This window comes from Limisalsivibrio acetivorans, from assembly GCF_000421105.1.
Taxonomy (GTDB): domain Bacteria; phylum Chrysiogenota; class Deferribacteres; order Deferribacterales; family Geovibrionaceae; genus Limisalsivibrio; species Limisalsivibrio acetivorans.
This window is the reverse complement of record NZ_ATWF01000001.1, coordinates 403701-461371: the sequence shown is the minus strand read 5'-3', so window position 1 is coordinate 461371 and position 57671 is coordinate 403701. Positions and strand designations below refer to the sequence as shown.

The window sequence follows — 57671 nt, the reverse complement described above, 5'->3', positions numbered from 1 at the left end:
GGTCCCAAGACGGATTGCACAAACTGAATGGTATTTTGTTGAACGTCTTCTGCTTGAAGACTGGAGCCCTGAGCAGGTGAGCAATTGGCTAAATCAAAATTATGGAATAAACGTAAGTCATGAGCGTATCTACCAGCACATTCTTGAAGATAAAAGTCATGGTGGAACACTTTATACTCACCTGCGTTGCCGAAGAAAACGCAGGAAGCGATATGGTGTTTATGAACGCAGAGGAGAGATACATGGCAAGTTAAGCATTGAGCAGCGTCCAAGTATTGTAGAAGAGAAAGCGAGATTCGGAGACTGGGAAGTGGATACAGTTATAGGAAAAGGGAACAAGCAGGCGATTGTTTCTCTTATTGAGCGGAAGTCTTATCTGACACTTATACGCAAGGTAGAAAGAAAGACTGCTGTACTGGTGACAAAAGCGGTTATAGAAATGTTGAAACCGATATCACACCTAGTCCATACAATCACTTCCGATAACGGGAAAGAGTTTGCAGGACATGCCGAAATATCTGAGATACTAGGGGCTGAATTCTACTTTGCTCATCCATATGCTTCGTGGGAACGCGGAATAAACGAAAATACAAACGGACTCATTAGGCAGTATGTACCAAAGAGTAGGATGCTTGAAAGTGTTGATGATATAGAGATTCAGAATATTATGCAGAAACTAAACAACAGACCAAGAAAAGCAACTGGATATAAAACTCCTAACCAGATACTATTCTCTATAGACCCCGTTGCACTTGCTAGTTGAATTCAGGCCCTTAAAAACCCATCTTAATCTGTTTGAATAATTTTCCGTCCATGGAGATTATTCTGCCATTCGAAGAAAGAAGCTTCCTTCTCACTTACGCAAGCGAGCTTTCATCCATGAAAGCTTTCGCTAATCATACATTTGAGGTTGATACGAAACAGGCTTCCAAGGACGGAAGCCCTGAAGGCTTAGCCGGAAGTAAGCGGAACGAAGGCTTTGCCGCACCCCTCAAAAAACCTATCTACATCGTAAATAGAAAAGGTGACTTTACATACCTCACAAAACAACTCCCCTGCTCCATCTCCACAAGGTTACCGTCCAGGACTGCACGTCTACCGTTCAGGATCTTCATAAGAGTGGCGTGCCGATACTCATCGGTGTTCTTTCCGCCGATTCCCGTAAGGAGCTTCCCTATACCAGAGGTGTTCTCTCCATATGTCTTTACCAGCACGGAAAAGTCCCTATGAGAAGGACGCAGGTTTATAAGAAGCCTCTCAGCAAGCTTGCGCTCACCACCTACCCAAGCCTCCATGGTCTGCTCTTTCACGCCGGAGGATATGACTGCCTCATCCACAAAATATCTGTCTCCTATATAGCCGAGATGTATTGTGCGGAAATCGTTAAGGGCGAGCCTTTCGACGGCATCAAGCGGGTCTTCGGGCATCTTGTTTTCACGGCAGAACCTGCTTTCCTTGCCAAAGGGGAGACACGCTATAACGGCTTCGGTGTTTTCCAGCTTATTGAGAACCTCATTAAGTAAGGTGTCACTACCGGCAACAACAACCAGATCGCTGGATAATGAGAGGATGTTATCGGTGGTTTTGTCCGAGTCTACAAAGCCGATATCGAGGTTCTTCAGACGTTTACCAAGGATATCCACCGCCTGCTCAAAGAGAGGCATCTTTTTTCCAATGTCGCTTGAAGATGCAACCACAACGGTTTTCATAAACTTATCTTCTCCTCAGTTTCGCCCTTTAAAAGGGTTAGGCAGAAGCATGGGAACTCTTTCGGCATATTCTTCGTAACGTTTTCCGTAGACCTTTCTCAGCTTCCTCTCTTCATTGTATGCTCCTGTTATAAAATAAGCTGAAAAAACAACGTTTACAAGGAGATCACGAAACTCCAGAGGCCTTGACCATAATAATACAAGCCCGCAGAAATAGTAAGGATGACGGACATACCTGAGCGCACCCCTTGTTGTAAAGGGCTCTGTTCTTGGCTTATACTCACCTTTAATCCCCTTAACTGCCTGCTCTATGCCGAGGAAGTTCATATTGTCATAGCTTTTGGCAGCGTAGATACCAAAAACAAGGGCTCCGCACCAAACGAGGAGAAGGACAGCCTTTATCTGGATCGGCGGATTAAAGAGATCAAAACCCTCCATCGACATATAGAACCAAAGGGGGAACACAAGAAGTACAATCGACTGAAAAACATAGAATGCCCTGTACCACCAGCGATTGTACACCCTTTTCATTATATCTGGATCGGCTAAAACGGAATGTATGACAGAATAAGCAATTAGGCTTATTATCAATAATATAGCATTCATTATATATCAAGCTGTTTAACGAATGTGCGTAAATCGTTGATTACATAAGGGTTAACACTAAACCTACGGTATCCCATCCTGAGAAGTTTGGTGAGGATCTTTTCATCAGCAGCTATCTCACCGCAGATTTCGAGCTGTTTGCCCGAGCTGCGAACCTTCTCAAGAACGGTTTGCAGAAGGCCGAGGAAAGCTTCGTTGTTGGGGTGATACAAAGAACTCACCTTCGGGTTTGTTCTGTCGGCGGCGAAGAAGTACTGGAAAAGGTCGTTGGAACCTACTGAGAAGAAATCGCAGTATTCGCTGATAGCCTCTATGTAATAGATTATTGATGGTATCTCTACCATAACGCCCATGGGGGGAACATCTATACCAAGCTCTTTTGCAATATCCTCTGCGGTGTTGCGGACAAGGCGAAACTCTACAACGCTGGAAACAAAAGGAACCATTATCTTGATGTTGGGATACTCGTTGTACAGCTCCAGAAGCACCTTTATCTGGGTCCTTAGCTGTTCTCTGTCGTCGAGCAGGAGCCTTACACCCCGATGGCCTAGGGCTGGGTTATCCTCGTGGATCTCCATCTCGCTTTTCTTGTCGGAGCCGATATCAAGCAGACGGAAGATAACCTCCTGCCCGCCGTACGTTCTGAGGATTTCCTTGTATATCTCTTTCTGCTTTTCAGCTGTGAAATTGGAAGGGCTCTGAAGATAGAATATCTCCGTACGGACAAGCCCTATCCCGTCCGCTTTGAGGGCTTCCGCTTTCTCTGCATCGAGTACAGAGGATATATTAGCATAGAACTCGACCCTTTCTCCATTTTTGAGAAAAACCTCTGGTTCGGTGAAGTCCTCTATCTTTTTGAACTCGGCGGATTTCACCATAAGGTCTTCGTATTCCTTGAGCGTATCCTCCATAGGGTTGATGATAATTTCACCCGAGTCCCCGTCCACGATGATGCTTTCTGCAACCTCCATAAGGTCGGAGATCTTGCTTATTCCACTAACGGCAGGGATATGGCGGCTTTTTGCCAGAATCGCTGTATGGGATGTGAAGCCGTCCTTGCTGGTGACAAAGCCTGTGACCTTCCCGAGATCAAGGGATGCTGTCTCGCCGGGGGTGAGCATATCCGCCATGAGAATGCTGTTCTCCTGGAGGCTAACCTCCCTGCGCATAACGCCCAGATGTGCCAGAAGGCGCTTTGATATATCGTCGATATCCCCTGCCCTCTCTCTGAGATAAAGGTCGGGGAAGGACATGAACTTCTTTATAAGCTTATCCGCTACATGGCGGACGCTGAAGGCCGCACTCTTTCTATGCTCCACAACATGCTTCTCTATATCATTGCGGAACATGCTGTCCTCGAGCATCATGAGGTGTGTGTGGAATATGCCCGGGTCTATGGGCTGGCTGGAGCTTTCGATATCATCTATCAAGTTTTCCAGATCCCTCTTGGTGTCCTCAAAGGCACGGTGTAGGTCCTCAACCTCTTTGTCTATATCGATATTCTGAGTATTGGCCTCTAGAAAACGGTTGATTACCATAACCGGTGTTCCAACAACGATTCCTCCGGAAAGAGGTATACCCTTTAGCCTTACTTCGCCAATGTAGTGTTCCTCCATCTCATCGATGGAGCGGAAGAGGTAATGACGCATTATAACCGTGGAGAGCTGTGCGGCAACGGCTGTTATGAGAGTTTTCATTATATCGGTGTTGCGTTTGTTCTTCTGAAACTGGAAAACCAGCACGCCGAGTTTGTGCGCCCTCCCCTTTAGAGGGATGCCTATAAAGGTTTTAAACGGTTCCTCATTTATGCCCGGAAAGTAGTTGTATCTGGGATGCTCTGAGGCGTTGCGTATGAAAGTGTATCTATCCTCGGTGAATGTGAGTCCGGTGAGCCCTTTATCCGTATCCATGATAACGTTGCCAACGGCGGTTTCACTCAAGCCTTCAGTGGCGGTGAGGACAAGGGAGTTTTTCTTGAACCTGTTAAGGAGATAGATGGAGCATACATCGGAGTCCAGACCACGGCGCAGGTGTGCCACAGTACGCTTGAGGGTATCCTCAACATCATCCGAATCGAGTATTATGTTACTTATGCCAAGCAGCAGCTCTATCTTTCTCATAGTGACATAGTTTTACTATCTGAACCCTTGTGCGGTCAAGGGAAATGATTGTTATACGAAGTCTTCCTCTGTACAGTCGAGGAACTCGGTTAAGCCGGGTACAGCCTCGGTCATATCGTAACTGAATCGGTTCACATAAAGATCTATGTGTTTCTTTATAACCTCGTCGCTCATCTCCTGGGCATGTTCCTTAATAAACGGCTCGATTTCGCCATACCTCTTCTCGGAGAAACTAATCGATTCCTGTATAAGGGATTTAAGTGTACCTGCGTACTCAGCAAGTTCCCGTTTTATGACGATTGCCCCGAGGGGGATGGGCATATCATACCTCTTTTCCCAAATCGCACCAAGATCCGCCAGGTTTAAAAGCCCTGCACTCTGATATACAAAGCGTCCCTCGTGGATGATAACACCAGCATCTACGCTTCCGGTAAGAACCGCTGTCATTATCAGATCGAAGCGAAGCTCAACAAATTCAAAATCCTCACCATAGAAGTGTTTAAAGAAGCGGAATGCGCTGGTATTTCTCCCGGGGATGGCGATCCTTTTCCCCTTGAGCTGGTTGATACTCCCAAACCTCTTAGATACAACCAGAGGTCCGCAGCCGAAGCCGAGTGCACCGCCAGCCTTGAGAACTGCATAGTTATCAAGTATCTCCGGCACAACACCATAGGATACCTTTATGATATCAAGCCCATGCTTGAGAGCCATACGGTTCATTACCTCAACATCGTCCATAATAGTGTGGAATTTAAAATCCGTATCAAGATGCCCTTCCAGAAGTGGACCGAAGATGTAAGTATCGTTCGGACAGGGGCTTATTCCGATGGTGAAGCGCATATCAGTTCCCCATGGGTACCGGCACAGAGCCCATGAGGTATTTCAGGTCGTCATCACGAAACTCGACACCTCCGCCGATGAAGAAAGTTCGTGTCTCCTCATTGAGCATATCGTCATACCCCCCCTTCACAAAGAAGTTCTCGTGGAAGCGGTAGCGGGCTGTCGCCGTAACATGTGTTTCGTAGTCGTCATTCTTGCCGGGAAAATCATAGGCATCAAGGTTAAGAACGAGGTTTCTGTTCTTAAGCGGGTAGTAGTCTGCACCGACACCGAAGTCCGATTCCATAAGCCCCACACGGAAGTAGAAGTCATCGGTGAACCTGTGGGCATACTGGGCGGTGAACTTGAGGGAATCGGGCTTGGTTTCCTCTTCGATGGCATAGTATTCTATGTCGCCACCTGTGCTGGCGCCTGTGTGGTCCTCTTTATAGTATGTTCTGGTTGTTTCTGTTCTTCCGTCGGGCATGGAGTCCACACCGAGCAGGTAGTAACGCTTCTCGTTAGGCACTATGCGCACTCGCATATGCCCCTTTGAGGCCTCTTCATCAATAAGCCTCTCCGCCTCGAAGGATAGATATACCTGAAGCTGTTCCAGCTTGTTAAGACTGCTTTGGAGGCTTGTGAGTGTATTGTTTACGTTATCTGCTGTCTTGTTGTCGTATATCAGCTGCCCCACAGTCCCCTCGCCGCTCTTCACCTTTCCGGTGATGTCGTTCATGTTGTCCACAGTGGTTTCGAGCTTTGCGGTGACTGTTTTGAGGTTCCTCACGGTTTCGCCTATGTCCTCTTTGTTGCTTCCGACAATGTCCTTTACATCGCTGGATGCAGAGGCTATGTCGCTTGTTATCATGGGTGTCTGCCTGCGGATATCCTCCGTGGCCACACGTATATTCTCAATAATCCTGTTTACGTTCTGCTGGTTTGCCTGTGTCATGGTGTTCAGAGCGGCTGTGAGTTCCTCAACATTCTGAACGATGCGGTTAACACGCATCTCGTTGTCTTGAACAAGGGTGTTTACTGTATCCGTAGTGTTTCGTACATTGGAGAGTGTTCTGGTTATATTTGTTTTCGCCGCTTCAGAGGCAAGCACCTCTTTGAGTGCTGATGTAATCTCTTTGATATCGTCCGCTATATCACCCATCTTGTTTCCTAGCTCATCGAAATCTGTTATAGATTCGGAACGCTTCAGTGTTGTCTGGGCTGTTATGGCACCTCGCGGCTCCTCGCCGGGGATAACTGCAAGCTCGGCGTACTTCTCACCAAGGAAGCCCTTGGAGCGCACAACAACCATAACATTCTCGGGAATAGTATATTTATCATCGATAAGCAGTTTTGCCACAGGTGTTCCCGCCTCAAGGGTAATATCCTTGACCTTACCCACATCAACGCCGTGGAACATAACTGCGGAATCTGTCGTAAGCCCTGCAGCGTTATTAAGATGGGCCGTTATTATGTAGCCCTTATCGTTGTTTAAAAACGGTATATCACCCGCTCTAAGGGAGATGAACGTTATAACTGCGAAACAGAGTATAACAAACGCTCCAACCTTTGCTTCAAGACCACCCTTCATTGCATCACTCCGTTATCAGATTACGTCTATGGGCCCTTCTCTGGATGCGGAGAAGAACTGCCTTACGTATGGATTGTCCGTTCTTTCGAAATCCTCGGGGGTTCCGAAATGTATAACCCGCCCCTCGTAAAGCATAGCGATATGATCCGCTATCTTGAGGGTGCTTTCTATATCGTGGGAAACAACCACAGAGGTTTTCCCCAGTTTCTTCTGCGTATCGAAGATGAGGCTGTCCACCACATCGGTCATGATTGGATCAAGCCCTGTGGTCGGTTCATCGTAGAGGATGATATCGGGCTCCAGTGCTATCGCTCTGGCCAGCCCCACCCTCTTTCGCATACCGCCGGAAAGTTCGGAGGGGAGTTTATCCTCAACATCCTTAAGCCCCACCAGGTGAAGCTTGTCGATGACGATCTCCTCGATCTCCTTCTTAGACTTCTTCGAATGTTCATTCAAGGGAAACGCCACATTCTGCATCACTGTCATAGAGTCGAAGAGTGCTGCATTCTGGAAGAGGATGCCGAATTTCTTCCGAATACTCATGAGCTTATCGCCTTTCAAACCCACAATACTTTTGCCGTCCACCTTTATCTCACCCTTCGACGGGGGGAGTAGACCGCTCATCTGCTTAAGGAGGACACTTTTACCGGTACCTGAGGGGCCGATTATGCAGGTTATCCCACCCTTGATTATATCAAGGTCTATCCCCTGATGTATTACATGTTTTCCAAAACTTTTATGCACATCTATGAGCTCGATAGCCTTTTCCATCATCAGCCTCTGAACATGAACGCTGTAAGTATATAGTCGAAGACAAGTATAAGGACACATGAGAGAACCACAGAGCTGGTGGTGGCCCGCCCCACTCCCTCTGCGCCGCCTGTGGTGGTATAGCCTTTATAGCACCCAACAAGCGTTACAACGCCTCCGAAAACGAAGGATTTGACCATTCCGTTAAGAAAGTCGCTAAGCTCCACAAGCCGGTACATATTATCCAGATAAAGGGTTTCGTTAACACCCAGAAGCCTCACAGAAACGAAGTAGCCCCCTATAATACCGCACAGAACAGCCACTGCATTAAGGAGGGGCATAACGAAAAGACCCGCCAGGATGCGGGGTACAAAGAGATACTGAACCGGATCCACCGCCATGGAACGCAGGGCGTCCACCTGTTCGGTGACAACCATGGTACCTATCTCCGCTGTTATGGCCGAGCCGGCCCTTGCAGCGACCATAATCGCAGAAAGCACAGGCCCCAGCTCCCTTGCCATGCCCAGTGCAACAACCACACCGACAAGGTATTCTGCACCGAATTTATTGAAGCCGATATAGCTCTGGAATGCAAAAACCATCCCCGTAAAGCTTCCCGTAAGTATGACCACAGGGAGGGAGTTTACACCGATGAACTCTATCTGCTTGAGGAATAAACGCATCCTGAACGGAGGACGGAAGGTCCAGCGCAGTGTCTCCAGGAAATACAGAGCGATCTCTCCATTAAAGCGCATGAAGGAGAGGATCGGTTTTCCTATAAAAGCGAGGAGAGAGTTCATTTCAAAGGGGCTCCTGTTCAATCGGAATATATGCGGGGGATCCTGTCAGAGATCCCGCAAAGAATTTCATATGATATAGTATCAGCCTTTTCAGCCCAATAGTTTGCCGAGATATTCTCACCAAGCACTTCAACCTGCGGATACGCTCCGTTCAGATCGACACCTCTGAGATCGATCATCGTCATATCCATACACACCGTACCCACGACGGGGCAGTAGACACCGTTAACCAGCATCTCCATATTGTTGGAGAAGCACCTGCGGTAGCCGTCCGCATACCCCACAGGAACAACACCTATGGTCATATCACGCTCGGCGGTGAAGGTTCTGTTGTAGCTGGTGGTTTCACCCTTTCTGAGGGTTTTTATGTGTACTACCTTAGAGTATATCTTCATCACCTTGTGAAGGTCAATCCGGTTTTCCCCATACAGATAGCCGTACAGAAATAGTCCGGGGCGCACAAGGGAGTGTGTATTCTCATATCCGGCAAGGCCTGCGGAGTTCATAACACTGGTGTGCACACGTATACGGTTTTTCTCCACAAAGCTGTCAAAGAGCTGTATCTGGTGTCTGGTGTACTCCCTGTCAGTGTCGGAGCTGGAGAGGTGTGTCATAACATGGCAGACACGTAAACGGGGCCATGCCGTTGTGAAATCGTACATGGTGAGGTCCGGCTCAAAACCGAGCCTGTTCATCCCTGTATCGATCTTCAGGGAGACATCCGCCTTGAGGTTGTTCTCCTCGAGCCATGAATGGTAGGAATCGGCTATTTCTTTGTCAAACATGGTGAGTATAAGGTTGAACTCCGTAACCTCATCGTAGAAGTTGGAATCCACATACCCCAGCACGAATATCATCGGCTTCTCGCCCAGATGCTCACGGAGGATCATCCCCTCAAGGATGGTGGCAACGCCGAAGCGGTTCACCCCGCACTCCTTGAAGGCATACTCCGCCATGCGCAGTGCACCATGGCCGTAACCGTCCGCCTTTACAACGGCGATAATATCCGTACCGGCGATTTCCCTGGCCTTCTCAATATTATGGGCGAAGGCTCTTAGATCTATCTGTGCGTAAGTGGGTCTTAGCGCCTCAATCTTTTTCTGAGTCACTGTCAATACCTGCGGAATGGAGTAGGTATGCCCTGATAAAGGGGTCAAGGTTGCCGTCCATAACCGAATCTACATTCCCCGTTTCGTGTTTGGTACGAAGGTCCTTAACCATCTTATAGGGGTGCATAACGTAGGAACGGATCTGGTTCCCCCACCCTATCTCCGTCTTGGAGCTTTCCAGCTTCTCCTTCTCCTCATTACGCTTTTCAAGCTCATGTTCATAGAGTTTAGCCTTAAGGAGCTTCATGGCATGGGCTTTGTTTTTATGCTGGCTCCGCTCGTTCTGGCATGTAACAACGATGCCGGTAGGTGCGTGGGTTATGCGAACGGCGGAATCGGTTGTGTTAACGTGCTGGCCGCCGGCACCGCTTGCCCTGTATGTGTCTATCTCAAGGTCGGATTCGTTAATCTCGATCTCAATATCATCATCAATTTCAGGGAGTACAAAAACAGCTGCGAAGGAGGTGTGCCTTCTGTTCTGTGAATCAAAAGGTGAAACACGCACAAGCCTGTGGACACCGATCTCACCTTTGAGATAACCAAAAGCGTAGGGACCGATGACGTTTATCGTTGCGGACTTGATCCCCGCCTCTTCACCCTCGACATAGTCCATAATCTCGTACTTAAAGCCCGTGATCTCAGCATAGCGGGTGAACATACGGTAGAGCATCTGTGCCCAGTCGTTGGACTCCGTTCCGCCAGCGCCTGCGTTTATGGTGAGGATTGCACTGTTGGAATCATGCTGGTCATTAAGGATAAGCTTGAGCTCAAAACTCTGAACCTCTTTCTCAAGCTCTTCAACATTGCTGAGGAGCTCATTCTTCATTGACTCGTCCTCCTCAACCATCTCGAAGAGAACCTCGGTATCCCCTATCTTCTCCATAAGGGCATCCCAGTCCGACATAAACCGCTTAAGCGCCGCCTGTTCCTTCATGTATACCTTAGACTCTTTCTTCGACCAGAACTCCGGATCCTCCATGGAGAGCTTGTCGATCTCTTCGATACGCCCTCTTTTCTCGTCCTCATTAACAACGTTGCGGAACCCTTCCACACGTTCCTGAATGCTGCTGAAAGTTGATTGTGCTTCTTCTATCGTCATTTCTACTCCTGATTACCGCTCACAGACATCCTGCCGAACAGGATATCCCCTGTGAATACACGTCCGTGGAACCTGGCATTATCGTAAATTTCTTCGACCGATTCAAGGAGCTCACCAAGATTACCCGCCATTGCAGACTCCCTGAACGCCTTCGTTCTTTCGCCGTTCTCATAGACCACACCAGATATCCCAAGAGAAAAATCACCGCTGACAGGATCCGCAGTGTGCATACCCATCACATCGGTGATAAGGATATATTCCTTCGGACGCTCCATAGCAGTGGGGATAACGATGAGGTTTGATGGTGATATCCCCATACGCCCTTTGCCTCCGGAAGCGTGGCCGGTGTTATCCATATCCAGCGCCCTCGCTGTGTAGCTGTTGTGCAGGTAGCTGGAAAGGATACCTTCGGATATAAGCGGCGTTATACAGGAGGGTGTTCCCTCGTCATCGAAGGGTCTGTATCCCGCTCCCTCCTCTCTGAGGGGGTCATCTATAATTGTGAGCTTATCCGATGCCGTTTTTGTGCCGAGCTTGTCGCACATCAGGCTGGTTTTTTTATATATGTTTTCTCCATCGAGCATCTCTGCTATGAGCTCTATGAACTGAGCCGCAACGGAGGACTCAAAAACAACGGTGTATTCTCCGGAATCCAGAGGTCTGCCACCCATAAGGGAAACGGCAAGCTCCGCAGCACGTTTGCCGGTCACTGTGTGCCAGTCTCCACTTGCATCGGTAGAATATGCGCTGTCGAAACCGTCCTGGTTCTCACCATCGTCACCTGCCAAAAGATAGACCGATGTTGAGAATAGCTTTCTTGTATATGACTTATAGCGATTACCTGAAGCTATTATTTCGGTCTTTGAAACACCCTCGCTAAAGCCAGCCTCCTTAACGGCTGATACCTCTGTGCTGTATTCAAGAGCGCTCTTTTCGATCTCGAAGGCCTTTTTCATAAGGGTTTCAGGCTTTAACACCGGAGCAGGGTCCTCACTCTCCGCCGTGTTTTCGTCAAATGAGGGTACAGCGGTGTTCTCATCCTCTTCCACAGAGGAAAACAGGGCTTCTGCACTGTTAAGAAAATCCTCAAGACCTCCGCTATCACTCCCGGAGTAAGAGTAGTAAAGCGCTTTGTTATCTTTGAAAACACGTATGCCTGCACTTTTTGAATCGAAAAAGGAAGCCTCTTCAAGCTCCCCTTCCCTGACATCCGCCGAGCCACCTTTAGAGGTTCTGACAACGGCTTCTATATAATCGAAGTTATTCTCGTATTTGCTTATTATATCTATAAGATCTGTCATTAAATCTCCATGGACATAGCTATCTCGTCACAATCGGGGAACTTGGTGCACTTGAGACAATCCGACCAGATCTTTCTGGGGAGTGTGTCCTTCTCCACAACCTCAAAGCCGAACTTCTCAAAAAACCCCGGCTGGTAGGTGAGCAGAAAGACGGTCTTAACTCCTAACTCACTGGCTACACTCAGGCATTCCTCAACCATCAGACGACCGATCCCTTTCTTGATACATCCCCGTTTAACAGCAACGGAACGTATCTCTGCCAAATCCTCCCACGATGGATGGATAGCACAGCATCCGAGGATCTCATCCTTTTCATCGTACACTACAAACTCAAGGATCCTCTCAATTATTTCGCTCAGGCTAACGGGGAGCATCTCCCCCGCTTCTGCATAACTGTTTATAAGCTTCTGGATGTTTCTCGCATCACCCAGTCTTGCCTTTCTTATCATCTAACTTCCTGGATGAAACTCTTATATACACGGGTGGCAGTCTCTTTGTCAGGCATCAGGTTGAGCGTCTTCCTCGCCCTTATCTTGATCTTTGTACTCCCTTCTCCGATATTTTCAAAAGTAACAATCACCTCGGAACCAAGCATCTCGGCATATATACGCCCTTCTGCAATGCTGCTCTCAAGGATGATCCCTTTATCGTTCTTAATGACATCCACCATTACCTCGAAGGAACGCTCCCTTGAAATGTTTACTGTGTCGGTAATGGAATCGGTGGTTACACTGTAAGTTGTTCCAGCAGCACCCGCCCCAAGAAGAAATACTGCGGGAACACAGCCGTATGCAAGGAGTGATACCGTTAGAACGAGAAAAGCAATACGTATTCTGCTTAACATAAATCCCCCATGGTTTATACATTTAGAACCGGCAAAGCCGGAATAATTCATAACTCGACATATTATTAAAAAATTGAAGTTTCTTCAACGTTATTTATTGACATTATCAAACCAGAAAAGATAAACTCTTTAAGGTGAACAGATGCATTACAGATTAAAGAAGAAACTAAGAAATAAATTGCGTAAAGGATAAGCCTTTCGCCCCGATGATCCGGGGACGGAGGGCTTTTTTTTTGCCATAACTATGCTTGTTAAATAAATGTAATAGAACAGACTTCACCATAACAAAGCAGCAAGGAACTTCCCAGGATGATGGATTTCCCAAATATTTAAGGTTGAAACAATAAGCTTTCTATGGATGGTAAATTCTATAGATAAATTAAGGGGTGCTTTTTAGGGAACAAACCACCCCTTAACCACCCCTCAAAAACTCATCTTGTGAGTTGTGAGAAGATATTAAGTTTGTATGATACAGGCTCCCATGGATGGGAGCCCTGAAGGCGAAGCTGAATTGAGCTATTCTCAATTCACGAAGCCGGAAGTGCGAGAGGGCAAGGTCTCCTTGCCCGAACAACAATGGAATTTCCAGGGATGGTAAATTCCATAGATATAATAAAGACAGCCCTGAAGGCGAAGCTGAATTGAGCTATTCTCAATTCACGAAGCCGGAAGTGCGAGAGGGCAAGGTCTTCCTTGCCCGAACAACAATGGAATTTCCAGGGATGATAAATTCCATAAAAAACATAGGAGGCAACGGTACATGGCACAAGCAAAAGAGATCCTGAATAGCGATGAAATATCAAGCATGATAACCCGGCTGGTGTTTCAAATTCTGGAAGCAGACCAGAATCAAAACACCCGAGAGCTGACAATTGTCGGCATTAAGCGGGGGGGTGCTACCCTTGCAGACAGACTCAAAGAAGAGATAAAGAAACACACAGGAAGGGATATTGCCATAGGCTACCTCTGTATAACACTCTACAGAGACGACCTTACGCAGATTGCGGAACATCCTGTTATCCACGGAACTGAGATTGAGTTCAATATCGCCAAGAAGCACGTTGTGCTTGTGGACGATGTTATCTTTACCGGCAGAACGGTTCGTGCTGCTCTGGATGCCCTTACAGACATGGGCAGGCCGGACAAGATATCCTTCGTTGCGCTTATCGACAGAGGACACAGAGAACTTCCCATACAGCCGGATTTCACTGGCAAACTTGTGCCCACCTCCCTGGAAGAAAAAGTGAACGTGCAATTTAAGGAATCGGACGGTATAGATTCGGTTTCCATAATGAAAAAAGACCAGTAATGGAGAAGCGAATGTCATTCAAAAGGAAAGACCTTATAGGGATGAAAGACCTTACCCCCGAGGAGATTACATACCTCCTCGACACTGCGGACAAGTTCCGTGAAATCAACGAAAGAAGCGTTAAGAAAGTACCCACACTCAAAGGGCGAACCGTTGTAAACCTCTTTTTCGAAAACTCAACCAGAACCAGAACCTCCTTCGAGATAGCCGGAAAGCGTCTCGGTGCTGATACAATCAACTTCTCCGCCTCTGCAAGCTCCACTGCAAAGGGTGAGACACTCATAGACACCGTTAGGAATATTGAATCGATGAAAACCGATGTCTTCGTTGTGCGTCACGCCTACAGCGGCTCTATCAGGTTTATTGCAGAAAATACTGAAGCGTCAGTTATAAATGCGGGTGACGGCCTTAATGAACACCCTACCCAGTCTCTGCTTGATATGCTCACCATACGCCAGCACAAGGGTGACTTGAGCGGTCTTAGGGTAGCAATTATCGGCGACATCACCCACAGCCGTGTGGCACGTTCTAACATATGGGCGATGAAGAAGCTCGGTGTGGATCTCAGGCTCTTCGGACCCGGAACAATGCTGCCAGTAAATACGGATCCCTTCGCATGCCATATGTGCAGCAGTATGGAGGAGGCCGTTGAGGGTGCGGATGTTATCATGATGCTCCGTATCCAGAGGGAGCGGATGGGCAAGCTTCTCCTCCCTTCAGTAAGAGAGTATGCGAAGTTCTACGGCCTTAACATGAAGCGCTACAACATGGCCGCCAAGGATGCCATAATCATGCACCCAGGACCAATAAACAGAGGTGTGGAGCTTTCAAGCGAGATTGCGGACTACACAAATTCGGTGATACTCCCCCAGGTTGAAAACGGCGTAGCTGTCCGTATGGCGGCTCTTTACCTTCTCGGAATAAAGAAAGGAGATAACAATGAAGACCCTTCTTAAAAACTGCAGGATTGTAAACCACAACGAAACAAAGGAAGCCAACATCCTCATTGAGGATGAGATCATAAAAAGCATTACCACCGATGAACCCGAAGCGGATAAGGTCATTGATATTGGCGGCAAGACCGTTATGCCGGGGCTTATAGATATGCACGTGCATTTTCGTGACCCGGGTCTTGAGTACAAGGAAGATATCGAATCAGGCTCCGAAGCGGCTGTTGCCGGCGGTGTCACCACTGTGTGCCCCATGGCAAACACAAAGCCAGTAAACGACAACCGTGTTACCACTGAGTTCATGGTGAAAAAAGCCATGAATAAGGGGCTTATAGACCTCCTCCCCGTGGGTGCTGTCACAAAAGGGATGAAGGGTGAAGAGCTTGTTGAGATGGGCGATATGCTCGAAGCCGGAGCATGCGCCTTCTCCGACGACGGCCTCCCCGTTCTTAACTCAGATGTTATGCGCAGGGCTATGGAGTATGCCAAGGGCTTCGGTGCAATGATACTAAGCCACAGCGAGGACAAACACCTCGCCGGAGGCGGTGTCATCAACGAGGGTGAGGTATCCACCATAACCGGACTCAAAGGCATACCGGCAGAAACAGAGGAGATTATGATCGCAAGGGATATCCTCATCTCAAAGCTCACCGGCGGACACATGCACATCTGCCATGTAAGCACAGAGGGCTCACTCAAGCTGATCAAGTGGGCCAAAGAGCAGGGATATAAGGTAACCTGCGAGGTTACTCCCCATCATTTCACCCTATCAGACAACGAGCTCCTCAACTATGACACAAACTTTAAGATGAACCCTCCCCTTCGTACACAGGCGGATGTTCAGGCCATGAAAGATGGCCTCGCAGACGGCACTATAGACTGCATCGCAACGGATCACGCACCCCACCATATCGATGAAAAGTTTCAGGAATTCGATCTGGCTCCCTTCGGTATTACAGGACTTCAAACGCTCATTCCGCTGACTCTCAACCTTGTGCGTTCAGGTGTTATAACTGAGAATGAAATGGCTAAACTCTGCTCATATACACCCGCTAAACTGCTCAAGCTTGACAATAAAGGTGCTGTTGCAGAAGGGATGCTTGCCGATCTTACAGTTATTGACACTGAACTTGAATACACATTTAACAAGGAGCTCAACCGCTCCAAAGGCGTTAACTCGCCCTTCATGAATAAGCCCCTAAAGGGGATTGCAGTAAAAACAATCAAAAACGGTAATGTAGTATACGAGTATAATGGATAAGCTTTATCCTTCTATATTATTGAATTTAGCTAAAAAAGGTTGATTAGAATAGTCTCAGTCAGCTATATTTATGTAGCTGGCTGAGACGCTTGTTCCTCGTATTGCCTGCCATTTCAGCATAGCATGCATAAAATGTGTTTTGATAGAGAGGTTCATTAACTTTTGCCACACATATCCTAACAGATAAAAGCTTACAGATCGCAAGTAAGCGGAGCTAAGGCTTTGCTGGGCAAAGCGGCAGGGAAGTTCTCAGGATAATGAATTTCCCAAATTAAAATGGGGTATATATTTAAGGATGAAACAATTAGCTTTCCATGAATGGAAAGCCCTGAAGGCGAAAGGAAGAACAGCTCTGCTGGTCTGACGAAGCCGGAAGTGCGAGAGGGCAAGGTCTCCTTGCCCGAACAACAGGATAATTTCCAGGGATGGTAAATTACATAGATATAATAAGGGGAAATTTTTATGTAAAAAGTTCCCCTAAAACCCCTTAAAAACAAATTTGGGGTATATATTTAGGGTTGAAACAATTAGCTTTCCATGAATGGAAAGCCCTGAAGGCGATAGGAAGAGCAGCTCTGCTGGTCTGACGAAGCCGGAAGTGCGAGAGGGCAAGGTTTCCTTGCCCGAACAACAATGGTATTTCCAGGGGTGGTAAATTCCATAGATATAATAAGGGGAAATTTTTATGTAAAAAGTTCCCCTTAAGAACCCCTTAAAAACAAATTTGGGGTATATATTTAGGGTTGAAACAATTAGCTTTCCATGAATGGAAAGCCCTGAAGGCGATAGGAAGAGCAGCTCTGCTGGTCTGACGAAGCCGGAAGTGCGAGAGGGCAAGGTTTCCTTGCCCGAACAACAGGATAATTTCCAGGGAGGAAATTATCCAGATAAAATAACGAGGTGACACTTGCTTGAAAACCTGAAGGCGGTTTCTGTTGATGATTCGGAAGTGAATCTCTTCTTTATAGAAGCGATGGCCGCCAAGCTTGGTCTGAGCGTTGTTAGCTTTTCCGATCCCCTCGAAGCACTTACATACGTACGAGAAAACGATGTGGACCTCATCTTTGTGGACTACATGATGCCTAATATTGATGGAATCACCTTTATAAAGGAAGCACGAAAGGTGCATTCCGACGCCCCTATCGTTATGATCACAGCTGTTTCCGATGATAATGATGTTAAGATGGAAGCTCTTGAAAGCGGAGCAACGGAGTTTTTGAGCAAACCGGTTAATGGTGCAGAGTTCACCGTCAGGGTAAAGAATCTCGGCGCACTCCGCAGTTCACAACTTCTGCTGGCTAATAAAGCACTCCTGCTACAGGAGGAGGTTTCAAAAGCCACCGAAGACATCCGTCAAAGAGAATATGAAACACTCAATGTAATTGGTAAAACAGCTGAATTTAAGGATCCTGAAACAGGACACCATATCCAGCGTGTTGCACACTACTGCAAGATTATCTCCTCTTCTATTGGAGCCAGCGAAGAGTTCCAGAGTATTATATTCCACTCCGCACCACTCCATGATCTGGGCAAAGTAGGTATTGCCGATTCCATACTGCTTAAGCCAGGCAAGCTTACCGATGAGGAATTCGATGTGATGAAGTCTCATACAACCATCGGTTATGAGATACTGCTTAATACAAAAAGCCCCTTTCTTGAAACTGGAGCGAATATCGCCCTAACCCACCACGAGCGTTTTAACGGCACAGGCTACCCCAACGGCCTGACAAGGGAGAATATACCCCTTGAGGGTAGAATTGTCGCCATCGCAGATGTTTTCGATGCACTCACCACTAGAAGACCTTATAAGGACCCGTGGCCCTTCCAAAAAGCCTTGGACCTCCTTGAGAGCGAAAAAGGTAAACACTTTGACCCTAAGCTGGTTGACCATTTTTTCAAAAACCTCGGTTCCATTCAGCAGATCTATGATGATCTCAGCGATAGATAGGTTTTTATTGACAAGATCTTCCTGAACTGTATATTTCCCGTTATGCAAAGAGCAAACCTGTGTGCCGATGAGGTAATCCAAACCTATGCAGATGAAGCATTCCGCCTTTTTAAGGATGGGTATTACTGCTCAGAGGCTGTCACAATAACATATGAAAAAGCTCTCGGCGTTGAATTTCCCGATGAGCTAAAGAAAGCAATGACCGCTCTCGTGGAAGGTATCGGCGCCACAGGCTGTATCTGCGGTGCACTGAACGCATCTGTAATCCTGCTGAGCAGCAGAATTGGCCGAACGGACAATATAACCTCCCCCGCCCGCACTGAAAAGCTTTCTGCAGAAATAATGAAGGGCTTCAAACAAGAGATGGGAGCAACCTGCTGTAGAACTATCAAGAAGAGCTCATCCAAGGCCTTTGGTATAGGGCAGTACAGGAGCTGTAGACGGTGTATCGACACAGCTGTAAAGCTTCTGCTCAACATCTCTTGCCGAGAAAATATTATTTAGCCACACCAGCAATATATAACTCTATATAACCCCTTTTTAAAACAATCTATTGATTTTGTTATATTATCGTTGTTTATTGTCATAATAAAACAACGAGGGCAGAATTATGAAAAATTCAGATTCCGTTAAGAACACCAAAAATACCATGGAAAATGACATCAGTACTTTCTGTGCTGTTGAGGGCTTCATTAAGTACGACGCAGCTTACGACATAGCTGTTAAGCAGGCACACATAGAGAGCAGGAAAACCTGCGCTGGTGCTGCCCGCAGATAATATAGGACCCAAGCAGTGTTACTGTTTAAACACAGGCACTGAGACAATATGACACCTGGAAAATAGCAAAGTGAAGCGGCTTCTCGGCAGAGCCGCTTTTCTTATTTTATATTATGGAATTTTGCTTTATTTAATGAATGGAATTTCCAATCCATGGAAATTCCATACATTAAATCAGATCAGAACATTTTCTTCAACACACTCTGCCCCTTCTCCTGCGACTTGCGTATAAGCGAACCAACCTTAACTCTCTCAAGCGCAGCAGGCTCACCCTTTAGCTCGACCCAGGCTTGATCTTCCTGAATCTGATTAGAAACAATTACCTCAATCGGAATAATAGCCATATTACAGGCTGATTCTTGAGTGAATGGGTCTTTGACTTCGAATATATCATATACTGCAAGGCTTTGACCCGCCTCAAGACCATTATTGAAGCCCATATTCACAAGAGCAACCTTTTTGCCGCCACGAATCTGCTTTATGTAGCCGCCGGGCGCAAACTTCTGGGAGAGTTCTGGATTGAGATCAGCCACAGCTTCGCCCATCGCCTTCTTTGCAGCACTTACGATAAGCTCCGGATTCAGTGCCTTACCACCGCCGGCAACCTCACGCCCCTGCACCTTGCGGTTTATGATCACCTGTCCTGTGGAGACATCGAGCATCTTGGTTGTCATTTCCACATTCACAATCCATCCGGACTGTGTATTAGCAGCCATGGCAGTAAGGCTCATAGCTGCACCGAGCCAGCCTGCCTGGTTATTTCTTGTACTTGATTTGGGGACGTATTTTGCACTGATGGAATCAACGCTTCCTGTGAAGATGTACTCAACACCTGCAAGTTTTCCAAGCTGAACGGCTGTATCGGGGTCGCCCACAGTCATTTGAAACTTGTGCTCACTCATTATCTTCTGGAGGTTAGTTCTATCGAAAACCTCCATGCCGCCGAGTGAGTGTACAGTCGTTTCAACGGCATTCTGAGCATATTCTCCAACCTTAGGAGAGATATCTCTCATATATGTGTCTACACTGCCGGAGTATTTATGATCTGTTTTGGATGCACCTACATAACCCACACCCACTGCTCCGGGTGTTGCAACTACACCGGCCACCCCGCCGCTAACACGTTTGGTCTCAGACTCTCCCTGGAACTGGGTATTCTGAGCCTTCATGTCACCGTATCCAGTATTATTGCTAAACTCAACTACGGCGATTCGGGGCTTTTCAAAGGTATAAGAGGATTTACATGTGTCTGGTATTGTTATGAAATGAGTGTCCGATGGCATAACTTGATACGCCATCGGGTCAACCTTTGGCGAGGATTTCATACAGCCTGATAAGGCCACAACCGATACAATAAGAACAAAATATTTTAACATTGCTCTGCTCCTGGTAGGTGAAATTGTCTATATGGAATTTTATCACATAATTATTGAGCAGTGACAGAAAAATGCTACATTTTGCCGAGAGTTTTCATAACCTTTTGGAGATCTTCCCAAACAAATTTCTTCATCTTAGGATTACGAAGAAGATACGCAGGGTGGAAGGTGGGCATAACCATGATACCGTTCATATCCACGTATTCTCCGCGGATCTTGGATATGCTTGTTTTTGTTTTAAGCAGATACTGGGCTGAGACGCTCCCGAGGCAGACAATAACCTTCGGCTTAACCATCTCGATCTGTTTATACAGGTAAGGTATGCAGGCATCCGCCTCATCCTGATAGGGAGCACGGTTGCCGGGAGGACGACATTTAACGATATTTGCGATGAAAACATCCTCACGCTCGTACTTCATGGCGATGATCATCTTTGTAAGCAACTGACCGGCTCTCCCCACAAAGGGTATCCCCTGCTTGTCCTCTTCTGCGCCAGGCCCTTCACCAACGAACATCAGATCCGCATTCATATCACCAACACCATAGACAACGTTTGTACGGGTCTCGTGGAGGTGGCATTTAGTGCAGGAAAGAACCTTTTCCTTGAAATCCTCTTCCTCGGGGTCTTCTGGGACGGCGGGAACCTGTGGTTCAAGGATTTCACTGACTCCGTAGATCTCCTCAATGGGGTTTTCATCGAAAAGCCTGCTCATTTGTCATCCCCGAGCATATCTAATGCGTATTCGAGGACAGCTTTGCCGAGCTCAAACTTGCCAGCCTTTGCAAACTCCTTGCTGGAGCCGTCTCTGAAATATATTACAGCCTCGTTATCTGCGGAGTTAAATCCTATGTCATTTCTGGATATATCATTAGCTACAATCATATCCAGAGATTTACTCTTCAACTTCTTCAGGGCATTGTCCGCAACATCCTGTGATTCTGCGGCAAATCCACAAAATACCTGCCCTTCTCTCTTATACGGAGCAAGCTCCTTAAGGATATCGGGGTTGCGCCTCAGCTTGAGCACCATCTCGCTCTCATCCTTTTTAATTTTATGCTCGGAAACCTCTGCCGGTGCATAGTCTGCCACGGCGGCGGCCATTATGAGGATGTCGCAACTGTCTATGTTTTCTTTAAGAGCATCAAGCATATCATTTGCGGATATGACCGGTATGAGCTCATGCTCCTTTGTATCCACCTTGAGTGGGCCGGCTATGATAAGTACCTCTGCACCAAGGCTTCTTGCTGCATCGGCAACGGCAAGTCCCATCCTTCCGCTTGAGTGGTTTGATATGAAGCGTACGGGATCAACCGCCTCGACAGTAGGCCCTGCGGTCACAATAACCTTCTTTCCCGCCAATGGCCTGGGTCCTGCACACATGTTGAAGATAACATCAGGATCGGGCATACGCCCTTTTCCGGTGGTTCCGCATGCGAGCTCGCCGCTGTCCGGCTCCATAACCGTATGCCCTAGTCTTTCGAGTTTGGAAAGGTTTTCCTGTGTCATTGGGTTCTCAAGCATGTTCGTATTCATGGCTGGAACCACGAAGAGTGGTCTGCGATACACCAATACAGTAGAAGTCAGCAGATTGTCTGCTATCCCTCCTGTTATCTTGGCTATGGTGTTTGCTGTGGCCGGGGCAATAATGAAAAGATCCGCCCATTCGGCCAGATCTATATGCTCAATAAGCTCGGGGTCCAACCCCGGGTCAAACTCTCCGACATAGCACCTTGTGCCTGTTACGGACTCAAATGTAAGCGGTGTAATAAACCGGGCGGCGTTATCTGTCATGATAACCTTAACGTTCCATCCGGCTCTTTTGAAAAGACGGCAGAGCGTAGGTATCTTATAGCAGGCTATTCCGCCCGAAACGCCAATTAGAACGTTACTCATTTTCCTCTTCAATCTGTCTAAAGGCAACCTTTTCTCTGATAAGCTCATCAAGGGCGGTGGTGGTCACTTTATAGTGGTCGCCAAGCTGTGCATCAAGGGTATTCTCCCTAGCATCATTAAGCTCTTTCGCACGAACACCCGCCATATGAACAAGCCTGAAACGGCTCCTTACATGGGGTTTTCTTATTATCTTTTCGATATCAAGCATCGGCATGGTCTATTGTTCCTCCTTTTCCATAAGGTCGTGTATGCTGTTTATATCAATGGTTTTCAGATGCTCCGCAAGGTATACGGATGATAGGCATCTGTAAGCTTCGTCAAAATCCTGGTTAAGTATAATATAATCGTACTCGCCGAAAAGCTTAAGCTCTTTTCTGGCATTATCAAGCCGGAGTTTCATTATCTCTTCGGGTTCCGTACGTCTGTTTCTAAGGCGTTTCTCAAGCTCTGCAATACTTGGTGCGGTTATGAAGATATATACCCCGTAGCCCAGCTTCTTTCGCAACTGTCTTGCACCCTGGGGGTCAATGTCAAGGAGAACGTCCCTTCCGTCGGCGAGGTATTCCTCAACGGTTTTCTTCCTCGTTCCGTAGTAGTTATTGTGGACTTTTGCCCATTCGATGAACTCTCCGTCCTCAATCATCGATTCAAATTCTTCAACGTTTATAAAGAAATAGTCCCGCCCATGCTCTTCGTCATGGCGGGGCTGTCTGGTTGTGTAGGAGATGGAATAGCTTATCCGCTCCTCTTCCTCAAGGAGACGGTTGCAGAGGCTGGTTTTCCCCGCACCGCTCGGTGCACTGACCACAAAGAGCTTGCCTTTCCATACCTTCATATCAACTCAGACTATGTTTTGTACCTGTTCGCGTATCCTGTCCAGTTCGCTTTTGCCCTGGACTACGCCGTTGATTATATCCACCTTCGAGCTCTTTGAGCCGATGGTGTTAAACTCCCTGTTGAATTCCTGACAAAGAAAGTCAAGCTTTTTACCGCAGGGGGAGCCCTTGGCGAGGGTTTCACGGAACTGTTTCAGGTGGGACACAATTCTTGTAACCTCTTCGGTTATATCCCCTTTTTCGGCGTGCATGGCCGCTTCCTGAACTATCCTGTCCTCGGTAATCTCGCCATCTGTTATATCTTTAAGACGTGAACGGTATTTGTCGTACCAATATTGATAAACGTCATTACGGTTTTCGTCAATCTCATTATTGATCGATTCGATAATATTAAGCCTTTCCTCAAGATCATCCCGAAGGCTGTCCCCTTCACTTACCCTCATGGAATCTATCTCGGTGCAGGCTTTTTCAACCGCTTCGAGTAGAACCGGCTTAACGAGCTCACCTATCTGGTCATCCTCCTTGGTTCCGATAACATCGGGGAGACTGAGAACGTTGTCAAGCTCGGGCTCACCCTTAACGCCGTAGTCGTTCTTCATCTCATCCATGAGGGCGAGATAACCCTCAAGGAGCTCATGGTTGAGCATCGGCTTGTACTGTGATTTCTTAAGAACGACATCAACATAGACATCGACCTTGCCTCTCTCCAAAAGCTCCCTTATCCTGTTTTTGAGGGTAATCTCAAGAAAGGCGAGATAACGGGGCATACGGATGTTAAGATCAAGATATTTGCTGTTTACGCTTTTCATTTCGATTCTGACATCGCATACATCGGCAGAAACAGCGGCCTTGCCGTAGCCTGTCATACTTCTTATGTTCATGGGGTAAACTCCGGTTTTCTGGAAAATGTTTGTTATTAAGGTTAAAATGATACAGAAATTGATTTTGGAGGTCAACTGATGTTTCAGGCGAGTACTGTTCTTCTGATACTTGTAGTTCTACTAATCGCCAACGGCATTCGTATTCTGCGTGAATATGAAAGGGCTGTTATCTTCCGTCTTGGCCGGTTTTCCGGAGTGCGCGGACCGGGTCTTATCATCGTAATCCCCATCATTGAGAAGATGGCAAAGACAAACCTTCGTACCGTGGTCATGGATGTTCCCCCGCAGGACATTATCACAAAGGACAACGTCTCCGTGGAGGTTAATGCGGTTATCTATTTCCGTGTAATAAACTCCCAGAACGCCATCCTTGAGGTTGAGGATTACTACTACGCCACAAGCCAACTCGCTCAGACAACGCTGCGAAGTGTTATCGGCCAGTTTGAGCTTGATGATCTCCTTAGCAACAGGGAGAAGATTAACCAGGAACTGCAGGATATTATCGATGCGCAGACAGACCCCTGGGGCGTTAAAGTGAGCTCGGTGGAGATAAAGCACATCGACCTCCCCCAGGAGATGCAGAGAGCTATGGCAAAGCAGGCCCAGGCAGAGAGGGAGCGAAGAGCGAAGATCATCCACGCCGAGGGTGAGATGCAGTCTGCCCAAAAGCTTGCAGAGGCGAGCGATATCATGCAGAAGAGCCCCATATCTGTCCAGCTCCGTTACCTGCAGACTCTTACGGAGATCTCTGCGGAGAAGAACTCCACCATAGTATTCCCGCTACCTGTGGAGCTGCTTAGCACATTTATGAACAAATTCGGAAATACAGGAAAGAATGAATAACCTTAACATATGATATGAAAAGGAGTTTTTATGAAAAGAGCTGATTACAAAAAAACACTGGAGACCTCAAAGGGCTCCCTCACAATGTATGACATAATGAAGCTGAAGAAGGATGGAGTCGGCGACATAAACAGGCTCCCTTATTCTATACGTGTCCTTGTGGAGAATCTTCTGCGCAACATGGACGGCGAGGTGGTAAGCGAAGAGGATGTGAAAGAGATCGCAAACTGGAAGACCACCTATGACGCACCCCATGAGATCCCATACCACCCGGCAAGGGTTATCATGCAGGACTACACGGGCATACCCGGCGTTGTGGATCTTGCCGCCATGAGAGACGCCGTTGATGATATGAAGAAGGACCCTTCCGTTATTAACCCCCTTGTACCTGTGGATCTTATCGTAGACCACTCCGTACAGGTGGACTACTTCGGCAGTAAGGACAGCCTTGAGAAGAACGTTGCCCTTGAGTATGAACGTAACGGCGAACGCTACTCCGTCCTTAAATGGGGACAGAAGGCGTTCAGCAACTTCCGCATCGTCCCCCCGAGCTCGGGCATATGCCATCAGGTGAACCTCGAGTATCTCGGCAAGGTTGTGGATACCAGAGAGATCGACGGTGAGAGCGTAGCCATATGCGATACCCTCGTGGGTACCGACAGCCACACCCCTATGATCAACGCCATCGGCGTTATGGGCTGGGGCGTTGGAGGTATCGAGGCGGAGGCTGTTATGCTCGGACAGCCCTACTACATGCCCATCCCCGAAGTTGTGGGTCTTAAGCTCACAGGAAAGATAAAGGAGGGGATCACAGGAACGGATGTGGTTCTCACCATTACCGAGCTTCTGCGTAAGCACAACGTGGTCGAGAAGTTTGTCGAGGTCTTTGGCCCCGGAATAAAGGAGCTTAAGCTACCCGACAGATCAACCATATCGAATATGTCCCCCGAATTCGGCTGCACCATGAGCTTCTTCCCTGTGGACGACGAAACACTCCGCTACCTCCGTTTCACCAACAGGGAGGAGGAAGCTGAGCTGGTTGAGAAGTATACAAAAGAGAACGGCCTTTTCTATGACGGAACGGACGAGCCGGAATACTCAAGCGTTGTGGAACTGGATCTCTCCACCGTTGAACCATGTGTTGCAGGCCCCTCAAAGCCCCAGCAGAGGGTGAAGCTCCCCGATCTGCCAAAGGTTATCGAAGAGGGCTCTAAAAACGAGAAAGAGATCCCCCTAACCCTTAACGGAGAGGATTTCAAACTGAAGAACGGCTCCGTTGTTATAGCGGCCATAACATCATGCACAAACACATCGAACCCCTTCGTTATGGTTGGTGCAGGGCTTGTGGCAAAGAAGGCACTGGAACACGGTCTGCGTGTACCCCCTTACGTGAAGACAAGTCTCGCACCCGGCTCCAAGGTGGTGACGAGCTATCTTGAAAAATCGGGTACGTTGACATACCTTGAGGCTCTGCGCTTCCATCTGGCAGGATATGGATGCACAACATGTATCGGAAACGCCGGCCCCCTTAACCCCATTATAGAGGATGCGGTTAAGGAGAACGGGCTTAACGTTGCCTCTGTGCTTTCAGGCAACAGAAACTTCGAAGCGAGGATACACGGCAGTGTCCGCTCAAACTTCCTCGCCTCCCCCATGCTCGTGGTTATATACGCACTTGCGGGAACCACAACCAAGGACCTCACAAACGAGCCTGTGGCCTATAACCCCAACGGTGAACCCGTTTATCTTAAAGACCTGTGGCCCACCTCCGAAGAGATTTGGGAGCTTGTGGAGAAGAGTATTTCCAAAGAGGATTTTGAGCGAGAATACGGACGTATCCTTGATGGCGACAGGTTCTGGCAGGAGCTTGAGGCACCCTCCGGTGAGATATTCCAGTGGGATCCTAAGTCAACATACATACGCAGACCCCCCTACTTCGAAAACTTCCCCGTTAATCCCCCCGAGCCGGAGGATATCTGCGATGCTAAGATAATCGCCCTGCTCGGCGATACTGTAACCACCGACCACATAAGCCCCGCAGGCTCCATCCGCCCCGACTACCCCGCAGGAAGATATCTGCAGGAACACGGGACAGAGCCCGCCGATTTCAACTCCTACGGCTCCAGAAGGGGTAACCATGAGGTGATGATGCGGGGAACCTTCGGCAACGTCCGCATTAAAAACAAGCTGGTCGAACCCAAGGAAGGGGGCTACACCCGCATAATGCCTGACGGCGGTGAGGAATTTATCTACGATGCCGCAATGAAGTACATGGCGGAAGGCAAAACCTCCGTCGTCTTCGGCGGTAAGGAATACGGCACAGGCTCCAGCCGTGACTGGGCCGCCAAGGGAACCAAACTCCTAGGTATACGTGCTGTCATCGCCGAAAGTTTCGAGCGTATCCACAGAAGTAACCTCGCCGGAATGGGCATTCTACCCCTTGTTATCAAAAACGGCGAGTCGTGGGCATCCCTCGGAATCGACGGAACCGAGGAGGTGACCATCGAAGGGCTCAGGGATATAAAACCGAGAGGAACCCTCAGAGTTACGGCCAAAAAACCGGATGGACAGGTTATCCAGTTTGACACTCTCTGCCGCCTTGACACCGATGTGGAGATTCAATACTTCAAGCACGGCGGAATCCTCGATTTCGTTCTGAGAAAACTAACCGTATAAACCATCAAGCCCCCTCTATAACGAGGGGGCTTTTTATCAGACACACCAGCCTGTTACGATCTTACCTGTTAAGTTTTTCCCCCTTTGGCCGATATACATCTTACGACGCAGAAAGTCCCCGTTCAGGGGCAAATTTAGGATGAACTGCCAGGCAGGGTTCGAACCATCCATCCAGACTTTTTCAAAGGAATGAAACCGGGTTCTTCAATGAACAGCATACCATTGCGTTCGAAGAACCAATACTAAGGACAGTATATTTCGGAGGAGAATCATGCTTGCTAATGCATACCAGTCCGCCCTTATGCGGCCCCAGCCCAATAATGTTCCCCAGCATGCCAACAAGGGGGGCAATTCAGAAAACGTTCACAACTCAGCACCCAAAAGCCTCAGAGATGCCATAACAGCATTTGCGGAGAAACTCTTTGAGGAAGGTCCCGGTGCAGTGGACTCATGGAACGGTCAGACAGCCTCTTCTGTTTCCGTACAGATGAACGAATACAGCTATCAGTCATTCAACGAGCAAACGGGAGAACACGTTTCCATAAGTCAGACGAGCATCAGCATAACAATCGAGTTCGGAGATGAAGCCCAATCGGCAGAGGAAACACCCGATGAAGCTGAGGGAACCGGCGGCATCTACGATGAGATGTTCGGCAAAGACGGCTATTGGGGTGCAGAAAAAACATCCGACAGGCTCCTTGATTTCGCAGAGGCGATTTCCGGCGGAGACCCCTCAAGGCTTGAGGCCGCCAGAAGGGGCGTTCTCAAAGGCTTTGAAGCGGCTGAAAGGGATCTCGGCGAGCTACCCGAGGTGGCTCACGACACCCTCGAGCTCACCCTTGAAAAGCTCGATGCACTCATTGAGGAACTCAGAGGTACAGAGGAAAAGGCTCTCGATCTGACAGCATAATATATTGGATAAACTGGGGATCACCTTAAAACAATGCTCCCCGGCTTTCTCAAACATTAACTTGTTACATAAGTGTATATCAAATAAGTCCATAAATGCCCCGGTGAAGATGCCGGGGCTTTTTTTGTGCTGGACAGGTTTATATGCTCACTCCACCCTCTTCACCCGAAGGCGTATGCTCCCCTTGTTGTCATCGTAGGAACGCCATGCGTCGTTTGAGAAGCAGTACAGATAGCCTTCGTGATTGATTTCAAGCGGGTTGCTCTCCCCATGAGACGCAAGGTGCACATATTGATGAGGATACGGTGAGCCGTCATTCTTCGTCCCCCTTCTCTTCCTGCTTGAATCGGCACACTCCCCCATATCGTTGGCAACCGATCCCACCATGCAAAACCAAGGAAAACCCTCTACCCTCTTTGTAAGGGGAAGGTCCGATGATTTATTATCTGCCAGCCTCTCGTAAGCATCCTCAACCATACCAAAGGCAGAGCCGGCAGCTTTCTTTATCATCCCCCCGAATATTGAGCCGTCATCATCCTCTGCACCCCTCCAGTCGGATTTCTCACCATCATTAACCCATTCACCATCGGCGCTGAATATATAGCTCCCCTTCTCGATGAATATGCCGGTATAGTTCCAACGTTCAGAGGCAAAAACATCAAACTCTACCTCTTCACCCTTCTCCAAAATCTTTGTGGGGTAGTATTTCGGATAACCCGGAGGGGAGACCCGCTGTCTCTCAAAGGCGCTTTCGTGGAAATGCTCCGAGCCTTCTATCATCGCCGGTATGTTTCTCGGCCTTGAGCGAAGCTTTGAAAGCATCCCCCTGTAGGAATCGTGGAGTACCCCGCAAGGGTCCGGCTTAAGGGTTTTTTTCCAGTTATCACGGAATTTCAGCCCGATATTTTCAGCCTCCTCAACCATCCAGATAAGAGCACCGTCCGAAAGGTCGCATGTTACATTACCGCCGCCGACATCGGAATGTGCCCCGGGGAACCATTTCTCAACGATTCCTTTATGCACATTCTCAGGTTTGGCTGTTCCCCCTTCTCTGTTGGTCCAGCGGGTTACTGTGAAGCTTGAGCGGATCTCATCGATGGCCATGGCGTGACGTCCGTGTTTCACATTCGATCCCAGGTTATTGTCGTAGAATTCCCAGTCCTTCTTATCATCAAACAGATTTATTACCTCAAGGTCATCGGGTATCCCGAGCGCACCTACGGTATCCCATACCCCAATCAGCTCAACATCCGGCTTTATAAATGAATCAAAACTTTCAAGGCCGCTCTCTGTCCGGTAAGCCTCGAATACTCGATGCACCTTCTTCCACTGCTCGTGTGATGTTTTATCCTTAATATGGGGAAGGCCTATCCCCAGAAGCCCGCCAAGGCTTCGTGCTGTGAATGCGCCCCGGCTGAAGCCGAAAATGTATATCCTGTCACCCTCTTCATAGTTCATGGCGAGCCAGTGGTATCCACTGCAGATCTTATCCTCTATCCCCTTGCCCATCATCCCGCCTAATAGTGAATCAATAAAACCTTCAGTGCCTACACCGGGGTGATAGTACACTTTCTGTTCATTACCGTCACTATCCCTGTCTGCCACAAGGTTTGAGATCTTATATACATTTGTCGTACTGCTCACCCCGTCCTTATTCATTTCCGGGTCGTTCCATGTGCCGTCGTAGCATATGACAAGACTTTTCATAATACACTCTCCTTATTTATAAAATTATTGATGCCTATGCAGACATGCACAGTCGTGATCATACATTTCTCTCAGGAGGAGAGGAAAAAAATGAAATAAAGAGCTAAAGCAACGATTGGATATCATACAAAGCATCACACAAGACTAACACACGTTTTGTTAATTTCAATCATGTTTCGTTGCTGTCTGTTGCGAGTTGTATTTCATAATGGTTGTAGATTTCATGGATTACGGAATAGGATGCGCATTTTCTATACAATTTGACGCACAAGGAAGGCACGTTGCCCGGTATAGAATCAATGTTCATTATGAAACTTTCAGATTATTGTCAAATGCTCAGCACAATCACACAGATATTCTATACATAATTGCTAGTATTCATAAAGCAGCCGAATATCAAAATTCATGCATATCACTGTATAATAAGGAGTATCTCTATAAGCAATACCTGCAACTAAATAAGGACTTTGGGATTGTAAGAATATTTTTCCATAAAACCGGGTTTATGTAACAAGCAAATGTTCCTATACAAGCGAGACTTATCACATCATAACATTTACATTTACGTTATTGATTATATCTATGACAGATACCTGACATAAATAGTCAATAAGAGGTTGCCCGAAATATAGCGGTTCGAAGAACCTAATAATCTATGAAGGTTAGCCTTGAATACCAAACTCTTGAAACTCATTGCAGCACTGCTTGTGCTCGCATTTATCGCCGGCTGCGGAGGCAGTGACGGAGATGACGGGCTCAACGGTGCAGATGGTCAGGACGGAATGGACGGTTCTGACGGCTCTGATGGACAGGACGGTCAGGATGGATACACCCTTCCGAAGAACGTAATCCTTTTCATCGGTGACGGTATGCACGAAGAGCATGAAGCTGCAGCAAGCAGATACCTTTATGGTAGCACTAACGGCCTTGTATGGGATGATGCATCCGCCTTCCCCTACTCTAACTATGCAACAACACGGGATGTTAATACTTACAATAACTACGCCGCATACATGGGTGCAGACAACTATACTCCCGCCAGCTTTTCCGGCAAGGTAGGATACGATCTCCTCGCCGCAGGTACTGCTTCCGTTAAGAAAGATGCCTACTTCCTCGACTCATCCACTGGCGCAAGCGCTACCGATTCAGCTTCTGCAGGTACAGCAATGTCCACAGGCCAGAAGACCGATTCCGGCAACATAGCATGGGAAACTGGTGATACTGCAGGCGGCAACCTTACAACAATCGCAGAATACTTCAGAGACAGCCTCGGCAGAAGAATGGGTGTTGTTTCCACTGTTGAGTTCTCCCATGCAACCCCCGCTTCCTTCGTAAGCCACAACGTAAGCAGAAACAACTAAGGCGAAATCTCCGATGAGATAGCCATGACAACCAAGCCCGATGTTGTTATTGGTGCTGGTCACTTTAACTTCGTAGGAAGCTACAAGTACTTCACAGAGGCGAGCTACAACTCTGTAAGCACCGACCCTGAGTACGTTTATGTAGAAAGGGTTGATAACGTTACCGGTTCCGATGCCCTTAAAGCTGCCAAGGATCAGGCTATCGCTGATGATAAGAAGCTCTTCGGGGTATTCGGCGCATGGCAGATCGACACCCCCACAGTTACAGACACCCCCGGTGCTCCCACCTTCGCAAAGACTGATAACGAGAGCCCCGTTCTTGAGGAGTCCACTGAGGCGGCAATCGAGGTTCTCAGCCAGGATACAGACGGCTTCTTCCTCATGGTTGAACAGGGTGACATCGACTGGAACAACCATGCAAACAACTACGCCGGCATGGTCGGTGCGGTTCTTGACCTTGACAGAGCGGTTGCAAAGACCGTTTCCATGGTCGACAACAACACCAACGGTATGAGCTGGGACAACACGCTTGTAATCGTTACTTCTGACCACGGCAACAGCTACCTCCGCTTCAACACCACCAAAGAGCTCGGCATGGGTGACCTGCCCGCTCAGGTTGCGGACAACGGAAGCTGTGAATACGAATACTGCGGCGACTTCATATACCCCGAAGGTGATGTATTTTACGGAACAGGCGGACACACCAACGAGCTTGTTTCCATCTATGCCAAGGGTAAAAACGTTGAGCTTTTCTCCGATGAGGAAGGAAAGTACTACAGCGGTACAAGCCTTATCGACAACACCCAGATCTACTCTGTTATGAAAGAAGCTGCTGAGAACGGTACTAAGAACGTTATCCTCTTCATCGGTGACGGAATGCAGAAAGCACACGAGATTGCTGGCTCCAGATACATGTATGGCGGAGACGACAACCTCACATTCCACAGCTTTGACTGGACGGGCAACGTAACTACCTGGGACGTTGACTCCTACAACAGCTACGCAGCTGCTAAAGGTGCCAACAAGTACGACGGCGTGAACATCGACTGGAGTATCGGTTACGATGCTGAAACCGCAGGCGAACTCCCCTACCCCCTTCTTGAAGACTACTTCATGAACTACGACGGAAACCAGTTCGCTACAGATTCAGCTTCCGCAGGCACTGCTATGGCTACTGGTCTTAAGACTGATTCCGGCAATATCTCATGGGAAACCCTTGACCCCGCAGACGGCGACCTTATAACCATCGGTGAGAAGGTTCGTCATCAGAGAGGCGGAGCCATCGGTATCGTATCAACAGTTGAATTCTCCCACGCTACCCCTGCTACTTTCGCAAGCCACAACATCAACAGAGGTAACTACGGCGAGATTGCAGACGAGATAGTCCAGAACATCAAGCCCGAGGTAGTTATCGGTGCAGGACACCCCAGCTACGTTGGAGAGTACAAGTACATCACAGAAGACAGCTACAATGCCCTTGCAAACGGTTCCGAGTATGTGTTTGTAGAAAGAACAGACGGAGTTTACGGCGGTTCAGCCCTTCTTGCCGCAGCAGACACTGCTGTGTCCTCCGGCAAGAAGCTTTTCGGTCTCTTCGGTGACTGGCAGATAGCTACACCCATCGCCACAGACACACCCGGAAGCCCCTCTGTTGCAGATGCCAACACAGACAACCCCCTTCTTTCCCAGTCCACTGAGGCCGCCCTCAAGGTTCTCAGCCAGGATGAGGACGGTTTCTTCCTTATGGTTGAGCAGGGTACATCGACTGGAACAACCATGCAAACAACTACTCCGGCATGGTCGGTTCCGTATGGGATCTTGAGCAGGCTGTAATGAAGGCCATCGAGTTCGTTGACGAGCCCGGCGACCTTATCGACTGGTCAAACACCCTCATAATCGTTACATCCGACCACGGAAACAGCTTCCTAAGAACAAACACCGCTATGACTCCCGCCCTCGGCGATCTTCCCACTCAGGAGGAGGATGACGGAAGCTGTGACGCAGAGTATTGCGGTGATTATGTTTATCCCGACGGCGATGTTTTCTACGGTTCCGGCGGACACACCAACGAACTCGTTTCCGTATACGCAAAGGGTTATGCAGCAGAAGAACTCTTCAGCAAGTACGAAGGCGACTTCTACTCCGACGTAACTACCAAGGTTATTGACAACACTCATATCTTCCATGTTATGGCTGACTTCTTCGAAGTAACACACGCTCAGTAAACTGACGTAAGAACAGCCCTGATAAAGTATTTGAATCATCTGAGCCCCCGCTGAAGCGGGGGCTTTTTTATTTATTGATAACGGTGGCTTTAAATATTAATATTATGTCCGCAAAATCTATGGAGTCAGGACATAAACGATGAACCTTCTTTCAGCAAAAGATCTATCCAAATCCTTCGGCGACCGCACCCTATTCTCCGGCGTAACCCTCGGGCTCAATGAGGGGGACAGGGCGGCGATTATCGGCATTAACGGCAGCGGCAAGTCCACCCTGTTGAACATTATCGCAGGGAAGGACACGGCGGATACCGGGGATGTCGCCCTTAATAATAAATGTGTAATAAACCATCTGGAGCAGTCGCCATTCTTTGAAACAGGACAGACTGTCCTTGACTATATCTTCACTGGGGACACCCCTCTTATTAAACTGATAAGGGATTATGAAAGACTTTGTATTGAGGCTGAAAAAGACCCGTCAAAGGGGGAGCTTCTCCAAAAGGTTATGGATCAGATGGAGGCCAGGAACGCATGGAGCTACGAGTTCGAGGTTAAATCCATCATGGGTGAGCTGGGTATTAACGATACCACACTCCTTATGGAAACACTCTCCGGCGGGATGCTCAAGAAAGTCGCCCTTGCAAAGGCTCTCATAAGCGAAGGGAATCTGCTTATCCTCGATGAACCCACAAACCACCTTGACATAGACACCGTGGAATGGCTTCAGGGATGGCTTGAGAACACGAAGAAGGCGGTGCTCCTCGTCACCCACGACCGCTATTTCCTTGATAACGTGTGTAACCTCATATTTGAGCTTAACCCCGAGGGTATGATGCGGTTCGAAGGTAACTACAGCGACTACCTCGAAAAGAAGGCTGAACTGGAGCTGCAGGAGGAGCGTGAGCAGAACAAGCTCCAGAACGTTATCCGAAACGAGCTCAAATGGCTTATGAGAAGCCCCAAAGCGAGGACAACAAAGCAGAAAGCAAGGAAGGAACGCTTCACCGAGCTTACTGGAAACGTTAAAAAGGATGAAAACAGGGATATTGAGTTTGAAACCGCCGGAAGAAGGCTTGGCAAAAGGATTGTAGAGCTTGAAAACGTATCCAAGGCCTATGGAGACAACGTGCTTTTCAATGATTTCAGCCACGCCTTCAAACGTGGTGAGAAGGTCGGAATCGCCGGCCCTAACGGAGTGGGTAAGACAACCTTTCTTCGCATAGTCACCGGAGAGGAGGAGCCGGACAGCGGTTCTGTCAAAATCGGCCAGAATACCGTCTTCGGTGTATTCGATCAGCATAGTAAAGAGCTGGATGATAACGAAAAAGTGCTGGACCACGTTAACGAGATATCACCCAACATCAAGCTTAAAAACGGCAATATCATAACCGCACCACGCATGCTTGAGCGGTTCCTCTTCCCCTCCCATACCCATTACAGCGAGATAGGCAAGCTCTCCGGCGGCGAGAAGCGGCGCCTCCATCTGGTTTGCACATTGATGGTGAACCCGAACTTCCTTATCCTTGATGAACCCACCAACGATCTTGACATTAAAACTCTATCTGTACTCGAAGAATTCCTCGATGAATTCCCCGGCTGCGTCCTAACCGTCTCCCACGACCGTTATTTTATGGACAGAGTTTGCGATGAGATATACATATTCAAGGGTGATGCTGTACTCGAACATTTCCCGGGAAGTTACTCGCAATACCTAGAAAAGAAGATATCCGAAAAGCCGGAGGCAAAGAAAGAGACCATACCCAGAGAAAAGCCTAAACGTGAGAAAAAGGGATTGAGCTTTAAAGAGAAAAGGGAGATGGAGGATATCGAAAAGAGGCTCGAAGAGCTCGAAAACGAGAAGAATGAGATGGATAAAATCCTTTCAGATGGCGGGAGCGACTACTCAAAGCTCGCAGAAGCTCAAAAGCGGGGGGACGAGATTGAGATGGAAATGCTTGAGCTCATGGAGAGACAGGAGGAGCTGGAGGCTATGAAGTAGCCTAGAAAGTGTTTATATTATGAGTAATAACGTGCTATAGTTAGTAAAAATCCAAGGTAACTACTATGAATAAAGCTTTGATCGTTGAAAACAGCAAGGTTATAGCAACCCACATGAAGCATGTTTTTGATGAACTTAAACTCGAATCTATCATCCTGCACACCGGAGAAGAGGCGATGGAAGTCCTTGAGAACATTGAGCCGGTTATCATAACCATCTCGGGTGTGCTTGAGGACACAAGGGGTATCGATCTCTGTTGGAATATTAAGACAAAGGAACATCTTGAAAAATCCCAGGTTATCATACTCAGTTCCGAAGACTCCCCAAAGGCAAGAGAGGAGGCTTTCAGCGCAGGGGCTGTGGCGTTTATCCAGAAAAACAACGCCCTCACAAACCTTAAATACGTCGTCCAAAACCTTACTAAAAACGCACTATCAAACAGGATACACTCCCCCCTCGCCTACGTTGTGGAGGACAGCATATCCCTCAGCTCATATCTGAAAACACTCGTTAACAGGATCGGGGCTGACTGCGAAACCTTCGATTCAGCCACAGAAGCGATAAACAGATACAGAGAAACCACACGCAAGCCCGACATCATAATCACCGACCACAACCTGCTTAACGATGAAACGGGGCTCGATGTTGTCAAAGGGGTTAAGGTTGATGCCACAGGCTTTAAAACACCCATGATAACAATAACTTCTGACAAAGACCCCGAGCTCATGCGCCTCTACTTCCAGATGGGCATAAGCGATTTCATAATGAAACCCTTCAAGATCGAGGAGTTCTATCTCCGCTTCCAGACACACTTAAACATGAAGTATCTTGTTGATGAGATGGAGAAGATAGCCTACCACGATCATCTTACAGGTCTATACAACCGCCGCTGTTTCTTCGACATACTTAGGGAAACCAGAAACAGAGGTGAATACTCCATTATATTGATGGATATAGACAACTTCAAATCTGTTAACGACAACCACGGCCACGATGTGGGTGATGACGTACTAGTGGCCTTTGCTGAAACCATTGATGAGGTCTCCGGTGAATCGGTTGCGGCGAGATACGGAGGAGAAGAATTCATCGTACTAACCGAACTCCCCCTTGAAAAGACAACCGAGCTTGCTGAGAAGATACGCAGAAGTATAGAAGCAAGGCATATGGAAACGCTGGGAAGGAATGTCACGTGCAGTTTAGGCGTATCCCATTCATCTGAGGCTGAAAAGCAGGAAGCTGTTATCGCCCTTGCGGACAGCAGGCTCTATGAGGCAAAGAAAGCGGGCAAAAACAGGGTAGTGTCCGGCGACTAATCACCAAGCTCAGCCAGCCTGGCCTCGTACTCCTCCGAAAGTGTCTCAAGCCGCTCCGTATCCTCGGCGAGGGTATCAAACAACTCCTCTATCTCCGCTTCGGTGCTGTTAAGCGCCTTGGAGAGTTCACCAATACGCTCACCCTCCCCCTTCTCGGAGGCCTCTATCATCTCGGCGTTTATCCTCTCCACATCGTTTTCAAGGGCGGAAATCCTGCTCTCAAGCTCTTCAACACTCTTTTGCAGAGGCTTAAGGACATTGTTGCGCTCTGTGATAACCTCAGAACGCCTCCTGCGCAGTTCCTTTTTGGTAAGCTTGCCGTCGGAGCCTGTGGGCTTTGTCTCCTTTGCCGGCTCGTCATCCTCATCACCCCACCCCTCTTTCTCGAGGAAATCGGAATATGTTCCTTCGAAAACTGTTACTTCTCCGTTTTTGAAGACTATAAGCCTGTCAACCAGGGCATGGAGGAACATCTCATTGTGGGTAATCAGAAGCATTGTCCCCCTGAAAGCATCCAGCGCCTCAAGGAGGGAGTCGGAGGACTGCATATCGAGATGGTTTGTTGGCTCATCCAGGAGCAGGAAATTCAAAGGGGTTGCAAGGAGCTTGCCGAGCATAACACGGCTCTTCTCCCCGCCTGATAGAACGCCGATCTTCTTGAGCGCCTCCTCCCCTTCGAACATCATCGTACCTGCGATATCGCGTGCAAGCTGACGCTCGACATCGGTATGGGAATCCATCAGCTCCTCCTCGATGCTCTTTCGCTCATCAAGGCTCTTTACGTTTGTCTGCTCGTAGAAGCCCTTTTCTATACCGTTATTGTACAGGACTTCGCCTGAATCGGGGTTCAGGACTCCTGCGAGTATCTTAAGAAGTGTTGTCTTACCCTTACCATTCTTTCCGATTATCCCGACACGCTCACCGTTGCCTATCGTTATGCTGAAATCCTTGATGAGCGGCTCATCCGGTTTGTATCCGAAGGTAATATTCTTTGCCGAGAGAGCCTCTTTACCCTTGTAGTCCTTGTATCTGAAGGAGAAGTCCAGCTCCTTTATCTCATCCAGCTTTTCCTTTTTCTCCATCCGGTTCAGCGCCTTAACACGTGACTGAACAAGGTTTGCAAGCCTCGCCTTCGCGCGGAAGCGGGTAATGAAACGCTCCATATCCTTGCGTTTCTGCTCCTCATTGAGGCGGGTTTTCTCGTAGATCTCCTCCTCTTTGGCGAGCTGTTCGTAAAGCTTTCCGGTGTCCCCCTCTATCTTGCGGATCTTGTTTCTATGAATACCGAGGGTATGGGTTATGACCCTGTCCATGAAGCCCCTGTCGTGGGTTATGAGAATAAGCTCACCCTTCCAGTCGTTCAAAAATCCCTCAAGCCAGCGGATCGATGTAATATCAAGGTAGTTGGTAGGTTCATCGAGAAGGAGCATATTAGGCTCGGAGACAAGAACCTTAGCAAGGTTGAGACGTACCTGATAACCGCCGGAGAAGTATGAGGGGTGTCTCTGCATATCCTCTTCGCTGAACCCGAGACCGGAGAGTATTTTCTCCACCTTCCAAACATCGAGCTTGTCATCCTCTTTCAATCCCCTCGCCCCTTCCTCCAGCACGGTGGGTGCTGTAAAATCGAGGTGCTGTTTGAGGTAGCCGACACTGTAGCGCTTGGGGAATGTAATACCGCCGTCATCCGGCGTTTCTTCGCCAGTGATTATTCGCACAAGGGTAGTCTTGCCGTGGCCGTTTCGCCCCACAAGGCCGACCTTCTCACCGGGGTTAATCCTGAATGAGGCCTCATCAAAAAGTGTTCTCGCTCCATACCCCTTGGAGAGGTTCTCTGCAGTTATCATCGCATCTCCTACTTAAGCCTCAGATGTATTAATGTAAATCCCCGTCTATGTCAAATATTATGGCGGCGGGGTTTAATGTGAAATATTACGGGAAATATGCGGAGAAAAGTATTATATTGGCGCTATGAGAAAAAGGCTCCTTCTGTTAATTCTACTCGGTATAATGCTCAACCCACTCAATGCAAAAGCTTCGGACCTGGAGGTATGCTACGAGATAAGCCTGTTCTTCAAACTCGGCGAATCGTGTATTCAGTATCGTCAACTAGAGGACGGCAAGCTTGAGGCATCGAGCACAACATACACAGTTCCGCCAATCTCAAAGATCGTTCCATTCCGTGAGGTGGGCAAGGCTCTCATTGAGGTATATCCGGTTCGTACCGTAAAGATGGATCTGCTAAGCGAGAATGATAAGTACAGCTATTCCCACAGCTACAAATTCCTTGATAAGGGAATAGACTACGTGATACAGAAAAGACACACCGAAACAGGGAAGCTGAAAAGCATTAAGAAGAACTTCTTCGGAAAGAAAGGCTTTCTCGACCCTTACGGAGCAACGCTCTCCCTCATATTCAACCGTTCCGAGGAGCAGCAGATAGTGAAGCTGTTTCTGGACAGCAAGCCTATAATCCTCCCCTACAGGCTTGATGGAGAGGGAACCGTCTTTCTGGGAAAGGAAACCTTCGACTGCGAAAAGGTTCGCTTCAAACCCGACTACGAAACGGACAAAAAGCTCCAGCCAAAGGGGACATGGCACTTCTGGATCGATAAGAGTACCCATATCCTCATGCGTATGGATATTGGATTCACAATAGGAAGCGCCCGTATGGAGGTTATCTCCATCAAGGGTGACAGAAATATCCTGAAAAGGATATATGAAAGATACTACAGAGGGATGATATGATACCGGTTGTTACATTTGCAGGATACAGCGGAAGCGGGAAAACCACGCTATTGGAACAGGTTGTAAGGATACTTACGGACAGAGGGCTCAAGGTGAGCGTAATAAAGCATGATGCCCACGGCTTCGATATCGATAAAGAGGGGAAGGACAGCCATCGCCATAAGCAGGCTGGTGCGGCGGCGGTTATCATCGCCGGGCCCGGCAAGCATGCCATGGTCTGCGATGGTGAACCCACACTCGACACACTTGTCCATATGGCCCCCATAGACAGCGATATAATAATTACCGAAGGATACAAAACATCGGACAAGCCCAAGATAGAGGTTTACCGTCCCGGTAACGGTAAGGATCCCGTATGCATAGGTCAGGAGACGCTTATGGCCGTTGCCACCGATAAACCGGATGCTCCTGAGATTCAGGGTGCGCCCAGATATCTCGATGTAAACAATCCCGAAGAGGTGGCGGACTTCCTTCAGAGTGAATGCAAACTGAACGATGAAAAAGAGCCCCCCGCCATAAGGATGCTTATAAACGGAAAGGACATCGACCTTAACCGGTTCGTATCCTTTTCACTGGCAAAGACCGTTCAGGGATATGCAGCAGCACTCAAGGGTGGAGAGGATGCCCTTGATGTCAAACTGGAATTTAGATTCGACGAAAAGAACTCCTGAGGAAACAGCGCAGTGTACCTTGCGGCACACTGCGTTTTTTTGATTAGTATTCGATATCTTTAACCGTACACTTCTCGCCGCTGCAATCCAGCAGTGCATCCAGGAAATAGAACCTCTTCATCTTCTCTTCGGATAGTCCGCAGGTATCAAGGAGCCCGTAATAGGCATCCGCCGCCTGCCCGCCCGATGTGCAATAAAATATAACCTCTCCATCGGCAGGGAGCTTAGAAAGAAACTCCTCACAGCTACCGTCGTAAAGGACATAAACATTGATCTGCATAGCACCGGGAACATGCCATGTATCGAACTCAGATTCGGAGCGTACATCGACAAGATGAACACCATCTGGAGTATTTCCGATAATACTGCGGAAGTAGTCCGTGTCAACAACCCCTTTCTCACCCCCATGCTTAACAGCGGCACTAAGTGGGAGAGCAGTGATTAAGAGTATAATAAACAGATATTTACGCATATTTACCCCCTATTTTAACCCTATTATACACTCTTTTTTTTATACTACCCGCAAAACCTTGACATGCGCAGGAGCTGTTGTAATATATATCCGATAGAAACAGGGGGTATTCATGGAAAATCTTAAGGAAATTATCCGCAAAAACCGTTCGTACAGAAAGTTCGACCATTCAAAAAAGCTTGATATTGGTTTTCTGCAGGATATCCTCTATTCCGCAAGGATGAGCCAGAGTGCGGCAAACCTCCAACCACTTCGATATATTACCGTTGCAGATGAGGATATTGCATCCAGAGTATTCCCCACACTCGCATGGGCGGGCTACCTCAAAGACTGGGATGGACCCTCGGAAAAAGAACAGCCCGTTGCATATATTGTTGTTCTGGCAGAGAAAGAGAGTAAATTTTCCCAGGTGGATGCCGGGCTTGCGATGCAGAACATAACACTTAGCGCTATGGCCTGCGGTGTTGGCTCATGTATGATAGGCAACATTAAAAGGGAACAACTCAATAAGGTTCTGCAAGTACCTGAGAATCTACAGATTCTCTATGTCATCGCCCTTGGCTATCCCGTTGAGGATGTGCGGGTTGTCAGTATGCGTGAAACGCCGGACCACAAGTACTACAGAGATGAGGACGAGGTTCACTACGTTCCTAAACGTTGCATTGACGACATCATAGTCGGCGAGTTTTAGGGGTAATCCATCCTTCTAAAGCAGATAAGGTTTGTTTGAGCCCAATTATTCTTTTTATAGAAGTTAAGTGCGGGCTCATTGCTGAGGTCTGCCAACAGCTGAATACGCTTTAATCCATTCTTTCGACACCATTCCTCAACACCGCTAAGTAGCCTTTTACCGAGCCCGTGCCTGCGGTATGACTCATGGATTACCATATCCTCGATATAGGCGACATAGTCACCCTCAGCTGTGGAGATAAGCGTTTGTGCCTGACACATACCAGCAATCTCCCCATCCTTGTCAGCGACCATAACACAGCATCTCTCGGGGTTATCAAGGAGTATATTAAGCCCCTTTCTCTGCTTTTCATGGTCGAAATGGAAGTCTTCCTCAATGCCGAAAAGTTCTTCAAGAACCCTGAGCATACCCTCTACATCATCCTTTACAGCGTGGCGTATAACGATATTATCAGACATGCATTCTCCATTTTATTAAATAGTCAATCAGGATAATATATTATGAGCAAGGTATAGGCAATTGAAAATGCCTTACCTTTTTGTTTCTACTCACACGAATATGCAGTTTCTAAGTTTTATAGAAATATACATAAGTTCATACATATCAATTATTAATAAATTATCGAACACCGTTTAAAAACCCTTGCGCAGATCCGTCCGCCGTATATATTTAGTTATATAGAAGCTGACGAATAGCCGGAACGCACGGGAGCGATAAATCCCTAGGCCAGAGAATAACAGATAAGCCGGCAAAAGCAGCAGAGCGATGTTACAGGGAGGTGCTCCAATTACGACCTCATCGTTACACCCCTGTTTGGCGAGGCCCTAAGTATATAGGCCGTTAGTCGAACAGGGGTTTTTCTTTTTAATCTATTTAATCTATGGAATTTACCATCCATGGAAATTCCATTGCCGCTACACTCGGCAAAGCCTTCGCTCCGATTACTTCCGGCATTGTCAGACTAGCAAAGCTGTTCTTCCTTTCGCCTTCAGAGCCAACATCCATATTGGCTTTATTCACTTAAACTTTTATCATTATCTTTAAGATGGGTTTTTAAGGGGATCCTAAGGGGAAAGTTTTCCCTAAAAATTTCCCCTTAATTTATTTATGGAATTTACCATCCATGGAAATTCCATTGCCGCTACGCTCGGCAAAGCCTTCGCTCCGATTACTTCCGTTACAGAATATGAAGCGTAGCTCCATATTCTTCACTTCAGAGGCTTCCATCCATGGAAACCAGTTGCGTATCAATGTTATCTATGGAATTTACCATCCATGGAAATTCCATTCCCGCTACGCTCGGCAAAGCCTTTGCTCCGCTTACTTCCGTTACAGAATATGAAGCGTAGCTCAATATTCTTCACTTCAGGGCTTCCATCCATGGAAATTCCATTTCCGCTACGCTCGGCAAAGCCTTCGCTCCGCTTACTTCCGTTACAGAATATGAAGCGTAGCTCAATATTCTTCACTTCAGAGGCTTCCATCCATGGAAGCCAGTTACGTATCAATGTTATCTATGGAATTTACCATCCTTATAATCTGGGAAATTCATCATCCTGAGAATTTGCCAGGTCTGATTTAATTTATGGAATTTCCAAGGATGAAGATTCCATAAATATAGTAAAGACGCAAAAAAAGGGCGACCCCAAAGAGCCGCCCTTTATTATATCTCTAAAGTTACTTCTTTTATATTACTTGCCGTCGAAGAGTGACCAGGGACCCCTGTTCTTGGCAAAATCTTCCGCCTTTGCTTTCTTGTCGGAAGCAACGTTCTTCATGATATCGAAGACCTGACCGGGGAAGATAAGGTCGGGATCGTTAATTATGCTTTCATTCGCCCAGTAGATTACAGGCCACATAAAGGGGTTCATGTACTTGGACTTGGCGATGTTCCAGAGGCAGTCACCCTTAACAACGGTGTACTTCTCCATTTCTTTAGCCTTGTCCTGCTGCTCTTTTCTGTACATTTCCTGCTGGCGGAGAATCTCTTCAGCTCTCTTCTCAGCATACTCGTCCTCAACGTTCTTGAGAGCCATGTTGGCCTCATCGATAAGAGCAAGTGCCTTTTCGCCTTCGCAGTCTGCAGCGAGTTTCTGGGCTTTCTTGTAGTTCTCTTGGGCTTTGTTGTAGGACTTAAGGTCATACTCGTTGCCCTTTTCTTTGTGGGCAAGGAGGTTCTGCTTGAGAGCCTCAAGCTCTGCTCTGACCTTCTTATCTACTTCCTGATAAGCATCGGCCTTAGCCTTAGCCTTCTCGAAATCTTCTATAGCTTTAAGAAGCTCTGCTTTCGCCTCTTCATAAAGCTCGCCTTTGTTTCCGCCCTGCTCTGCCTGATCCATCTTGGCCTGAGCTTCCTCAAGTGCTGCTTTTGCCTGAACGTATTCAGGGAACATGCACTTCTCTGCACCACTCTGCTGAGCGGCTTTCATAGCGGCCTGAGCCTGATCAAGCTCCTCTACGGGGGGCTTTGAACAACCCGCTACGATAAAAGCGGCGAAAGCAACTACGAGTAAAATAAGTCTGCTGGTCCTCATGACGGTTCCTCCCTATTCCTTAATTTCTTATAACCATAACACAATTCAAGTTTATCACAACAGTTTTCTCAAGTCAAACAGCTGTATAAACCTGACAACTATTTATCCTCTACTATATCGAACTTCATGAAGAGTTCCTTTAGCTGTTTTTCATCAACAGCATTGGGAGCATCGCTCATCATGCAGGTTGCCCTCTGTGTTTTGGGGAATGCGATAACGTCTCTTATCGAGTCCGCCTGGCAGAGGATAGTAGCTATACGGTCCACACCAAAGGCTATACCGCCGTGGGGAGGAGTACCATATTTGAGTGCATCCACAAAGAAGCCGAACTTGCGCTCTTTCTCCTCTTCTGTAAAACCGAGAGCTTTAAACATTTTATCCTGAACATCGCTCCGGTGGATCCTGATGGAGCCGCCGCCTATTTCAGAGCCGTTGAGAACAAGGTCATACGCCTTCGCTCTTATCTGACCGGGATCGGTATCGAAAAGTTCAAGGTCCTCATCTCTGGGTGAAGTGAAGGGGTGGTGCATTGCGGCATACCTCTTCTCATTCTCATCGTACTCAAGGAGGGGGAAGTCCACTATCCATACGAAGGAATACTTATTCTTGTCGAGAAGCCCGAGAGCCTCACCGAGCTTGAGCCTGAGCTTACTCATATAGAGATTCACTGTGGAGGTGTCCCCCGCACCGAAGAATATGATATCTCCGGGCTTTGCACCCATCTCCTCAACGATATTTGCTGCAACTTCATCACCAAGGAATTTTACGATGGGTGACTGCAGGCCGTCCTCGTTCACCTTGATATATGCAAGTCCGCCGGCACCGAGTGACTGCACGAAGGTGGTGAGCTCATCGATATCCTTACGTGAGAATTTCTCGCCAGCGCCTTTTGCGTTGATAGCCTTAACAGAACCGCCGGACTTGGCAACCTCTGCGAAAACTTTGAAACCGCAGTCCTTAACCGTATCGTTGATAGTTTTGAGGAACATATCAAAGCGGGTGTCGGGTGCATCGTGGCCGTATTTTTCCATAGCCTCGTCGAAGCTCATAACGGGGAATCCCCTCTCAAGCTTGGCGCCCACAACCTTGTCGAAAAGGTTGATGAACATCTCTTCGATGAGTTTCATGAGGTCATCTGCATCGATGAAGGACATCTCCATATCGAGCTGGGTGAACTCGGGCTGTCTGTCCGCACGGAGATCCTCGTCACGGAAGCACTTCACTATCTGGAAGTAGCGGTCGAAACCGGCAACCATCAGAAGCTGTTTGAACATCTGGGGCGACTGGGGGAGTGCGTAGCACTTGCCGGGGTTAACACGGCTGGGCACGAGATAATCCCTGGCGCCTTCGGGTGTGCTCTTTGTGAGGAAGGGGGTCTCAACATCGAGGAATTCCTTGCTGTAAAGGAACTCTCTGAACGCCCTTACGATATTGTGCCTCATAATAAGGTTGTCCTTAAGCTCGGGCCTTCTGAGATCGAGGTATCTGTATTTAAGCCTCACATCCTCGCTCACATTGCCGTATTCGTCCAGAACGAAGGGGGGTGTGAGTGAAGGGTTAAGGATCTTAATCTCTTTAACGATAACTTCTATTTCGCCGGTAGGTAGGTTTTCGTTAACCGTCCCCTCCGGTCTGTGGTCCACTTCACCTTTAACGGCGATGACGAATTCCGTACGGATGTCCTCCGCCGTCTGGTGCACATCCTTATCGATTTCAGGGCTCATGACTACCTGAGTAAGCCCTTCCCTGTCTCTGAGATCCACAAAGATAACTCCGCCGTGGTCACGCCTTCTGCGGACCCAGCCCATTAATGTAACCTGTTTGCCTATGTCGGAAGCGTTCAGCTCACCGCAATGGTGGCTACGTCTCCAGTCCCCGAGGTTAGAATACAAGATATCCTCCTTTAGCCGAGTTTATCGGAAATATAGTCTGTTATTTTATCTATCTGAACCAGTTCCTGCCCGCCGGAATGCATGTCCTTAACAGACACCTCTCCCTTTTCAAGCTCATCCTCGCCGAGGATAAGTGTGAAGCGTGCACCGCTCTGGTCAGCTTTTTTCATCTGTTTCTTCATCGCCCGCATGTCGTAATCCATGAGGGTCTTTATCCCCTTCTCCCTGAACCAGCGGAGAAGCTGAACAGCTTTTCTGTCTGAAACATCCTTGAAGGCGATAACGAAAACGTCCGCCTTCTGCTCCTCTACCTCTTCCTTAAGCATAAGGAGCGATACGAAACGGTCTATGCCGAGGGCGAAGCCTATACCCGGTATCTCAGGCCCTCCGAGGAGTTTTACGAGGCCGTCGTATCTCCCCCCTGCCCCTACGGCATTCTGGGAGCCGAGGCTTGTAGTGACCATCTCAAAGGCTGTGCGGACGTAATAGTCGAGCCCCCGAACCATCATCTTATTGACGGAATATTCCACGCCGAAATCATCCAGATACTCTTTTACATTGTCGAAGTGCTCAACGCAGTCGCCGCAAAGGTGGTCGAGCATCACAGGAGCTTCGGATGTAACACCCTTGCACTTCTCGTTCTTGCAGTCGAGGATCCGCATGGGGTTTCTGTCGAGCCTGCGGACACAGTCCTCGCAGAGCTCTGAGCTGTGCTCCCGCAGATAGTTAAGGAGCTTCTCCTGATAGCCCGGCCTGCATGCAGGGCATCCGATGGAATTGATCTCCATGGTCACCATATCCCCTATGCCTGCGTTTACCGCAAGGGTGTCGAGGAGATGGATAACCTCAGCATCAAGGGCGGGTGCCGATGTTCCGAATACCTCAACGCCTGCCTGAAAGAACTGGCGGAAGCGACCCTTTTGGGGCCTTTCCCTGCGGAACATGGGTCCCATATAGAAGTATTTCTTTACTTCCGGGGGGTTGAAGAGCTTGTTCTCAACATATGCACGGACGATGGATGCGGTTCCTTCGGGGCGGAGGGCAACCTGTGTGCCGTCCCTGTCCTCGAAGGCAAACATCTCCTTCTCTACGATGTCTGTGGTGGAGCCTATTCCTCTGTTGAAAACCTCTGTGCGTTCGAGCACTGGGAGGACAAACTCTGAAAAGCTGAATGTATGGAAAGTATCCCTGAAGGCTCGCTCAACCCTTTCCCAGGCGGCGGCTTCGGAACCGAAAATATCCCTGAATCCTTTGACCTTTCTGTACAAAACTACCTCCGAACACAATTGGATTAGGTATATTCCAATTATGCCCGGCAGTCAACAACTTCCCTGCGGGCTTACAGCTTGAACTTGATTTTTGCCGTTTCTGCAATGGAAAGCGCCGTTTGCTCAATGTCGAGCTTCTTCATATTTAGTATGGCGTGGTATATATGATAATCGTCAATGTCTGCGTTATAGTAATGCTTTATGTAGTTCCGCTTACGTTTGTCAACATCCTTTACAAGTTGGACAGCATCGCTTTTTCCTACCTTCTCCCTGTTCTTCACCCAAGTGACCCTGTCCTCAAAGGGAGCGATGAGCCTCAGGTGTAAAGCATTCTCATGATCCGCCAGAACACACTGCCCTCCCCTTCCCATGATCACGCAGTTCGTCTCATCGGCCAGTTTTCGGATTATCATATCTGCGACCTTGTTAAAGCTGGTGCTGTCGAACATCACATCGGGCTTGGAGTATACATCGAAGAAGGATACGGGATCGTTGTGCTCAATGGCCTTTGCCGCCTCTTTTCTATCCTTTTCGGAAACATCGTTCATCATATCGCTGAACAGCTCTGTATCAATAAACTTGCTGAAGAATGATCTGGCGCTTGAGTGATGTTCCTCATCGAATTTTTTGACCTTCTCCTCGTCGGTCTCCATGAGTATGGCTATGTACTTAATGAGCTCTTTATGCATAAAGCGGAAACCGAGCTTCTCAGCCACCCTTTCCGCCACATACTCACCACCGCATCCGAACTGTCTTGATATGGTAATCACCGCCATGCCAATTCCCCCGCTTTTTGGATTTCCAGTTTGTCATCAATTAATTTTACCATTTCGGTCAGGGTTCTGCAACTCACAGGGTGGGTGTAATCGGGAAGAATATCCAGCATCGGATATAGAACAAAGCTTCGCTTATCCATCTCCGGATGAGGTATTTCGAGGTTGTCGAAGGAATATACTGAGCGGTTGTAATCTATGATGTCGATATCCAGGATCCTGCTGTGCCATCGTGGTGACGGGGTTCTCCCCGCCCGTTTCTCGATGCTCTTTACGTAATCAAGTAGCATCAGCGGGTCGAGTTCCGTTGTGCAGAGTGCGCAGATGTTAAAGTATCTGTCCTGGGCATCACGAAGAAGAGATTTTGTTGTATAAACGGAAGATACAGCCAATACCTTTACTAAAGGATGAAGTGATTTCACCCCATAAAGAAGGTTATGCGCCTTGCTCCCCAGATTGCTCCCCAGTCCGAGTACTATCCGATTGGCCGAGTTCTTCAAGCATAGCCTCCCTGACGGTCTGCATGAGTTCCTTATCCTTCATCCCTTCGGGGTTGATGGGGTCCATAAACTTAAGATGTACATTTACAAAGGGCTTAACAAGCCAGCCCTTCTTGGGCATGGCTTCGTTTGTCCCCCTGAGAATGAAGGGAGCGATACGGTTTCCTGTTCTGTTTGCCAGAAGAAAAGCCCCTCTCTTGAAGTTACCGAGCTGGCCGTCCTCGGACCTTGTCCCTTCGGGGAAAAGGAGAACAGAGTAGCCTTCGCTTATCTTCTTGGCCGCCGTAAGCAGGCTTTTGATGCCGTCCTTCTTGTCCTCACGCTCGATGGGGATCATCCCTATATGGCGGATGGCGTAGCCGAAGAAGGGGATGGAGAAAAGCTCCTTCTTCGCCATGAAGAGGAACGGCCTGTCCTTAAACAGGTTGAGCATAACGAATATATCAACGTAGCTGATATGGTTGCCCATGAAAACGTAATGCTCGTTTCTGTCCAGCTTCTCAAGCCCTTCCACATCCAGCTTTATGCCGAGCATGCGCATGAGCCCACCCGCCCAGACTGCGCTGAGCTTCTTATATGCGTGGGGGTCCTTTGTAAGCTTGGATTTCGGATAGCCGACTATCACGAGCATTGCTGTGAAAAGTCCCAGAAATATCCAGAAGAAAAAGCTGTAAACCCTTCTCATTTTACCTTACTCGCAATATCGCTAAGAACCTCGGCATAGGTGGGATGATTGAAAACATAGGTGGAGATCTTGTCAATGGTTATGCCGGACTGCATAATGATGGAGAACATGGTGGCGATGTGTGATGCACCCTCGCCTATAACGTGGCAACCGTGGATCTTTCTGGTCTTCTTATCGTAAACAACCTTCATATAGCCTTTCTGTGCGCCCTGTATGAGGGACTTTTCAAGGTCTGAGTAGTTGTATTTAATTACAGAGTAATCAATACCCTTCTCCTTGGCCTGTTCCTCGGTGATGCCGATACGGGAGATCTCAGGATCCAGATAAAGTACCTTGGGCATATCAGAGACGGAAACCCTTGCACCGGTCCCCGCAATCTCTTCTGAAACTATATCCGCAGAGCGGTATGCCCAGTTCACAAGCATCTCATCGGCGGCGGCATCACCCACGACATAGATATTCTTTGCAGTGGTTTTCAGCTTTTTGGTGAGCTTTACCGAGCCGTCCTCAAGGAGCTTGATTCCCGCCGTATTGATGTTAAGACCGTCCAGACAGGGCTTTCTGCCCACTGCGGTGAAGATCTCCTCACTCTCGAGCTTCTGCCCGTTTTCAAGGAATATGATAGATTTGTTACCCACCTTCTCCACATTCACTATGCGGGTCTGCTTAACCACGTTAATCCGGCATTTCTTGAGTTTTTCCTCGAATTTCTTTGCTATCTGGGTGTCCATCTCGTTCAGGATATTTTCCCTGCACTCGATGATATTCACCTCACACCCTATCCTTCGGAAGATGGTTGCGAACTCGCATCCGACAAATCCGCCCCCGACAACGGTTACGCTGCTCGGGATAACTCCATTTTCGAGAAAACTCTGGATAGTCATAAACTTTTTGGAAGAAGTGAAGCCGGGGTCTCTCTCACAGGATCCTGTGGCGATGACACAGTAATCGAACTCGTGCTCGATCTCACCCTCAACGGTGGTGACTGTTATGCTGTTTTTACCGGAGAATCTTGCACTGCCATAGAGGAATTTTATACTCTTCTCTTCAAGATCCTCGGCAAAGGTTTTACGCAGTTTGGTGACTACCTGCTCGATATACTTTGAAGCTTTTTTCAGGTCAAAGGAGAACTCAGCATCACCTTCGTGCTTGGTAAAATTCTTCCCCTTGTCGCTAAAGCGACTGTAAAGGCGTGTGAGATAGAGGAGAGCGTTGGATATAACACTCCCTGCACGGCAGTAGTTCCCCCCTATCTCCCTGTCGATGATAGTTACATCAAAGCCTTTCGAGGCAAGGCTTCCGGCGCAGTGTACCCCTGCGGGTCCTGCACCGATAACCGTTACCCTCGTTCTCTGCTCTTCTGCGGTGCTCATCAGTATCTGTAATGCTCCGGTTTATAGGGTCCGTCTACGGCTACCCCTATGTAGTCCGCCTGCTCCTGGGTAAGCGTAGTGAGCTTAACACCTATCTTTTCAAGATGGAGCCTTGCCACCTCTTCATCGAGGTACTTGGGAAGCATATACACGCCGGGCTTGTACTGATCCCTCTTCTCCCAGAGATCGATCTGGGCGAGGGTCTGGTTTGCGAAGGAGTTGGACATAACAAACGAGGGGTGCCCGGTTGCACAGCCAAGGTTCACAAGCCTTCCCTCGGCGAGGAGGAATATCTCATTGCCGTTGGGGAATATGTACTTATCTACTTGAGGTTTTATGTTTAATTTCTTTATGCCGGGAAAGTTTTCAAGCTTTTCAACCTGAATTTCATTATCGAAGTGGCCGATGTTGCAGACGATGGCCTGATCCTTCATCTTCTCCATATGCTCGATGCGGATTACGTCCTTGTTTCCTGTTGTGGTCACGTAGATATCACCGATGCCCAGAGTGTCCTCAAGTGGTGCAACCTGATACCCTTCCATGGATGCCTGCAGTGCGCAGATGGGGTCGATCTCGGTTACGATAACCCTTGCACCCTGCCCTCTGAGCGACTGTGCGGAGCCTTTGCCCACATCGCCGTAACCGCATACAACGGCTACCTTGCCGCCTATCATAACATCTGTGGCACGCTTGATTCCGTCGATGAGGGATTCACGGCACCCGTAGAGGTTGTCGAACTTGGACTTTGTAACGGAGTCGTTCACGTTTACAGCGGGAACGAGGAGCTCGCCCTTCTCCATCATATGATAGAGCCTGTGAACGCCTGTGGTTGTCTCCTCGGAGACACCTCTCCATTCCTCAACGGTTCTGTGCCATTTCTCGGGGTCTGCGGCCAATATCTCCTTAAGCTTGCCATAGAGAAGCTTTTCATCCTCACCGCCGGGTACTGCATCGAGGACAGAAGCATCCTTTTCCGCCTTGAACCCGATGTGGATCATAAGTGTGGCGTCGCCGCCGTCATCCACGATGAGTTGGGGTCCTTTACCTCCGGGGAAGCTGAGAGCCTGCTCTGTACACCACCAGTACTCCTCGAGGGTTTCACCCTTCCATGCGAATACAGGTACACCCGCCTCTGCGATAGCGGCTGCGGCGTGGTCCTGAGTGGAAAAGATATTACAGCTGCACCAGCGTACATCCGCACCGAGTTCCACAAGTGTTTCAATGAGAACAGCCGTCTGGATGGTCATATGAAGTGAACCGGAGATGCGCACACCCTTGAGCGGCTTCTCGCCAGCGTATTTCTCACGCACGGACATAAGTCCGGGCATCTCATGCTCTGCTATATCTATCTCTTTTCTGCCGTATTCAGCCAGAGAAATATCCCTGATCTTGTAATCTGCAGTTCCTGTTTCACTCATTACAATACCTCTTAAATTATATTATCGGGTTCAATCTACACTGGGGGGAATTATATTTCCAGAAAATTATCGAAAAGAAACACCCCGACCAGCATGGGCCGGGGCATAAGACGTTTATTAACCAATAGCCTTTTTAAGTTCGTCCACCATATTAGTCTTCTCCCACGGGAACTCGGGTCTACCGAAATGTCCGTAGGCGGCGGCTTTCCTGTAAATGGGTTTACGGAGATCGAGGGAATCCATGATCCCCTTGGGAGTGAGGTCAAAGACCTTCTCCACCGCATCCTCAATAACAACCTCGTCCACTGTGCTTGTGCCGAAGGTCTTAACATTGATGGAAACAGGCTCCACAACACCGATGGCATAGGCAAGCTGTATCTCGCACTTCTTGGCAAGACCTGCAGCAACGATGTTCTTAGCCACCCATCTGGCGGCGTAAGCTGCGCTTCTGTCCACCTTGGAGGGGTCCTTACCGCTGAATGCTCCTCCGCCGTGACGTCCGGAACCGCCGTAGGTATCTACGATGATCTTACGTCCCGTAAGGCCGCAGTCACCCATGGGGCCGCCCACAACGAAGCGTCCAGTGGGGTTTATATGGTATGTGATATTCTCAGGATCAAGGAGATCAGCCGGTATAACGGGCTTGATAACCTTCTCAATGATGTCCTCACGAAGATCCTGAAGCTTGATCTCTTCGGAGTGCTGGGTGGAGATAACTACTGTATCCACCCTTGTGGGCTTGTCGCCGTCGTATTCAACTGTAACCTGAGCCTTGCCGTCGGGACGCAGATAGGGGAGAATATCCTTTTTGCGAACCTCGGAAAGCTGCATGGTAAGCTTGTGGGCAAGGGTTATGGGGAGGGGCATAAGCTCTTCAGTCTCATCGCATGCGAAACCGAACATAAGACCCTGATCACCGGCTCCGCCAGTGTCAACACCCATGGCGATATCTGCGGACTGCTTGTCTATGGAGACCATAACTCCGCAAGTTTCGTAATCGAACCCGTACTTGGCTCTTGTATAGCCGATATCCTTGATGGTGTCCCTTACGACACCGGGTATGTCTACATAGGTTCTGGTGGTTATCTCGCCGGCGATGACACAAAGACCGGTGGTTACCATTGTTTCGCAGGCGACCCTGCTGTAGGGATCGTCGGCGAGCATGGCGTCAAGAATAGCATCTGATATCTGGTCTGCAATCTTGTCGGGGTGCCCTTCCGTAACTGATTCGGAAGTAAAAACGTATTTCTTCTGATCCATCCTTACCCTCTGGAATAATATTTACTAGTTATTCTCGGAGACATCGCCTTGGTAGTCCGCCGCAATCCTCTCCATCTTGTCCTTTCCTGCAAGTTTCTTCTTCTTTATCTCTTTGATTTTAGCTTCGACTTCGGGGGGGTAGTATTTAAGGCTAAGAAGGGCTTCGAGATCCTGCTCGAGTCTTACATGCTCTTCGAACAAGACCTTAAACTCGCTGTTCTGCTCTTTGATATTCTCGATAAGATTAGAGTCTGTTTTCAACATCATTCACCTCTTCCTCAATGCTGAACTTCATAATATTTGCATCCTTACCCTGGCCGTAGTAGCTCCTGATCAGACCTACTTTTTTAAACCCGTAAGACTCATAGAGGAGAATTGCCGGCCTGTTTTCAACAGCAACCTCAAGAAACACCTCCTTAGCGTCCTTCGCCGAAGCCACGGCATTTGCGAGCAGGAGCTTTCCGAGCCCTCTGCCTCTATGTTCAGGTGAAACGGCGATGTTTGCAAGCTCCGCTTCGTCCAGAACCGTCCATATAACAAAGTAACCTGCCACCCTTCCTTCTATCTCCAAAACCTTGAAGATGCCCCGTTCGCGCTCGATCTCGGCGAGAAAGCTTTCCCTGCTCCAAGGCTTCGGAAAGGAGGCCTTTTCTATATCACAAACTTGTTCCAGATCCCTGCAGGCTGCGTCTCTTATCAAAGTTTATCTCCGCCTCCGACTTTCTGAAGTAGAGGGGTGCATATTCCGTAAGAAAGTTCTCAAACAGCGGGGATGCCAGTGCTTCGCTCAGATTAACCGTGCTCTTCTGGTTCCAGTTAACCCTGTGCTCAGCCTCGGATTCATCCTCCAGCTTAACCTGCTCGTATCCGGAAAATTCATTATTATCAAAATCGTAACTCTTTCGGAGGCAGTTCTTTCCCCTGAGCTTGGCATATACAACGAAACTCCCCTCGCCCTTCAAAAGGGCATAGGCATCAAGGGAGGATATGCCCATGGGAACCTTGCCCAAACCAGCGGCAAGCCCCAGAACTGTGGAAACACCGATCCGTATTCCCGTAAAGGAACCCGGCCCCGTAACAACATAAAAGCTTTCAATGCCGTCAAGGGTCGTAGAGGAACTGGATAATAGATAATCTATTGATTTAAGAAGGTTTTCGTTGATACTAGAATCCGCCGCAACGGAAATACCGGAGTCTACCCTCTCTCCCCTTATGCCTAGAGACACTGAAAGCCTGTCACCTGATGTGTCCACAAGTAATGATTTCATCTGATATATATTAACATATTCCTGTCATAAGTCAACTAGCCGCCCGCAGGAGAAAATACCTTAATTCTCCATAGCTTATGCGATCAAGTAAAGGGGTTCCACTTCTTCTCATGCCCGATTGTGCTGGGTATGTCATGCCCGGGGAGCACCTTTGTCTCGTCCGGAAGAACAAGGAGTCTCTCCTTAACGCTCTTGATAAGTGTTTCATGCTCTGCATAGGGGAAATCACTCCGTCCCACAGCCTCACGGAAGAGCGTATCTCCGGTAATGGCTGTTTTTATTGCCGGTATGTATAAGCTTACACCGCCGGGCGTGTGTCCGGGTGTGTGTATAACCTCTATCTCTTCGCCGCCGAACTCTATTTTGTCGCCGTCTGAAAGAAGTCTCTCCGCCTTCGGAGGGTCTATCCTCGGGAAACCGAACTTTGCTGCATGGTCCACAGACTGGGTAAGAAGAAAATCATCATCCTTATGTATTGAAAATGGAATCCCGTACCTGTTCTTCAGTTCGGTTACTCCTCCTATGTGATCAAAATGGCCATGGGTGTTTATTATCCCCACAGGCTTAACACCAAGCTCTTCGATCTTTGCCGCAACCCGCTCGGGCTCACCGCCGGGGTCAACTATGAGGGCCTCTTTGTCATCGGAGACTATAAGGTAGCAGTTCACCGAAAGCGGCTGAAGAATAACAGTTTCTATACGCATTACTACTCCTTCTTTTCAAGTATTATCGTAACGGGGCCGTCGTTCACAAGACCGACCTCCATATATTCTCTGAACACTCCAGAGCCCACTTTGTTCATTCCAAGCTCCGCTCTGCACCTATCCAGAAAAAGCTCATACATCCGTTCCGCCTCAACGGGTTCGAGGGCGTTTGTGAAATCGGGCCTGAGCCCTTTATCAGCCTTGCCTGCAAGGGTAAACTGGCTTACAACGATAACCTCACCGTCAATATCTTTGACGGAGTCGTTCATCTTGCCGTCACGCTCGAATATACGAAGTCCGCATGCCTTGCGTGCAAGGTAGTCGATATACTCATCACGATCACCCTCTTCCGCCCCGAAGAGGATCAGCAAACCTTTATCTATCTCAGAAACACTCTCCCCGTTCACTTTAACAAAGGCGGAGGAGACACGCTGTATACAAAGTTTCATCGCAGAAGCGTCCTTATCCTTATTCCCGCCCCTCTAAGGGCGACAAAATAGACAATAACGCAAAGGGGAATAGTTATCAAGACATGAAGACCGCTTTTATCCGATACAAGAAGAACGGCACACATGATTGCGGCTGAGAGGACGATCCTTATCAGCGTGCCGGCATTCCTTCCAAAGTCAAACCTGTAATCCCTCAGACGTACATAAAGGAAGCAGGTGTTTGTTATGGCGGAGCAGGCAGAAGCGAGGGCAATGCCCGCATGGCCGAAGGGCTTGATGAAGAGCGCATTGGCAATTATATACACTATCAATCCGGCAAGAGCTCCCTTGACGGGGGTTTTCATATCCTTCTCAGAGAAGAACACCTTGCTGAAGAGGCTTGTGTAGGAAAAAAAGAGCATACCGATACAGAACATTACAAGCGCCTGGGCGGTTCCATAAAGATCCGCATTGTCGAATTCTCGCCTGGCGTACACAACCTCCACAACGGGAGCTCCCACAAGTATAAGCCCGAGTGCAGCGGGGATAATAATAAGGAATATGGCCATTACCCCTTTATCTATCAGATCCCCCCTGCGGATGGCGTCTCCATCGGTGTTTGCCCTGCTTATCTCCGTAAGCGTCACCGAACCCACGGCTATGGCAAACATGCCTAAGGGGAGCTGAAAGATCCTGTCCGCATAGTATAAATATGAGATGCTCCCCTCATCCAGAAAGGAGGCGATTATGCGGCCGAGTGTGAAATAGAGCTGGGTAATCCCTAGCCCGGCGATGGAAGGGAGTATCTTACGGAATGTTTTAGGTACATCGGGGTGTATCCCGCTGAGCGACGGTCTATAGCCATTGAGGAATGCGAAGAATAATATATACATCAGTTGGATGGCACCGCCAGCTATTACACCGTAGCAGAGCCAGTATATGTCACCGCCGAAACGGAAACCGAGGTATGCACCTGCAATCATCGAGATATTAAGAAGCGCTGTGGATGAATATGGAACATAGTAGCTGTTGTGAAGGTACAAAAAACCCGTGAAAAGACCGCAGAGACTGATGAAAAGGAGATACGGCATAACAAAGCGGAGCATTCCGGCGGCGGTGGCTATCAGCTCGGCATCGTCCGCATAGCCGGGCATGAAGAGCATTATCACTGGCTTCGGGAACATAATAAACAGCAGTACGATACCTGAGGTTATAAGCGCAAGGAATATAAACATGCTCGTGAGGTACTGGTTTGCAGATCGCTTATCATCTTTCATATTGTCGCTTAGGAATGGAACGAATGCCGAGGAAAGTGCTCCCTCTGCAAAAAAAGCACGGAAAAGATTAGGTATTGCATAGGCTACAAAAAAAGCATCGGTGAGAGCATTTGCTCCGTAAAATGCGGCAATGGAAATATCCCGAAGGAGCCCGAATACACGGCTGGTAAGGATTCCAAAAGATGACTTGATTATACCTTTTAAAAAATTTGACATTCTTTCCCTTAAATTATGGTTCAATATAAAGAGGATACACTAAAAAAATATGGGCATTTCACTTTACACTTTATAGGGCATTGGATATAATGTTGTAAATTAAAAATTTCGATATCACAGTCTATTGGATAATTCAGAAGTTAAAGGAGCTAGCTATGACCAAATCAGAGCTGATCGAAGCGATTGCAGCGGAAAACCAGAATCTGACAAAAAAGCAGATCGAGTTTATTGTGAACGGCGTTTTCAACTCAATCAAAGAAGCTCTTAAGGAAGACGACAAGGTCGAGATTCGAGGCTTTGGAAGCTTCAAAATCAGAGAGAAGAACTCCAAGACCGGAAGAAACCCCAAAACCGGTGAAAAGGTTCAGGTTCCCTCTAAGAAGGTTCCCTACTTTAAGCCTGGTAAAGAGATTAAGGAACTGCTCATCAAGATGAGCTAAGTCCTGCTAATCTTCAGGTCTTCCTCTTACTGTCTGTCATG

At 48.1% G+C, this 57671-nt stretch carries 56 protein-coding genes and 1 pseudogene (1 of these 57 only partly in view); 18 read left to right on the top strand and 39 right to left on the bottom strand.

Going from position 1 to position 57671, the window contains the following annotated elements:
• Positions 1 to 763, top strand: the 3' portion of a protein-coding gene (locus K300_RS0102195; protein ID WP_022849682.1) for an IS30 family transposase. It extends 203 nt beyond the left edge of the window; only the last 763 of its 966 coding nucleotides appear in the window; its start codon lies beyond the left edge, outside the window; its stop codon occupies positions 761 to 763.
• Positions 764 to 1004: 241 nt separating this feature from the next.
• On the opposite strand, the gene K300_RS0102190 is transcribed toward K300_RS0102195, so the two are convergent.
• The 12 genes from K300_RS0102190 to K300_RS0102135 form a co-directional block, all read right to left on the bottom strand.
• Complete coding sequence (locus K300_RS0102190) at positions 1005 to 1709, bottom strand: diacylglycerol kinase family protein (RefSeq protein ID WP_022850028.1); 705 nt, start codon at positions 1707 to 1709, stop codon at positions 1005 to 1007.
• A 15-nt stretch (positions 1710 to 1724) separates the two neighbouring features.
• Entirely contained in the window at positions 1725 to 2240 is a 516-nt protein-coding gene (locus K300_RS0102185; RefSeq protein ID WP_238320633.1) for a methyltransferase, read from the bottom strand.
• A gap of 74 nt (positions 2241 to 2314) precedes the next feature.
• On the bottom strand, positions 2315 to 4435 hold the full coding sequence (gene ptsP / locus K300_RS0102180) for a phosphoenolpyruvate--protein phosphotransferase (protein WP_022850026.1): 2121 nt from the start codon (positions 4433 to 4435) through the stop codon (positions 2315 to 2317).
• 51 nt (positions 4436 to 4486) lie between these two features.
• A complete protein-coding gene (locus K300_RS0102175) occupies positions 4487 to 5275 on the bottom strand; it encodes a 1,4-dihydroxy-6-naphtoate synthase (RefSeq protein ID WP_022850025.1) in 789 nt (262 codons plus the stop codon).
• A 1-nt stretch (position 5276) separates the two neighbouring features.
• Positions 5277 to 6845, bottom strand: a complete 1569-nt coding sequence (locus K300_RS0102170; RefSeq protein ID WP_022850024.1) for an MlaD family protein — start codon at positions 6843 to 6845, stop codon at positions 5277 to 5279.
• Between the two features lie 15 nt (positions 6846 to 6860).
• Complete coding sequence (locus K300_RS0102165) at positions 6861 to 7616, bottom strand: ABC transporter ATP-binding protein (protein ID WP_026836242.1); 756 nt, start codon at positions 7614 to 7616, stop codon at positions 6861 to 6863.
• Positions 7617 to 7618: 2 nt separating this feature from the next.
• Positions 7619 to 8395, bottom strand: a complete 777-nt coding sequence (locus K300_RS0102160; RefSeq protein ID WP_022850022.1) for an MlaE family ABC transporter permease — start codon at positions 8393 to 8395, stop codon at positions 7619 to 7621.
• 17 nt (positions 8396 to 8412) lie between these two features.
• Positions 8413 to 9504 carry an alanine racemase gene (gene alr, locus K300_RS0102155; RefSeq protein ID WP_022850021.1) on the bottom strand — a complete coding sequence of 364 codons (1092 nt, stop codon included), beginning with the start codon at positions 9502 to 9504 and terminating at the stop codon, positions 8413 to 8415.
• Positions 9485 to 10603 carry a peptide chain release factor 2 gene (gene prfB, locus K300_RS0102150; RefSeq protein WP_022850020.1) on the bottom strand — a complete coding sequence of 373 codons (1119 nt, stop codon included), beginning with the start codon at positions 10601 to 10603 and terminating at the stop codon, positions 9485 to 9487. Before prfB ends, alr begins: the two co-directional genes overlap by 20 nt.
• A gap of 2 nt (positions 10604 to 10605) precedes the next feature.
• A complete protein-coding gene (locus K300_RS0102145; RefSeq protein WP_022850019.1) occupies positions 10606 to 11904 on the bottom strand; it encodes a TldD/PmbA family protein in 1299 nt (432 codons plus the stop codon).
• Entirely contained in the window at positions 11904 to 12353 is a 450-nt protein-coding gene (locus K300_RS0102140; RefSeq protein WP_022850018.1) for an N-acetyltransferase, read from the bottom strand. The genes K300_RS0102145 and K300_RS0102140 overlap by 1 nt, the downstream gene beginning before the upstream one ends.
• Complete coding sequence (locus K300_RS0102135) at positions 12350 to 12748, bottom strand: DUF3568 family protein (RefSeq protein ID WP_022850017.1); 399 nt, start codon at positions 12746 to 12748, stop codon at positions 12350 to 12352. The genes K300_RS0102140 and K300_RS0102135 overlap by 4 nt, the downstream gene beginning before the upstream one ends.
• Positions 12749 to 13508: 760 nt before the next feature.
• On the opposite strand from K300_RS0102135, the gene pyrR reads away from it, so the two are divergent.
• From pyrR to K300_RS16660, 6 genes are all read left to right on the top strand, one after another.
• Complete coding sequence (pyrR, locus tag K300_RS0102130) at positions 13509 to 14057, top strand: bifunctional pyr operon transcriptional regulator/uracil phosphoribosyltransferase PyrR (RefSeq protein WP_022850016.1); 549 nt, start codon at positions 13509 to 13511, stop codon at positions 14055 to 14057.
• A gap of 11 nt (positions 14058 to 14068) precedes the next feature.
• Complete coding sequence (locus K300_RS0102125) at positions 14069 to 15013, top strand: aspartate carbamoyltransferase catalytic subunit (protein ID WP_022850015.1); 945 nt, start codon at positions 14069 to 14071, stop codon at positions 15011 to 15013.
• Entirely contained in the window at positions 14997 to 16268 is a 1272-nt protein-coding gene (locus K300_RS0102120; RefSeq protein ID WP_022850014.1) for a dihydroorotase, read from the top strand. Before K300_RS0102125 ends, K300_RS0102120 begins: the two co-directional genes overlap by 17 nt.
• 907 nt (positions 16269 to 17175) lie before the next feature.
• Positions 17176 to 18216: an HD domain-containing phosphohydrolase gene (locus tag K300_RS0102115; RefSeq protein WP_022850013.1), complete on the top strand. Its 1041-nt coding sequence runs from the start codon at positions 17176 to 17178 to the stop codon at positions 18214 to 18216.
• Between the two features lie 42 nt (positions 18217 to 18258).
• The gene (locus K300_RS15890) at positions 18259 to 18720 is read left to right on the top strand and encodes a C-GCAxxG-C-C family protein (protein ID WP_022850012.1); all 462 of its coding nucleotides are present in this window, start codon (positions 18259 to 18261) and stop codon (positions 18718 to 18720) included.
• A 106-nt stretch (positions 18721 to 18826) separates the two neighbouring features.
• Positions 18827 to 18994, top strand: coding sequence for a hypothetical protein (locus tag K300_RS16660; protein ID WP_022850011.1), 168 nt, complete (start codon positions 18827 to 18829; stop codon positions 18992 to 18994).
• Positions 18995 to 19173: 179 nt separating this feature from the next.
• Here K300_RS16660 and K300_RS0102100 read toward each other — a convergent pair whose 3' ends face one another.
• From K300_RS0102100 to K300_RS0102075, 6 genes are all read right to left on the bottom strand, one after another.
• Entirely contained in the window at positions 19174 to 20292 is a 1119-nt protein-coding gene (locus tag K300_RS0102100) for a CsgG/HfaB family protein (protein WP_238320632.1), read from the bottom strand.
• A gap of 152 nt (positions 20293 to 20444) precedes the next feature.
• The gene (locus K300_RS0102095) at positions 20445 to 21083 is read right to left on the bottom strand and encodes a uracil-DNA glycosylase (RefSeq protein WP_022850009.1); all 639 of its coding nucleotides are present in this window, start codon (positions 21081 to 21083) and stop codon (positions 20445 to 20447) included.
• Positions 21080 to 22264 carry a bifunctional phosphopantothenoylcysteine decarboxylase/phosphopantothenate--cysteine ligase CoaBC gene (gene coaBC / locus K300_RS0102090; RefSeq protein WP_022850008.1) on the bottom strand — a complete coding sequence of 395 codons (1185 nt, stop codon included), beginning with the start codon at positions 22262 to 22264 and terminating at the stop codon, positions 21080 to 21082. The genes K300_RS0102095 and coaBC overlap by 4 nt, the downstream gene beginning before the upstream one ends.
• A complete protein-coding gene (rpoZ, locus tag K300_RS0102085) occupies positions 22257 to 22478 on the bottom strand; it encodes a DNA-directed RNA polymerase subunit omega (RefSeq protein WP_022850007.1) in 222 nt (73 codons plus the stop codon). Before rpoZ ends, coaBC begins: the two co-directional genes overlap by 8 nt.
• A 3-nt stretch (positions 22479 to 22481) precedes the next feature.
• Positions 22482 to 23099, bottom strand: coding sequence for a guanylate kinase (gene gmk / locus K300_RS0102080; RefSeq protein WP_022850006.1), 618 nt, complete (start codon positions 23097 to 23099; stop codon positions 22482 to 22484).
• A gap of 6 nt (positions 23100 to 23105) precedes the next feature.
• Entirely contained in the window at positions 23106 to 23981 is an 876-nt protein-coding gene (locus tag K300_RS0102075) for a YicC/YloC family endoribonuclease (protein WP_022850005.1), read from the bottom strand.
• Positions 23982 to 24059: 78 nt separating this feature from the next.
• On the opposite strand from K300_RS0102075, the gene K300_RS0102070 reads away from it, so the two are divergent.
• The 3 genes from K300_RS0102070 (at position 24060) to K300_RS15885 (ending at position 28410) form a co-directional block, all read left to right on the top strand.
• Entirely contained in the window at positions 24060 to 24824 is a 765-nt protein-coding gene (locus tag K300_RS0102070) for a slipin family protein (protein ID WP_022850004.1), read from the top strand.
• Positions 24825 to 24854: 30 nt separating this feature from the next.
• Positions 24855 to 27500, top strand: a complete 2646-nt coding sequence (gene acnA, locus K300_RS0102065) for an aconitate hydratase AcnA (RefSeq protein ID WP_022850003.1) — start codon at positions 24855 to 24857, stop codon at positions 27498 to 27500.
• A gap of 271 nt (positions 27501 to 27771) precedes the next feature.
• Positions 27772 to 28410, top strand: coding sequence for a hypothetical protein (locus K300_RS15885; RefSeq protein WP_022850002.1), 639 nt, complete (start codon positions 27772 to 27774; stop codon positions 28408 to 28410).
• A gap of 147 nt (positions 28411 to 28557) precedes the next feature.
• Here the strand turns inward: K300_RS15885 and K300_RS0102055 are convergent, their stop codons facing one another.
• Complete coding sequence (locus K300_RS0102055) at positions 28558 to 30117, bottom strand: T6SS phospholipase effector Tle1-like catalytic domain-containing protein (RefSeq protein ID WP_022850001.1); 1560 nt, start codon at positions 30115 to 30117, stop codon at positions 28558 to 28560.
• A 668-nt stretch (positions 30118 to 30785) separates the two neighbouring features.
• Between K300_RS0102055 and K300_RS0102045 the strand changes: the two genes are divergently transcribed.
• The 4 genes and pseudogenes from K300_RS0102045 (at position 30786) to K300_RS0102020 (ending at position 37012) form a co-directional block, all read left to right on the top strand.
• Positions 30786 to 31478 carry an alkaline phosphatase gene (locus tag K300_RS0102045; protein WP_022850000.1) on the top strand — a complete coding sequence of 231 codons (693 nt, stop codon included), beginning with the start codon at positions 30786 to 30788 and terminating at the stop codon, positions 31476 to 31478.
• 24 nt (positions 31479 to 31502) lie between these two features.
• A pseudogene (locus K300_RS0102040) lies at positions 31503 to 33703 on the top strand (alkaline phosphatase).
• A 139-nt stretch (positions 33704 to 33842) separates the two neighbouring features.
• Entirely contained in the window at positions 33843 to 35699 is a 1857-nt protein-coding gene (locus tag K300_RS0102030; RefSeq protein ID WP_022849997.1) for an ABC-F family ATP-binding cassette domain-containing protein, read from the top strand.
• Between the two features lie 65 nt (positions 35700 to 35764).
• Positions 35765 to 37012 (top strand): GGDEF domain-containing response regulator, encoded by a 1248-nt coding sequence (locus K300_RS0102020; RefSeq protein ID WP_022849996.1) that lies wholly within the window; start codon positions 35765 to 35767, stop codon positions 37010 to 37012.
• On the opposite strand, the gene K300_RS0102015 is transcribed toward K300_RS0102020, so the two are convergent.
• Entirely contained in the window at positions 37009 to 38859 is a 1851-nt protein-coding gene (locus K300_RS0102015; RefSeq protein WP_022849995.1) for an ABC-F family ATP-binding cassette domain-containing protein, read from the bottom strand. The two genes, K300_RS0102020 and K300_RS0102015, sit on opposite strands and share 4 nt — an antisense overlap.
• Positions 38860 to 38983: 124 nt before the next feature.
• Here K300_RS0102015 and K300_RS0102010 point away from each other — a divergent pair, with 124 nt between their 5' ends.
• Positions 38984 to 39760: a DUF3108 domain-containing protein gene (locus tag K300_RS0102010; protein WP_022849994.1), complete on the top strand. Its 777-nt coding sequence runs from the start codon at positions 38984 to 38986 to the stop codon at positions 39758 to 39760.
• On the top strand, positions 39757 to 40431 hold the full coding sequence (gene mobB, locus K300_RS14235) for a molybdopterin-guanine dinucleotide biosynthesis protein B (protein WP_022849993.1): 675 nt from the start codon (positions 39757 to 39759) through the stop codon (positions 40429 to 40431). Before K300_RS0102010 ends, mobB begins: the two co-directional genes overlap by 4 nt.
• 43 nt (positions 40432 to 40474) lie before the next feature.
• Here mobB and K300_RS0102000 read toward each other — a convergent pair whose 3' ends face one another.
• A complete protein-coding gene (locus K300_RS0102000) occupies positions 40475 to 40903 on the bottom strand; it encodes a rhodanese-like domain-containing protein (RefSeq protein WP_022849992.1) in 429 nt (142 codons plus the stop codon).
• Between the two features lie 112 nt (positions 40904 to 41015).
• Between K300_RS0102000 and K300_RS0101995 the strand changes: the two genes are divergently transcribed.
• Positions 41016 to 41594: a nitroreductase family protein gene (locus tag K300_RS0101995; protein WP_022849991.1), complete on the top strand. Its 579-nt coding sequence runs from the start codon at positions 41016 to 41018 to the stop codon at positions 41592 to 41594.
• Here the strand turns inward: K300_RS0101995 and K300_RS0101990 are convergent.
• The 18 genes from K300_RS0101990 to murJ all read right to left on the bottom strand — a co-directional run bounded on the left by K300_RS0101990 (position 41591) and on the right by murJ (position 57190).
• Positions 41591 to 42052 carry a GNAT family N-acetyltransferase gene (locus K300_RS0101990; protein ID WP_022849990.1) on the bottom strand — a complete coding sequence of 154 codons (462 nt, stop codon included), beginning with the start codon at positions 42050 to 42052 and terminating at the stop codon, positions 41591 to 41593. The two genes, K300_RS0101995 and K300_RS0101990, sit on opposite strands and share 4 nt — an antisense overlap.
• 643 nt (positions 42053 to 42695) lie before the next feature.
• Positions 42696 to 42845: a hypothetical protein gene (locus K300_RS16800; RefSeq protein ID WP_162139836.1), complete on the bottom strand. Its 150-nt coding sequence runs from the start codon at positions 42843 to 42845 to the stop codon at positions 42696 to 42698.
• 2 nt (positions 42846 to 42847) lie between these two features.
• Positions 42848 to 43102, bottom strand: a complete 255-nt coding sequence (locus K300_RS0101985) for a hypothetical protein (protein WP_155827553.1) — start codon at positions 43100 to 43102, stop codon at positions 42848 to 42850.
• A 183-nt stretch (positions 43103 to 43285) separates the two neighbouring features.
• Complete coding sequence (locus tag K300_RS16470) at positions 43286 to 44128, bottom strand: LysM peptidoglycan-binding domain-containing protein (RefSeq protein ID WP_022849988.1); 843 nt, start codon at positions 44126 to 44128, stop codon at positions 43286 to 43288.
• A gap of 98 nt (positions 44129 to 44226) precedes the next feature.
• Entirely contained in the window at positions 44227 to 46020 is a 1794-nt protein-coding gene (gene aspS, locus K300_RS0101975; RefSeq protein ID WP_022849987.1) for an aspartate--tRNA ligase, read from the bottom strand.
• Between the two features lie 11 nt (positions 46021 to 46031).
• Positions 46032 to 47288, bottom strand: a complete 1257-nt coding sequence (hisS, locus tag K300_RS0101970; RefSeq protein WP_022849986.1) for a histidine--tRNA ligase — start codon at positions 47286 to 47288, stop codon at positions 46032 to 46034.
• Between the two features lie 71 nt (positions 47289 to 47359).
• Positions 47360 to 48064, bottom strand: a complete 705-nt coding sequence (locus K300_RS0101965) for a cytidylate kinase-like family protein (protein WP_022849985.1) — start codon at positions 48062 to 48064, stop codon at positions 47360 to 47362.
• Positions 48055 to 48483 (bottom strand): 2-amino-4-hydroxy-6-hydroxymethyldihydropteridine diphosphokinase, encoded by a 429-nt coding sequence (gene folK, locus K300_RS14230; RefSeq protein WP_238320654.1) that lies wholly within the window; start codon positions 48481 to 48483, stop codon positions 48055 to 48057. The genes K300_RS0101965 and folK overlap by 10 nt, the downstream gene beginning before the upstream one ends.
• 13 nt (positions 48484 to 48496) lie before the next feature.
• Positions 48497 to 49246: a lysophospholipid acyltransferase family protein gene (locus K300_RS0101955; RefSeq protein WP_022849983.1), complete on the bottom strand. Its 750-nt coding sequence runs from the start codon at positions 49244 to 49246 to the stop codon at positions 48497 to 48499.
• The gene (locus K300_RS0101950) at positions 49243 to 50619 is read right to left on the bottom strand and encodes a dihydrolipoyl dehydrogenase family protein (protein WP_022849982.1); all 1377 of its coding nucleotides are present in this window, start codon (positions 50617 to 50619) and stop codon (positions 49243 to 49245) included. Before K300_RS0101950 ends, K300_RS0101955 begins: the two co-directional genes overlap by 4 nt.
• The gene (gene ahcY / locus K300_RS0101945; protein WP_022849981.1) at positions 50619 to 52037 is read right to left on the bottom strand and encodes an adenosylhomocysteinase; all 1419 of its coding nucleotides are present in this window, start codon (positions 52035 to 52037) and stop codon (positions 50619 to 50621) included. The genes K300_RS0101950 and ahcY overlap by 1 nt, the downstream gene beginning before the upstream one ends.
• 117 nt (positions 52038 to 52154) lie before the next feature.
• The gene (gene metK / locus K300_RS0101940) at positions 52155 to 53297 is read right to left on the bottom strand and encodes a methionine adenosyltransferase (RefSeq protein ID WP_022849980.1); all 1143 of its coding nucleotides are present in this window, start codon (positions 53295 to 53297) and stop codon (positions 52155 to 52157) included.
• A 24-nt stretch (positions 53298 to 53321) separates the two neighbouring features.
• On the bottom strand, positions 53322 to 53561 hold the full coding sequence (locus K300_RS0101935; protein ID WP_022849979.1) for a DUF465 domain-containing protein: 240 nt from the start codon (positions 53559 to 53561) through the stop codon (positions 53322 to 53324).
• Positions 53542 to 53997, bottom strand: a complete 456-nt coding sequence (gene rimI / locus K300_RS0101930; RefSeq protein ID WP_022849978.1) for a ribosomal protein S18-alanine N-acetyltransferase — start codon at positions 53995 to 53997, stop codon at positions 53542 to 53544. Before rimI ends, K300_RS0101935 begins: the two co-directional genes overlap by 20 nt.
• Positions 53954 to 54565, bottom strand: coding sequence for a tRNA (adenosine(37)-N6)-threonylcarbamoyltransferase complex dimerization subunit type 1 TsaB (gene tsaB, locus K300_RS15875; RefSeq protein WP_022849977.1), 612 nt, complete (start codon positions 54563 to 54565; stop codon positions 53954 to 53956). The genes rimI and tsaB overlap by 44 nt, the downstream gene beginning before the upstream one ends.
• A gap of 83 nt (positions 54566 to 54648) precedes the next feature.
• Complete coding sequence (locus K300_RS0101920) at positions 54649 to 55269, bottom strand: MBL fold metallo-hydrolase (protein ID WP_022849976.1); 621 nt, start codon at positions 55267 to 55269, stop codon at positions 54649 to 54651.
• A gap of 2 nt (positions 55270 to 55271) precedes the next feature.
• Entirely contained in the window at positions 55272 to 55718 is a 447-nt protein-coding gene (dtd, locus tag K300_RS0101915; RefSeq protein ID WP_022849975.1) for a D-aminoacyl-tRNA deacylase, read from the bottom strand.
• The gene (gene murJ / locus K300_RS0101910) at positions 55715 to 57190 is read right to left on the bottom strand and encodes a murein biosynthesis integral membrane protein MurJ (protein WP_022849974.1); all 1476 of its coding nucleotides are present in this window, start codon (positions 57188 to 57190) and stop codon (positions 55715 to 55717) included. Before murJ ends, dtd begins: the two co-directional genes overlap by 4 nt.
• Before the next feature lie 155 nt (positions 57191 to 57345).
• Here murJ and K300_RS0101905 point away from each other — a divergent pair, with 155 nt between their 5' ends.
• Positions 57346 to 57630 (top strand): integration host factor subunit beta, encoded by a 285-nt coding sequence (locus K300_RS0101905; protein ID WP_022849973.1) that lies wholly within the window; start codon positions 57346 to 57348, stop codon positions 57628 to 57630.
• The last annotated feature ends 41 nt before the right edge of the window (positions 57631 to 57671 follow it).

Excerpts from the sequence above, each read along its gene's own strand:
- K300_RS0102190 (WP_022850028.1), bottom strand. The coding sequence starts at position 1,709 with ATGAAAACCGTTGTGGTTGCATCTTCAAGCGACATTGGAAAAAAGATG.
- K300_RS0102185 (WP_238320633.1), bottom strand. The coding sequence starts at position 2,240 with ATGAAAAGGGTGTACAATCGCTGGTGGTACAGGGCATTCTATGTTTTT.
- ptsP (WP_022850026.1), bottom strand. The coding sequence starts at position 4,435 with ATGAGAAAGATAGAGCTGCTGCTTGGCATAAGTAACATAATACTCGAT.
- K300_RS0102175 (WP_022850025.1), bottom strand. The coding sequence starts at position 5,275 with ATGCGCTTCACCATCGGAATAAGCCCCTGTCCGAACGATACTTACATC.
- K300_RS0102170 (WP_022850024.1), bottom strand. The coding sequence starts at position 6,845 with ATGAAGGGTGGTCTTGAAGCAAAGGTTGGAGCGTTTGTTATACTCTGT.
- K300_RS0102165 (WP_026836242.1), bottom strand. The coding sequence starts at position 7,616 with ATGGAAAAGGCTATCGAGCTCATAGATGTGCATAAAAGTTTTGGAAAA.
- K300_RS0102160 (WP_022850022.1), bottom strand. The coding sequence starts at position 8,395 with ATGAACTCTCTCCTCGCTTTTATAGGAAAACCGATCCTCTCCTTCATG.
- prfB (WP_022850020.1), bottom strand. The coding sequence starts at position 10,603 with ATGACGATAGAAGAAGCACAATCAACTTTCAGCAGCATTCAGGAACGT.
- K300_RS0102145 (WP_022850019.1), bottom strand. The coding sequence starts at position 11,904 with ATGACAGATCTTATAGATATAATAAGCAAATACGAGAATAACTTCGAT.
- K300_RS0102140 (WP_022850018.1), bottom strand. The coding sequence starts at position 12,353 with ATGATAAGAAAGGCAAGACTGGGTGATGCGAGAAACATCCAGAAGCTT.
- K300_RS0102135 (WP_022850017.1), bottom strand. The coding sequence starts at position 12,748 with ATGTTAAGCAGAATACGTATTGCTTTTCTCGTTCTAACGGTATCACTC.
- pyrR (WP_022850016.1), top strand. The coding sequence starts at position 13,509 with ATGGCACAAGCAAAAGAGATCCTGAATAGCGATGAAATATCAAGCATG.
- K300_RS0102125 (WP_022850015.1), top strand. The coding sequence starts at position 14,069 with ATGTCATTCAAAAGGAAAGACCTTATAGGGATGAAAGACCTTACCCCC.
- K300_RS0102120 (WP_022850014.1), top strand. The coding sequence starts at position 14,997 with ATGAAGACCCTTCTTAAAAACTGCAGGATTGTAAACCACAACGAAACA.
- K300_RS15890 (WP_022850012.1), top strand. The coding sequence starts at position 18,259 with ATGCAAAGAGCAAACCTGTGTGCCGATGAGGTAATCCAAACCTATGCA.
- K300_RS16660 (WP_022850011.1), top strand. The coding sequence starts at position 18,827 with ATGAAAAATTCAGATTCCGTTAAGAACACCAAAAATACCATGGAAAAT.
- K300_RS0102100 (WP_238320632.1), bottom strand. The coding sequence starts at position 20,292 with ATGGCGTATCAAGTTATGCCATCGGACACTCATTTCATAACAATACCA.
- K300_RS0102095 (WP_022850009.1), bottom strand. The coding sequence starts at position 21,083 with ATGAGCAGGCTTTTCGATGAAAACCCCATTGAGGAGATCTACGGAGTC.
- coaBC (WP_022850008.1), bottom strand. The coding sequence starts at position 22,264 with ATGAGTAACGTTCTAATTGGCGTTTCGGGCGGAATAGCCTGCTATAAG.
- rpoZ (WP_022850007.1), bottom strand. The coding sequence starts at position 22,478 with ATGCCGATGCTTGATATCGAAAAGATAATAAGAAAACCCCATGTAAGG.
- gmk (WP_022850006.1), bottom strand. The coding sequence starts at position 23,099 with ATGAAGGTATGGAAAGGCAAGCTCTTTGTGGTCAGTGCACCGAGCGGT.
- K300_RS0102075 (WP_022850005.1), bottom strand. The coding sequence starts at position 23,981 with ATGAACATAAGAAGTATGACAGGCTACGGCAAGGCCGCTGTTTCTGCC.
- K300_RS0102070 (WP_022850004.1), top strand. The coding sequence starts at position 24,060 with ATGTTTCAGGCGAGTACTGTTCTTCTGATACTTGTAGTTCTACTAATC.
- acnA (WP_022850003.1), top strand. The coding sequence starts at position 24,855 with ATGAAAAGAGCTGATTACAAAAAAACACTGGAGACCTCAAAGGGCTCC.
- K300_RS15885 (WP_022850002.1), top strand. The coding sequence starts at position 27,772 with ATGCTTGCTAATGCATACCAGTCCGCCCTTATGCGGCCCCAGCCCAAT.
- K300_RS0102055 (WP_022850001.1), bottom strand. The coding sequence starts at position 30,117 with ATGAAAAGTCTTGTCATATGCTACGACGGCACATGGAACGACCCGGAA.
- K300_RS0102030 (WP_022849997.1), top strand. The coding sequence starts at position 33,843 with ATGAACCTTCTTTCAGCAAAAGATCTATCCAAATCCTTCGGCGACCGC.
- K300_RS0102020 (WP_022849996.1), top strand. The coding sequence starts at position 35,765 with ATGAATAAAGCTTTGATCGTTGAAAACAGCAAGGTTATAGCAACCCAC.
- K300_RS0102015 (WP_022849995.1), bottom strand. The coding sequence starts at position 38,859 with ATGATAACTGCAGAGAACCTCTCCAAGGGGTATGGAGCGAGAACACTT.
- K300_RS0102010 (WP_022849994.1), top strand. The coding sequence starts at position 38,984 with ATGAGAAAAAGGCTCCTTCTGTTAATTCTACTCGGTATAATGCTCAAC.
- mobB (WP_022849993.1), top strand. The coding sequence starts at position 39,757 with ATGATACCGGTTGTTACATTTGCAGGATACAGCGGAAGCGGGAAAACC.
- K300_RS0102000 (WP_022849992.1), bottom strand. The coding sequence starts at position 40,903 with ATGCGTAAATATCTGTTTATTATACTCTTAATCACTGCTCTCCCACTT.
- K300_RS0101995 (WP_022849991.1), top strand. The coding sequence starts at position 41,016 with ATGGAAAATCTTAAGGAAATTATCCGCAAAAACCGTTCGTACAGAAAG.
- K300_RS0101990 (WP_022849990.1), bottom strand. The coding sequence starts at position 42,052 with ATGTCTGATAATATCGTTATACGCCACGCTGTAAAGGATGATGTAGAG.
- K300_RS16470 (WP_022849988.1), bottom strand. The coding sequence starts at position 44,128 with ATGAGGACCAGCAGACTTATTTTACTCGTAGTTGCTTTCGCCGCTTTT.
- K300_RS0101965 (WP_022849985.1), bottom strand. The coding sequence starts at position 48,064 with ATGGCGGTGATTACCATATCAAGACAGTTCGGATGCGGTGGTGAGTAT.
- K300_RS0101955 (WP_022849983.1), bottom strand. The coding sequence starts at position 49,246 with ATGAGAAGGGTTTACAGCTTTTTCTTCTGGATATTTCTGGGACTTTTC.
- K300_RS0101950 (WP_022849982.1), bottom strand. The coding sequence starts at position 50,619 with ATGAGCACCGCAGAAGAGCAGAGAACGAGGGTAACGGTTATCGGTGCA.
- ahcY (WP_022849981.1), bottom strand. The coding sequence starts at position 52,037 with ATGAGTGAAACAGGAACTGCAGATTACAAGATCAGGGATATTTCTCTG.
- metK (WP_022849980.1), bottom strand. The coding sequence starts at position 53,297 with ATGGATCAGAAGAAATACGTTTTTACTTCCGAATCAGTTACGGAAGGG.
- K300_RS0101935 (WP_022849979.1), bottom strand. The coding sequence starts at position 53,561 with ATGTTGAAAACAGACTCTAATCTTATCGAGAATATCAAAGAGCAGAAC.
- tsaB (WP_022849977.1), bottom strand. The coding sequence starts at position 54,565 with ATGAAATCATTACTTGTGGACACATCAGGTGACAGGCTTTCAGTGTCT.
- K300_RS0101920 (WP_022849976.1), bottom strand. The coding sequence starts at position 55,269 with ATGCGTATAGAAACTGTTATTCTTCAGCCGCTTTCGGTGAACTGCTAC.
- dtd (WP_022849975.1), bottom strand. The coding sequence starts at position 55,718 with ATGAAACTTTGTATACAGCGTGTCTCCTCCGCCTTTGTTAAAGTGAAC.
- murJ (WP_022849974.1), bottom strand. The coding sequence starts at position 57,190 with ATGTCAAATTTTTTAAAAGGTATAATCAAGTCATCTTTTGGAATCCTT.
- K300_RS0101905 (WP_022849973.1), top strand. The coding sequence starts at position 57,346 with ATGACCAAATCAGAGCTGATCGAAGCGATTGCAGCGGAAAACCAGAAT.